The following is a 55,044-nucleotide window of genomic DNA, read 5'->3' as shown; positions in this document are numbered from 1 at the left end:
AGCTCTCCATCTGGTGCTCCAGATAGAGGAGTTCGCTGGCCTTGGACCAGTCGGGGTGGTCCTTCTCGAACATGTCCAGGGCGACCTTGGCGATCTCCCTCAGGCGGTCCCGGGTCTTGGCTTTGTAGTCCAATTCAGAGCCCGCGCTGTTGCGGTACGTGCCGCCGTAGGGCTCCGACCCCATCTCCCAGCGGTACTCCTCGCCCCGCCAGTCCTTGGTCCCGGCCGGCATCCGCCGAAACGCGGTTGGGGCTATCTCGTACTGCCGTCCGCGGATCGAAACGAATCCCTTGTCCTCACCGAAGGGGCTCCGGGTCGTCCCGACCGTTACGCAGTGCTTGAACACTTCGCGGTTGGAGCCGTCCAACCGCGACTCTGTTGTCCGCAGGGCCGCGCGGACCTGCACGAACACCGAACCCTCGGGAAGCTTGTACTCGAACCAATCGCGGTCGTTGTTCATTGCGACTCCTCCTGTTTTATGTGTGTCCTGGTCAGCTGAGCAGTTCGCGGGCGCATCGCCGTGCCTGCGTAAGGGTGCGGATCCCGGTCCACTTCCAGTTCTTCTGAACGAGCGGCCCGGCCGGCGAGAAGCAGACGATCTCCCCGGTCTCGCGGTGCCACTCAATGCGCTTGTAGAGGCGCAGGGTGTACCGGGATGCGGTTCGGTCGGCGACGAACGTGTAGCCGGTCTTGGTCTCGGCGTAGTGGACCGGATGCCCGGTCTTGAGCGTCATCTGCCGGGGCTGCCCAGCGAGCAGCATCTCCGTCAGGTCCACGGCTGCATCGCGCTGGGGCTCGTCGATGTAGCGCCCGATGTAGGCCAGCCGCTCGACCGCTTCGCGCGCTATGCCGTCGAGTCCTTCGGGAACGCCGGTCTCGGACAGCAGCTCAGCCAGGTTCAGGATGTCGACGGGCATCAAGGCGCCGCCGAGGTAATCGCTAACGGTGATCTCAAGGTTCTTCATGCCGCCCACAGGGCTCCTCCTCGTAATGTCATCGGCCAATTCAGTCCAATTAGCACATCGGGTTCTGGCTTAGGCCGCTCAGCCGTAGACCAGTGCACCGAAGATGGCCATCTGCACGATGGCGTCGGCCGCACCTGCGTCGACCATGCAGACGTCGATGCCCTCGGCCTCGTCGCGGTCGATCCAGGACTGCACGATGTACCTGTGGTACTCCTCGCACACGAAGTCCTGGTCGAGGTCGAGCAGCTTGGCGTACGCCTGCCGAATGTCGTCGGCGTTGAGGTAGTGGACGGCCTCCACCTCCCGCCCCTCGTTGAACGGCGGGTAGAGCGGGTGGGGTTCGATCCCCTCAACGATCGTCCACGTCTTGCCTTCCGGCAGGCCGGCGAACTCCGCGTCGTTCGGCGTGATCGCCCAGTAGGTGATGCCGCCTTCGGCCGCAATGTCGACGATGTCCTGTACGCGCTCGTCGTTCACGTACTTCTTGATCTGGTCAGCGGTGGGCATGAACTCTCCTTGGTGTCAGGCTGGCTCGTTCAGCGCCGGGCGCCTATCTCCGGACAGACCTCCCTTCGGGAGGTTTCGCCTTGTCAGTTGGGGAAGCGGCTGCCGTACGTACTCAGGGCCTCAACCCACTGTTCACCATCAGGCCAGTGGCCCACCGTGACCTCGCCGTCTGCATTCAGGTCGATGGACACGAGCTGGATGTCGGGGTCGTCAGCCCGCTCGACATAGATTCCGGTCTCTTCGGCTTCGACCTCCGCGAGCACGTGGCCATCTGAGTTCTTGATCAAGTACTTCACGTCTGCTCTCCCGTCGCCGCGCTTGGGAACTCCGGCATCGCCTCGTAGACCTCGAACGGGCCGCCGCAGGTGAAGCAGCCTTCGCCGTCCGCGAAGTCGCCAACCAGGGCGCCCAGGGACTCGCCGTGGTAGACACCGAACTCGTACTCCTGGGTGACCCACCCGGTAGCGACCTCGACGGAAAACACGTCGCCACACGGAGTGCAGCCGAAGAACTGGGCCTGAAGAATCGCCTCATCAAGTGGCCTGGTCATGTGCCTAGCTCTCCAGACGCATAACGGAGTAAATGAGCCCCAGGTCATAGGAGGTATCGCGCCCCGGCGTGTCCCCGTGCACGCATCCGGTCCCATCGGGATCGGTCGGCCAGTCCGCGGTTCGTGACCCGAACTCGCTTGGGTGTGCTGCCAGCCACGCCAGTTCGGCAACCGTGTCCGTGTACTCGTACTGGTTCACGTCATCCCAGGAGTAGACGGCCTCGTCTTCGGCGCGCTTGCGCTCCTCCGCCAGGTACTCCCACGCCTCGGCCGGCGTCTCGAAGATTGCTGGCTCGTCGTCCATCGGGAGATAGCCCGGGACGTTGATCGTTGCGACGTACACCTCTGCCCTTCGGTACGCTCGTCGGGCGGCCCGCCTCACCTCACTTGAGGCGGGCCGCTCATGCTGTCGGGTCAGGCGTTGCAGAAGACGAAGACGCCTTCGGGCGCCTCGGCCGACCAGTAGGCATTGATGAACAGGTCGTTCGTGTAGGAATCCCAATCGATGTAGTCCCACGGCCACTCGCTCAGGTCCCCGGCGCCAGACTGTTCGATCGCGAATTCCTTCTCGCTTGCGTGCTCGCCCATGTAGGCGTCCATGAACTCTTCGATCAGGTCCGGGTCGTCGATCTCGTAACCGCTGTGCCCCTTGAAGGCGGCGAGCGCGAGCGGGCTCTTTCCTTCGTCCTCGACGCGTCCGATCAGTTCCGCGATGGCTTGCGCCCCGGACGGGGAGGTCTCGCCCTCAAGCAGGCCGCCGAACCCCTCGCTGTTGAAGCACCACAGTTCCTCGTGCTCCGCCAGTTCGCGAGACTTCGGCGCGCCGAAGTGCTCGGCGTGAATCTCTTCGATAGTCACGTCCTCCGCGGAGTCGGCGGAGTACCACTCGCCGACAAGGCGGCCGTTGTTGTAGCAGGCCACGCACCCAATCCAGACCTGCGGATCGAGAGTCTTCCGGCCAAGCGCGATCATACGTCTCCTCTGGATTCGAGCAGGCTGGCTCGTCAGCGCCGGGAGCCAATTCCCGGTCGGACCTCCTTTCGGAGGTTTCGCCATGGCTACTTGCCTTGCTGGACTTCTTCGATCAGGGCGATCATCCAGTCCAAGAACGCGTATTCGCGGGGGCTCGGCGTGCGCACCTCCTCAGGCGGGAGCATTTCGATGGGAAGACTGAAGATGAGTCGAGTGGCGCACCTGCTCAATTCACACATCAAGTCCCACGTAGGGCTCTCGCAGACGCCCTCCTCATGGTCGTCACGCCACCCGTCGACGTCACGAACGATCACCAGAAGTTCGCGTACACGGTTCTGAATTTCTTCCATGGGACTAGTCCACTTCTTCGAGGTCTTGGAGTTCTTCTGCTACTTCCTCAAGGAACATCTCGGTAGCGTCCTTGACGGCTTGGAGGGCGCTTTCGCCGTACCCCTGAATCAGGTGCATGAGGTTGCAAAGCAGGTCTCCGGCGGCTTCCAAGACCTCCCCGTCACTGAACGGGTCGAATGCGTAATACCGGGTTTCACCATGGAACGACCCCACCGCCGTCAGCGCCCATGCAGCGCGGTCACCATTGGTCGGGTCGCTCATGCTGCGATCACGTCCTGGACGTATTCGGCGATTTCGGCGCGCGTCATGACGTGGTCCCTGCTGAAGGGGCCTTCGTCCTCGACGAAATGCAGGTCGCCGGGCTCGTCGACGAGCGAATGGCCGTCAAGCCACCTGGTCGCCGCGTCCGCGTGGCCCGCAAGCGCCAGGACCCGGGCGATCTTGTCCGCCTCGCCACAGCAGAAGGAGGGTCCAACCTGGGTGGCAGTCATGCTGTCGCTGAACACCTCAGCCATGGCGGCGATGGCGTCGGTCAGTTCGCGGTACTGGATCACGACCGTCGGGGCGATGGGCTCGCCGTACGACGGGATGGCCTTGGGCTTACGGAACTTGCGGAACAGCTTCACTGGAAACCCTCGTGTTCTTGACTAGTGAATAGGGGCGAGCGCGGGGTGATGGTCATTCCCGGACCATCACCCCGCCCAGAGCGGTTAGACCGCGAAGAGTTCGAGCTGATTCGGGTTGTAGCCCAGGACGTGCCAGCGGTAGATCTCACGCGCCAGCGCATCGAAGTAGGTGTCGCGCGCTTCGGCGTAGATGCGCTCCACTCGGGAATACAGGACGTTCCCGTTCGCCTCTGACCCGAGGAGTTCGCCTAGGTCATTGCTCGCGAGGCGAACGATCGTCTCGCCCTCTTCCGAAGTGTCGGCGTCGTATTCGCACTGAGCGTCCGCCACCGCCTGTAGAACGCTTTCTTGGAACCGCTCATACTCCCGCTCGCAGTAGTCCGAGTCGTTGAGGAGCGGATAGTCCACCAAGCTGTCTTGCAGCATGGCCGCTTCGACGAACGCAGGGGTGAACGCGCGTTCCATGGCGTCGGCCGAGAATTTTTCGAGAGACCGGCGGTAGAACAGGTCTTGGTCGTCCTCGTCAATCCAGGGGTTCTCCCGAAGGACGATCGTCAAGTCGCGCTGGATCAACTCATCGCGGGCGTCGTCAAGGTGAAAGTCGCAGTAGTTTCCGCGAGTCTCACCATCGAACATCGCGATGTGCTCGGCGTCGTCCTCGCACCAATCCCACTCGCAAGACTTCTCGCCGGTCATGTACACCTGCACGTAGATCGCGCTGCCTCCGGCGATCACGTGCTCATCCGACACGTCGGTGTCGTCGCGCCCCTCGTCGGCCTTGGCTCGGATCAGGTCAAGCGCGACGTGGTAGTTCGACTCGTCGACCAGGTCATCGCCGTACGGCCACCACGAGAACATTGCGCCGTGGCTGGCGTGAAGGTCGTTGCTGTATGGGTTCCTCAGCGCCTCGGCGGCAATCGCTTCGAGACGGTCACGGTCAAGCTCCACGTCAGAACCTCCAGAGCTGGTTGTCCGTGCCCTGTTGGTCCGCCCAGACGTCGACGAGGATCGCCATCTTGTTGATGGCCTCCTCCTCGGTCGTCGCGGTAACCAACTTGCCGTCCGGCGACTCGACTTCGAGCCACGCGCGAATCTCCTCGCCGGTCCAGCACTCGGTCACGACGTCCCAACCGGGGTCGGCGTAGTTCTTTATCGCGTGCATCTGCACGGCTTCGACCAAGTGGTCCATGTGTCCCTTCCGTTCGAGCAAGCTGGCTCGTCAGCGCCGGGAGCTAATCCCCGGTCGGACCTCCCTTCGGGAGGTTTCGCCATGTCATTTGGTCCAATTAGCACACCAACGTCCGACGAAAGTGCATTTGCAGGGCCCAAGGCTTGTTCTGGCGCAGGCCCTTGTTGATGAGTGCCTGCACCTGGCCCGCGTGGATCGAGCCGTCGGTCTTGACCAGGGAGACGCCCTTGACCGGCTTCACGCGGCGGCACGTCTTGCACGTGATCTCGATCGGGCGGCCGGACGCCAGGTGGTTGATGCCCATCAATCCCGTCCGGCCGCACGCCGTGCGGTTGGGGCGCGTGTAGCTGTGCCCCCCGACGAAGCGGTGGGTCGTCTCGCTGACACCGAAGGTCGCGACGTACTGGGCCTTGGCGGTCATGTTCTCTCTCCTTGGCTAAACTAGCACACGTGCGGCTTAAGTGAAATTAGCACACTGGGTCAGACGAGGGGAAGGGTGACCACGGCGACAACCTGAAGCGTGACCCCGGGCTCCGGGGTGTAGTCCACGCTGATCGACTCGCCGATGAACCAGGAGGCATCCCCGCACACGTACTGGGGCCCGTACGAGAGCTGTCCGGCCCACGCGGACACGAATTCCTCTTCGCTCCACAGTTCCTCGCTGGTCTCCACTCCGTCGACCGTGACGAGGGAGACGCGGAAACCGAATTCGTAGTGCCACCGACGGCCGACGATTCGCTTCCGCTTGCACTCGTCGAACCAGAGGGTGACCCCACCGCAGTAGATGCACGGGTCGGAGGTGAAACCGTTGGTAAAGCAGGTGTCCAGGCATTCCGCGCAGCGCGCAGTGCCGGCCGACGTGCGTATGTTCATGACGGCCCTTCGTTGTCGTCGTTTCGGTCGACCGGACGGGTTGCCGGGACCTTGCCCCCCGCTTGGCTGTGATGCCGTGTCCGCACCCCTCGCAGGGCCGGATGGGGGTGGTGGTCGGCCCCCCTTGCGGGGGGCCTACTACCGTGGTTGCGCACTAGGTGCGCGCCCCCTCGTGCTAGGAGGGGATGAGGGATACCGGGCGAAAGCTTTCCCGCCCTGCCACCCGGGGGAATCGGATGGTCTTTCCCGCTCTTTGGCGGCCTACTCGATATGAAGTTGTTGGAGTTCTAGCAAACCCTCGGGACTAGCTCCGGATTCACTCGGCCCGCCATTTTCCCCTTCCGTTCCGGATCCGGTTTCCCGGTTCCGTCCTTTCCGTTCGATCCGGTTTTACCGGACCATCCGGAAGGATGGCGAGCCCCGGCCGCAGCATTCACGCACGATTCCCTGGCTTAAAGCCGCTCACTCGGGCACCCGAGTTCGCCCCCAGCCGCGCCTATCCCAAATGGGACGGTTCACAGCCTGACCAGGACCATACGGGGCGCATTCCTGCGCCTATCGCGTTGGCTGTACTCCTAAGGCTTCGGTCCCTGGATCCGCCCACGTCGGCCCATCATCGGTGAGATGCCCCACCTAGAGCCTCCGTCGACTTCACGGAGTGCCGTCCCCTGCTACCAGCCCACTCCGGACTGGCCTTGTGCAGGCATGGGTGCAATCAGCGCACCCCACCGAGAGCTGCACCGATGCAGCGGAGGACCGCGAGGCTCCCACCGGAGTGGACTGCGGACACCCTGGGCGATGCCCACCATAGCGGACTCGCGCCGCTTGTGCAATTTGCACACACGGCCCGCAAGACTCGCGGTTACATGCGGCTTGACCTGCACGAATTCGCGAACTGCCTTCATCGTGATCACCTCCCCTCCGCTTGATTTCTGCGCCTCAGACGCTAGCAGGCTTTCGATGCTGTGTGCAAATTGCACTTCGCTTGGCTTGGTTCCCATCTGCCGGTTACTTCCCTACGCATCGTGCGATCACTGGGAGTTGAGTCCGGCGGGTACCGCTTGCCTAGCGGCTCCGACCTTACCCGTGTGGGTTGTCGGTGTGCAAGTTGGCCCGCATCTGGCCTGCCCTTCCGTCCGTTGGTTGACCTTACGCCGAGAACACTAGGCCAATTTGCACACCGTGTCCAATCGCGCAGGTCAGAGGCTGTTTCCGATGCCCCGGAAAGGGCCCTAAGCGGCTGCCTGAGCGGCTAGCAGGCGTGCCGTAGGCCGTTGGTCCGGGCCCTTGCCCTCGGCCCCAAGGGAAGACGCGCGCGGAGGGTAGTGGTTGCGGTGGACGCCTGTCCATAGGGGGTGGGGGTATGACCCCTCGGCCGGCCTTTTGCGGATCGCCCAGTCTTAGCGGCCAAGATCGCGCCACGGTTTCAGGGGCGATCCGCAGGGGGCAACGTCGCCTTCAGCCTCGCCGGGCCTGCCGGTCGGCTGGGATTCGCGTGTCCACGTTTCTGCCCTGAGGGGCGCTAGTCGTCCCCACAATGAAGGCATGACGCTTCCCGAGTGGCACTCGACGGACAAGGAACTGATCATCGCGCGAGGGCGGATGAAGTTCTGGCACAACGTGATGCACGAGGCCGACGACGCTGGCTCCATCCCTATCGAAGGTGTGTCTGAGCCCGAGATGCGGGCAAGTGCCTGGGAGGCGGAGGTCGCATTCGCCTCGCGATTCATGGAGCTTTACGCAGCAGAGGGCGCCGGCAAAAGTGCGCCAGATAGCTAGCTGACCTTCCGAAGGGCGACAGTGGGCCGTGCAGGTAGTCTCGCCGAGGTGACCGAAGACCGAGACGAGGAGCGACGGGCATTTGGCGCGCGTGTTGCGCAACTGCGCAAGCGACGCGGACTGAAGCAGGACGAGCTAGCCGAGGCCATCGGCCGCACGGCTAGCTGGGTATCCCAAGTCGAGCGAGGCGTCCAGCCGGTCCAGCGCGTTGGCGTGCTCCGACTCCTTGCCGATGGACTCGGCGTCTCAGTCTCGGCCCTCTATCCGGAGGGGGAGACCTCGGACATCGCCGGCCTTCGCAATACGGCGGACGAAGTCCGTTCCCTTGCCCAGGCCGCGGGTTTCGAGGAGTTCAGTGCCGCCCTCGACCGGCTGATTCCGCGCCTGGAGCACATCGCGCAGGTCGCCGAGGACATGGCGGCCTTTGCCGGTACGCCGGTCATTTCCCGACCGGAGCGCACCCCCGGAGCGTTGCGGGATGCAGTGGCGAAGATCGTGCCGCATCGGCTGGCCGAGTTGCAGAACGACCAGACCAGGGCGGTCGCCCAAGCCTTGGAGGCGAACAGCCTGAGGCCCCTTCACACGTTCGTGCTGAAGTGGGCAGTCGTGATCGAAATCGAACGGTTCCCGGAGACGGCTCGACGCTTCCACTTCGCTGAACGAGTCGAGCTCGCGAGCAAGGACCCCGAGGTGCGAGCCCGAGGCCGACGAGTCTCGGCCGAGATCTTGGGCCAGGCCCAAGCAGCTCTTGGCAACTGAGGAGACCTGCATACGTGGGCGGCTACGCCGCCCCAGAGAGCTAGCCGGCTTCGCTCTGCGGCGCCCGTCAGGGCGCCCCTGTGCCCTCCATCTGTCTCGCCGCTGCCTCTTCGCTTCGTGGCCGCCGTCAGGCGGCCCTGCGGCTTGCCCCAAGTGGATTTGTGAGCCACGTCACACGAGAAGCGCCCTGACTTTCCAAGATCATTTTGCATCTCTATAAGTACAAGTAGAAGTGGAAGTGCAGGCCAGAAGGCTTGAGGCCCTGGCGGGCCTCGCTGGATGAAGCCCCTACTACTTGAGGCTTGAGGCCCTGGCGGGCCTCGCTAGCCCAAGCCCCTCACGTCTTGTCTAAGTACAAGAACTTCCCTCGGGTTGACCGCTTCGAGCAGCTACCTGTCCAGGTAGGACGTCACCGAGGGCGCTACCTCCAGTCTGGCGGTGATCTGATGCCGGGCTGGGAGGGTTCCGACAGGCGTCTGCGCCTGCCTAAGGACTGGGCCAAGATCCGTGTCCGAGTGCTACGGCGAGACGGAGGACAGTGCACCGCGCTAGACCAAGCGGGTGCACGCTGCGTCGAGCCGGCAACGGACGTAGACCACATCGTCGCTGGTGACGACCATCGAGAAGCCAACCTTCGATCGCTCTGCGGGTGGCATCACCAGCGCAAGTCGTCCCGAGAAGGTGCGGCGGCCCAAGCCGCCAAGCGTCGCCGAATCGAGCGGCGGTTCCGTCGAGGCGAGGCCCATCCGGGCCTGCTGTAGAGATTGGCGCTCCGAGCTTTCCGCCTTGTTGAGCGCCAGGCGCCCCAGGCCCCCTCCTGGCGCGGCGCCCTGCCCCTGGATGCCAGGCCCAGGGGCCTGACTTCTTTCTTGAAGGAGGTGACCGGTGGGTGCTCGTGGCCCCGTCCCGAACCGCGAGGAAGACCTAGCTCGCCCCCGGTCCCGCAAGGGATCGGACGAGCAGGAGACCAAGCGCGGTCTCATGCGATCCGTGCGTGTTCCGCGTGCCGACCCCGATTGGCACCCGATCGCCAAGCAGCTCTACGAGTCGCTGAAAAAGAGCGGTCAGGCCGACTTCTACCAGCAGTCCGACTGGGCTCTGGCGTACGCGCTGTGCGACGACCTCTCGCACTACAAGAAGTCGGCGAAGCGCTCCTCGCAGATGGCACAGACCTTGTACTCCGCACTCGGCAACCTCCTGGTGACCGAAGGCGACCGACGCCGCGTGCGCATCGAACTTCAGGAGCCCGAGCCGGACACGACGCCGGCCTCCGTTCTTGCCATCGCCGACTACAAGCGAGACCTCGGGCTGGACTGACCCCGGGGGGTGAGCTGTGGCCCAACAGGCAGTGCTCACTCCGGAGGAAATCGACCTCCTGGAGCCGACATTCATCGGCCCCACCTGGCAGAAGGACGCCTTCGGGCGCTGGGTCTTGCCGGTCAAGACCCTCGGCTGGCAGATCGCCGGCTGGTGCTCCGAATACCTCCTCGCAGAGGACGGCGGCCCCTGGAAGTTCACCAAGGAACAGCTCCGCTTCGTCCTGCACTGGTACGCGGTCGACGGGGCCGGCCGGTTCATCAACCGCAAGGGCGTCTTGCAGAGAATGAAAGGCTGGGGCAAGGACCCCTTGCTTGCAGTCCTCTGCCTCGTCGAGCTGTGCGGCCCGAGCCGCTTCTCCCACTGGGACAAGGCCGGGGAGCCCGTAGGCGTTCCGCATCCGCGGGCCTGGGTCCAGGTCACCGCGGTTAATCAGAGCCAGACGACGAACACGATGGCCCTGATTCCGTCCCTGATGTCGGACGCCTTCAAGGCGAAATACAACGTCAAGGACGGCGCGGTCCTGATCCGCGCCAACGGCGGGAAGTGCCGACTTGAAGCCGTGACGTCGAGCTACCGCGCCCTGGAGGGCAAGCGGACGACGTTCACGTTGCTGAACGAGACGCACCACTGGGTGACTGGCAACAACGGTCACAAGATGTACGAGACGATCGACGGCAACGCGACCAAGCAGGACAGTCGCTACCTGGCGATCACCAACGCCTACTTGCCCGGCGAGGATTCGGTCGCCGAGCGCATGCGCGAGTCTTGGGAGAAGATCCGCGAAGGCCGCATGGCCCAGATCGGCTACCTGTACGACTCGATCGAGGCGCACCCGGATACCCCGCTTACCGCGGAGGCGCTGCGCATCGTCGTTCCGAAGATCCGCGGTGACGCGGTCTGGCTGAACGTCGACTCGATCATCCAGTCCGTGTTGGACGCGACGATCGCCCCCTCGCGCTCGCGCCGCATGTGGCTCAACCAGGTCGTGGCCGAAGAGGACGCCATCTACGGGCCTGCGGAGTGGGATCCGCTTCGCGACGAGTCCAAGATCCTCAAGCCAGGCGATGAGATCGTTCTCGGCTTCGACGGCGGCAAGTCCTCCGATGCAACAGCTCTGGTGGCCCTCCGAGTTCGGGACATGTGCGCGTTCGTGCTCGGTATCTGGGAGTGCCCGGACGGGCCTCAGGGTGAAGGGTGGGTCGTCCCTCGCGCGGAGGTCGACGGGGCAGTGCACGAGGCGTTTCGCCTTTTCACCGTGCGGGCGTTCTTCGCCGACGTCGCCCTGTGGGAGTCGTACATCACCGAGTGGTCGGAGACGTACGGCGAGGGCCTGGCGGTCTCGTCGCCGTACGGGAAAGACCACGTCGGCTGGGACATGCGTGGCTCGCAGAAGGCTGTGACGCTGGCGCACGAGCGGCTGGTGCGCACTATCTTCGATCGCAAGCTCGCCCATGACGGCGACTTGACGCTGCGCCGGCACGTACTGAATGCGCGGCGCCGCACCAACAACTTCGGCTTGTCCTTCGGCAAGGAATCCAAGGACAGCCCTCGCAAGATCGACGCCTACGCCGCGCTGATGCTCGCGCACGAGGCGCTTCACGAGCTGCGTGTACGCGGCAAGAAGACCAAGCAGCGGACCGGCCGGGGCTACTTCCTGTGACGGTGTGCTAATTGTACCGAAGGTGGTGAAGGCATGACCAGCCCATCCCCGCTCGCGCTGGCGCGGGAACTCCTCGCCATCCTCGACAGGGACGAAGGCCGCCTCCAGCGGATCGACAACTACATCCGCGGCAAGCACGACGACCCGTACATGCCTCCGCAGGCTGACGACGAGTACAAGCTGCTCGCGAAGCGATCGGTGTCCAACTGGATGCCGCTCCTGGTCGGAACCCCGGCCCAGGCGCTGTACGTGGACGGCTTCCGGCCCGGCTCGCCCTCCGATGGGCTGCCGCAGGCGTCGTCGTCGAAGAGCCCCCAATGGGAGCACTGGCAGCGCTCGCGCCTCGACGCGCGCCAGGCCGCGGTGTACCGCGGTGCGCTCGGCTTCGGCCATTCGTTCGTCCTGACGGAGAAGACCCGTAAGGGCGTTGTCTCCAAGGGCCTGTCGGCCAAGAAGACCGCGGCCCTGTACGAGGACCCGGCGAACGACGACGAGCCGTACGCCGCGCTGACCATCCTGACGAAGCCCAAGGATGAGACCAAGGGCAAGGCCCGTATGTGGGACGGCACTTACGAGTACGCCGTCACGTACGAGTCCAAGCGCGACCCTGAGAAGGTCGTGGTCAGGCGCCTCAAGAAGCACGGCGCCTCCGAGTGCCCCGTCACGCGCTTCGCGGCGAACGTGGACCTCGAAGGCCGCACGACCGGCGTCGTCGAGCCAATGATCCCGATCCAGAACAGGATCAACCAGACGATCTTCGATCTCCTGGTGGCGCAGACGTACGCCTCGGTCAAGGTCAGGACCGTGACGGGCATGGCCCCGCCCACCTACATGGACATGGTCGACGAGGCTGGCAACGTTACGACCGACCCCGAGCAGGCGGTCAGGGTCCAGCCGAGGCTGGACGAGAGTGGCAACCCGATCCCGCTGCCGATCAACCACAACGCCAGAAGGTTCCTGTTCGCCGAAGACCCGGACGTCAAGTTCGGGTCGCTCGACGAAACGCCGCTCGGCGGGTTCATCGAGTCGATCGACATGAGCATCCGGCACCTGTCGGCGATCAGCCAGACGCCCCCGCACCACCTGCTTGGCCAGATCGCCAACCTGTCTGCGGAAGCACTGGAAGCGGCTGAGACTGCGCTGAGTCGCATGGTCGCGGAGTTCCGGTCGGCCTTCGGCGAGGCGTGGGAGCGGGTCTTCCGCTTGGCCGCAGAGCTCGACGGCGACGTCTCCTCCGCCGAGGACTTCCGCGGCGAAGTGCAGTGGCGCGACATGGAGTCGCGGTCGCTGGCGAAGTCCGCGGATGCGCTCGGCAAGCTCAAGGAGCTGCTGGGCATCCCGGCCCGGGGCCTGTGGAAGCGCGTCCCCGGCATCACTCAGACCGAGTACGAGCTGTGGGAAGAGATGGCCGAGGAGGAGGACTCCGTACGCCAGCTCGCGGGCGCTCTTCGGCGGGCCACACCCGAGGCGGGCGCGCCGCCGGCACCCCGTGAGGCGGTTGCCGCGTGACGACCCCGGCTCGACAGGCCGAGGCCGAAGAGGCGTCCGCCGTTTTCCAGTTGGCGCTGACTCAGATCGGGGTCAGCACCGTCGAGGACGCCATCGCCCTGTGGGCTGACGTTCCGGTGACGAGCCGGGCCCCGACCGCGGCCTCCTGGCTGCGGCGGGCGATCACGCTGGTGATGACCCGGCGGCGGATGAGCCGCGACCTGGCCCGCTCCTACTACCGCCTGGTCCGCGCCCTGCGGACCGGGACGACGGTGGCGGACCCGTACCACCCCGAGCCGACGTACATCACGCTCGATGTTCTGCGTCGCGAGTTCGCGGAGCTGGCCGGCACCGCTGGGCGCCCCCTGGAGGGGCGTTCCGAAGATCAGCCGGCCGGTACCTCGGACCCGTCTGACCAGGTCGCTAGCAGCGATCCTGCGCCCCCTGACGATGTATGGGACGGCACCTCCGACCAGGAGTCGGCGGACGACCCCGACCGCATTCTGGTGGAGGAACTGGAGGGGCTGCGCGAGGCCGAGGAGCAGATCGAGCGGGCGGCCGAGCAGGAGCTGAGGACTGTCCTCGAAGCCCTCGGGCTGGCCAATCTGGAGCGCAAGGTCGACGCGATCGACCACGACCGGCCCGCCCGCGATGTGGATGCGCTCCGCGAGGAGGCCCACCTTCAGGCGGGCGCCCAGCAGGCGGCAGCCGCACAGCGCGTCGCCATGAACGGCGGCCGGTCGGCGGTGTGGAACCACATGCAGCGCGACCGGCGGGCGGTCGGTTATATCCGCCTCTCTCGTACCGGAACGCCGTGTGGGTGGTGCGCGATGTTGATCAGTCGCGGCCCGGTCTACAAGTCGCAGCGATCCGCGGAGTTCGCGGACGGCGACGCATATCACGACAACTGCCACTGCTACGCGGAGCCGGTCTACAGCCGCGCGCAGTACGGCGACTCGGCTCTGTACGAGCTGAACCGCCGGTATCAGGAGCTGTGGCCGAAGGTCACACGCGGCCTGTCCGGCACGGCGGCTGTGTCCGCCTGGCGCCGGTTCATCCGACAAGAGCAGAAGGCCGCAGCCCAGGAGGCTCGGCGATCGACGAGCGCCCAGGAGGCGTAACAGTGCCCGAGCAGGAAACCCCCAGCAGCGAATCCGAAGAGACGCCTCCGACGGGCGAGACGCCTCCGGGCGAGGAGCCGACGGAAGAGAAGCCGGACGAGGAAGTACCGGCTGACGTCCTGCGCAAGAAGCTCACCGACGCGAACGCCGAGGCGGCCAACTACCGCACGAAGCTGCGCGAGGTGGAAGCCAAGCTCGCCAACTCCAAGACAGTCGAGGAGTTCGAGACGGCAACGGCCGAGCTGCGGACGCAGATTGCCGCGCTGGAACGGTCGAACCTGCTCGGCAAGGTGGCAGCCAAGCATGAGCTGCCCGAAGCCCTGGCCGCACGCCTGAAGGGCGACACCGAAGCCGAGCTGGAGGCCGACGCGAAGGAGCTCTCGAAGCTCATCGCCCTGCCGGCCCTCGGAACGCTCGGCGGCGGCCTCGATCCCGACGACGGGACGGACGACTTCGACCCCGTCAAGGCCGCCAGGGCTGCGCGCAAGCGCCGCTACTAACGCTCGGCCTCAGTGTGCTAATTGCACCCAGGCCTCCCGACTGACAGGAGACCCATCCAGTGGCCTACACGCCGCACGACAACGTCAAGCCCGAGAAGATCGCCGCGACCGCGGCGGTCGCCCTCGAAGAGGCCCTGGTCGTTCCCGCCGTCTTCCAGCGCGAGGGCATCGACCAGTTCAAGGGCGCCAAGAACGACGCGATCAACATCAAGGTCGAAGGCGTCCTTCCGTACCGCACGTACGGCTGGCGCAACAACCGGTCGACTGAGCTTCAGTTCGACACCTACTCCGAGCGCACCATTCAGGTCACGTTCGGCGGGGACGTCTACAGCGCCCTCCAGCTCACGGACGAGCAGAACGAGTTCGACCTCGACGGCTGGGCCAAGCTGGTGTCCAAGCAGACGGAGGCGATCGGCAAGGGCCTGGAGTACCAGGCCGTGGACCACGTCATCAACGCCCCGTACGAAGTCGTCCTGGGCGGCGCCAAGTCCGGCCGCGACCTGCGCGCCACGCTGATCCGGGCCCGCGAGGTCTTGAATGCCTTCCGCGTTCCGAAGGAGGGCCGAATCCTTCTGGTCGGTTCTGCCTGGGAGACAGCGCTCTTGAGCGATGACAAGCTGAACCTGGCGTCCAACGTCGGCGAGGCCGAGGCGGTCAGCGCCCTGCGCGAGGCCACGATCGGCCGTCGGTACGGCTTCAGCATCGTGACCAGCGACGAGCTTCCGGCCGACTTCGCGGTGGCGATGGTTCGGTCCGCGTTCATCTTCGCGACCGGCGCCCCGAGCGTCCCGCAGAGCGTTCCGTTCGGCGCGTCCGCGTCCTACAACGGCGTCGCCCTGCGCTGGATCCGGGACTACGACTCCATGCGCCTGACCGACCGAAGCATCGTCAACACCTACAAGGGCTTCCGCACCGTCACGGACGTCCTGATCGGCCGCGACAACCAGAACCCGTCGCAGGGCTTCGTGTCCGAGCACGAGCACTTCGTGCGCGCGATCAAGCTCGACCTCGACGCGACCACGGACATCCTCCCGGACCCGGACGGCCCCGACGTCCAGCAGGTCGAGCTGGCCGCGATCACGGGCGTCTCGGGTGCTGCGGACGGTGCTGGAGTCTAACGCGCTCACTGAGCCGGGCCAGGGTGTGCTAATTGTACTGGCCCTGTCCCGGCTCGCGGGCAAGGAAGGAGGGTCTTGGCTGACTTCGCAACTCTCGACGAGCTGAAGGCACGTCTGCACTGGACGCTCGACTCCGACGAGGAGCGCATCGCAACAGCGGCCCTGGAGGACGCTAGCGATCTCGCCCGGCACTACGCCCGTCGCGAATGGCCCGACCCGACCAAGGCCCCGCGCCTCGTGCGAACCCTGGTGCTCAAGGCGTGCCGGCGGCACATGACCAACCCGGACGGCTACACGCAATCCCGTGCGGGCGACGAGTCGCTGGCCTGGTCCGACGAGGCAGCAGAGGACGCCGGATCCGTCGAGTTCACCGCAGAGGAACGGAACCTCCTGGCCGCCCTCGGGGGCAAGCAGACCGGCTTCACCTCGGTCGCGGTGTCCGCGTGGAACTCAGTGCAGCGCCCCGTCGCGGTCGGCCTGGTGCCGGTTGCCCAGCCGACCCCGGACGCCAAGCCGTTCCCCTACTACGCAGACCCCGAGGAGCCCTGGTGAGCTCCCTGCAACGTAGGCGCGGTGTCGTCGCGCGGATCTGGAAGACGGTCGAGCACATCGACAGCCGCGGTAACAAGGTTCTCGTGGCCGACCCGGCCGGGCCGACCGAAGTGCGCTGCGCGCTGATTCCCCAGCGCTCGGCCCGAGCCGAGGTTCCTGGTCAGCAGCAGATCAACATCACGCGGATGATCGTGGACGCGCACATCCCCGACGTGACCCTGTGGTCGCGGGTGGAAGTCCTCGGAACGCAGTGGGACATCGTCACGCCACCCGCCTACCATCACGGGACGCGCCGGACTCGCCATTGGTCGATCGACATCCGCGAGCGCCCGTGAGCGTCCAGTGGGAGAAGCGCGTCAACGGCATGCCGCTGGAGCGGTTTCTCGCCGTGATGGACGGAGTGCAGGCCGAACTCGACTTCGTGCAGTTCGAGATCAAGGCCAAGGCCGATGAGTTCCTGAACGAGGCCAGGTCCGCTAGGGGCCGAGGTGGCAGCGTCGCCGTTGACCGTGCCCACATCGAGACCGAAAGCGGGTGGGTGGACCGGTACGTGATCCTGGAGGACACGACGAGCCGATCCCAGGGCGACCCGAACTCCGCGCTCTCGATCGAGTTCGGCCGCAGCTCCTACGACGTGACCATGCGGATGCTTGACGGTCGGACCCATAAGTACACCGTGGGCGGCTTCGAGGGCCTACGCATCCTCTCCCGCGCGGCCGGAGTCCCCACGAAGCGCGGCGGCGGACCGAAGGCGCGAAGGCACGTTCGCATCGTCCAGAGGCGGAAGGGTGGTGCTCGTCGTGGCCGGACTTCCCGCCGAGATTAAGGCGCTTGCAGAGCTGTCACCGGTCGAGGATCTGCTTCTGGTGGTCCTGCGCGAGGGATTGCCGGGAATCAAGGTGCAGTCGCTTATCGAGCGCGACCAGACGTTCCCGTTCGTTCTCGTGCGGCGCGACAGCAACTTCGGCGCGTGGACCGGGGATTCCCGCTTCACTGACGCTGCGCGAATCGCAATTCAGTCGTTCGCGCCGGACCCGGATGGGGACACCGACGCAGCGATCCTGGCCGAAGCGGTGCGTGTCGTCCTGCGCAACGCGTGGCTGAACCAGAAGGTCTATCCGGGCCTCGGCCACATCATCCGCGTGGACATGGCCTCGGCCCCGCGGCGCGCCACGGACTGGGCCACCGCCACGGGCCCCGTGCAGTACGCCGACCTCCCCACGGGCGTGTGGCGCTACGAGACGCAATACGACGTCGAGATCCGCAAGCCCCGCGCTCGCCCGTTCCCGCTGTAACCACCACCCCGCACGACCCGAGCCTCGGCCGACGCCCCGCGCGCACCGGGGCCCTTTCGCGTGCGCGAGTAAGGAGTCCCCCGAGTGTCCCTGAATGACGCCGCAACTCTCGTCATCGGGAGCGGCAACTATCTGACCGCCCCCACCGGCACCGCCATGCCGAGCGACCTCCTGGCCCCACTGTCCCCCTGGGAAGCGGTCGGCCACACCAGCCTGGAGGAGATCTTCTCGATCACCTCCGAAGGCGGCGAGGCGACCACCATTGGCTCCCTCCAGAACAAGAGCCTCCGCACCAAGTACAGCGCGCGGACCGAGACGATGGCGTTTACTCTCCAGCAGTTCGACTCGGCGGGCCTCAAGCTGTACTACGGCTCGAACGCCCCGACGCTGCCGGACGGTTCGGTCGGTGTGCCGACGGATCCGATCCCCACGAGCTGTGCCTTCCTCGCGGTCTTCGTCGACGGGGAGAACCACTTCGCGTTCTACGCCCCCAAGTCCGAGATCTACCGTGCGGATGACGTGTCCTTCGGCGACACCGAGTCCCTGGCCGGCCTCCCGCTCGGCGTGAAGCCCATGGCCTACTCCTCGAACACCTGGACGTACGCCATCACCCCGCTGGGCGGCGTCGTGGCGACCGGTGCCACCGCCGGCTCGCCGGGTGCGTTCACCCCGTCTGGTGCGACCGCGCCGTTCGACATCGCCGACCTCGGCACCGTCACCGCGTCCCCGCTCACCGCGTGGACCACCGGCCAGCACGTCATCCTCGGCGACACCTCGCACGCCCACTGGGACGGCGACTCGTGGGAGCCCGGCAACGCGTAATCCCTACTCCCCAGCGCGCACGTGGTGCGGACCTCCGTGCGCGCTGGGGCCTCCATCGGAGGCATCTCCCGACGGTCCGACATCCCCACCCTGCATACCCCTTGGAGGTCCGCACCCCATGGCCACGTTCACCCTCGACGCGATCCGCCAGGCCGCCGACGCGAAGTACGGCTCGACCGACATCGACCTCGGCGACGGCACGACCGTCATCCTGCGCAACCCGCTGCGCCTGTCCAAGGAGGAGCGCACCGAGCTGGCGTCCCTCCAAGACAACCTGGACACCGAGGACGAAGGCGTCGACCAGGCAGACGTTCTCGCGGATGCGATCCGGCTCGTGGCCAAGGACAAGCGGCCCGTCGAGAAGCTGATCAAGCTCATCGACGGCGACCTCGCGCTCCTCGCCCAGGTCTTCGAGAGCTACAGCGCGGGGACGCAGGTGGGGGAAGCCTGAGCCTCTGCCGCCTGATTGACGAGTACGGCGAGGGCCTGTACCCGGACCTCCTCCACTACTACGGGGTTGACCTCGTAGCCGTGATCGAGGGCCGCGGGCCCTCGCCTGCGCTCGTCATGGTCCTGGTGCAGAGGCTCCCCGACACCTCCCTGACCGTCGCTCTCGCGGCTGGCGGCAAGCAGTTCTTCGGCTGGGGTGTGGATCGCCACATGACCGCCGATCTTTTCGACGCGCTCAACCAGAACACCCGGGCCACCGGCAACTGGGGCAAGAAGGGTCCGCCCAAGCTCCCCGAGTGGCCGCGCCCGAAGGCCGACAAGAAGGCGCGCAAGACCGAGAAGAAGCGCCGTCGCAGCGTGGCCGAGATCTACCAGCAGCTCAGCGCCCGGAGGTAAGGCATGCCAGACGCCCAGATCGTGGGCCGGGTAGCGATCAAGATCCTGCCGGACACGAGCCGCTTCAAGGAAGAAGCGCGAGCCGAGCTGGAGCGCGCCGAGAAGGGTCTTGAGGTCAAGGCCCGGGTCAAGCTCGACGGCGACGACATCCGGGCGCAGGCCGGCAAGATCGAGGCCGAGGCGAAGGAAGCCCTCAAGTCGATCAGCCTCCGCGTCAACCTGGACGACGAGGCGTCTCTCAAGGCCGCCATCGCCCGGGTGCAGGCCGAGCTGTCCAGGCTTGGCACCATCACGCTTCCCATCGACGTGAACGAGGCGTCCCTTCAGGCCGGCCTGGATCTCCTCCGCGAACGGCTCGCCGAGATCGCGTCCATCAAGCTCCGCGTGGACGAGTCGAGCCAGGCGTCCGTCAAGGCGGCCATCGCCCAAATCGACGCCGAGCTGGCGAAGCTCCGCGAGATCGAGATCGACGTCAACCTCAACGAGGCGGACCTCATCGCCATGCGCGAACTCCTCTCGGAGAACCTGCGCCTGGAGGTCGATCTCGACTGGGATGACGACGCCTCGATCAAGGCGGCCATCGCCAAGGTGAACGCCGAGCTGGCGAAGCTCAGCACCGCCCGCCTCAATGTCGAACTCGACGAGGCGTCCCTACTCAGGGCACGGGCCGACCTTCAGACCATGCTCGACACCCGCGCACAGGTCAAGATCGACCTCGACCGGGCCGAGGCGCAGCGCATCTACGACAGCATCCGAGCCGCTGTCGACAACGTCACGGTCAATCCGAAGCTCGACCCGCAGGCGGTAGCCAAGCTCAAGCGCCAGCTCGAAGCGACGTACGCGCAGATGGCAGACCTGCGGGCGAAGATCACGCCCGAGCTGGACGCACTCGCGAAGGCGAAGGTCGAGCGGGAGATCGACGACCTTCAGGACAAGATCGACGGCCTCAAGGCCGAGATCGAGCCCGAGACGTCCAAGGCTGGCGTCGCCCTGGTGATGGCGGAGATGGCACGGCTCGCCCGCTCGCGGATCGTGAACCTCATCCCGAAGGTGTCCGCGACCGGAGCGGCAACCGCACTGGCGACGCTCAAGGCGCTGTCCGGCGCCCGCGTGCTCAGCAGCACCTTCGAGAAGCTGAGCAACACCCTGCGCAACCTCGACAGGAACATCCCGATCATCGGGACCCTCGCGGCGGCCATCGCCGGCCTGTCCGGCTGGCTGCTCTCCGCGGCGTCGAACATGTTCAGCCTGTCGTCGTCGCTGGCACAGATCGGACCAACGGTCGCTCTGCTGCCGGGACTTCTGGGGGGCTTCGCGGTCGGTCTTGGCGTGACCGTGGCCGCATTCAAGGACTTCAACAAGGTTGTCCCCGAAGCGAAGAAGGCTCTCTCCGGACTTCAGGACGTCATCAGCAAGAACTTCTGGGAGAAGGCCAAGGACCCCATCCGCGACTTCGTCACGGATCTTCTCCCGCAGTTCCGTAGCGGCGTCGAGAAGACGGCGACGGAACTCGGCGGCTTCTTCGCCGCATTCGCAACAGACCTGAAGGGCGCGCTCAAGCCCGCTCTCGACCAGATGTTCGGCGACCTGTCGCAGTCGATCGACACCGCCACGAAGGGCACCGGCGCCTTCGCGAACATCATCGCCGTACTCGGCAAGGTCGGCACCAGCTACCTCCCGCGGCTCGCGGAATGGTTCGTCGACATCTCCGAGCGGTTCTCGAACTTCCTTGACCGCAAGGGCGAGAACGGCATCAAGTCCGAGATCGACGAGGGCATCCAGGCCCTGAAGGATCTCGGGGGAGTCCTCAAGAACACCGCCGGAATCTTCTCCGGCCTGAACCGCGCGGCAACCGCGGCCGGCGGATCGACACTCAGCTCGCTGAACAACCGCCTCCGCGAAATCCACGCGACCGTCGACTCGCCCGGATTCCAGTCCGGCATGACCGACGTATTCAAGGCATCGCACCAGGCGATGGACAACATCGCCAACATCTCCGGGCCAGCCGTCTCCGAGATGTTCAAGGAGCTTGGCAAGGTTCTGACGGTCGTCCTGCCGAAGGCCGGCGAGGTCATCGGGCAAGCATTCCACGCCATCGCTCGGGCGCTTACTCAGCCAGAGGTAGCCCAGGGCATCATCGCGTTGTTCGACGGCCTCAAGGCGGCCGTGGACACCCTGACGCCGGCCATGCCCCCGCTCGGCCAGGCGCTCGGCGCCCTCATGCAGGTCATCGCGGTCATGCTGCCCGTCTTCGCGGGACTTGTGACGGCGGCCCTAATCCCCGCCGCGGAGGCGTTCTCGGCCCTGGCGCCCAAGGTCTCGCCGATCATCGAACTCCTCGGCGGGGCACTGACGCAGGCCGTCATGTCGCTCACTCCCACGATCGAGCGCATCACCCCGGCCATCGGCCGGGGGCTCGGCGGCGCCGTCCAGGAACTGACCAAGGTCCTCCCGCCGCTCGTCGGCCTCTTCCGGGACGTCGTCGACGCGGCCGTGCCCGTGGGCAAGGAACTCGGCAGCGCCCTCGCGCCGATCCTCCCGGTCCTAGCCGCAGCCCTGGCGAAGGTCGTCACCGCGTGCGAACCAGTGCTTGAGGTTCTGCTTCGGATCCTGCGGGAGGTCATCGAACCGCTTCTGCCGAAGCTGAGCGAGGTTATCCGGGCGGTCCTGCCTCCGCTTGCAGACGCCATCAAGCGTCTTCTGGAGTCCCTTCAGCCGATCCTCGAAGCACTCCTCAAGCTGGTCCAGTTCCTGATGCCCGTCCTGGCGCCAGCCTTGGCGTTCATCGCCGAACTCATCGGCATATCACTGGTGATGGCCGTCAACGGCTTGGCACTCGTCTTCGAGGGTCTGGTCGAAATCGTCGTCGGTGCCTGGGACACGATCGTCGGCGCCATCCGGGTCGCCTGGGAAATCCTCGTCGGCATATTCACGGGCAACTTCGCTGGCCTGGGCGACGCCTGGTCGCAGTTCTGGAATGGTCTCTGGACCTTCGTCAAGGGCATCTGGGACACCATTCTCGGTGCCTTCCTGGTGTTCCTCAACGTCGGCATTCTTAGCGCAGCCACGAAGGGCCTCAAGGCCATCGGTGAGGCATTCAAGGCTGGCTGGAAGGCCGTAGACGACTTCGGCAAGTCGGCGTGGTCCGCGATCGAAAGCGGATTCGCCTCGTTCGGGTCGAAGCTCGTGAGTGCCGGCAAGACGATGGTGACGAGCCTGGGAAGCGGCATCAAGGCTGGCTGGACCACCATCAAGACCGAGGCGCAGGCAGCGTTCACGGAGCTGAAGACCAAGATTCAGACCCTGATCGACGACGCCGTCCGACTCGTCAAGGACTTCCCTCAGAGGGCTAAGGATGCTCTCGGCAGTCTCAGTAGCACCTTGTTCAGCGTTGGCGTGGACTTGGTTCAGGGCTTGATCAATGGCATCGGCTCGATGGCTAACGCCCTTCTGGAGAAGGCGAAAAGCCTCGCCTCTTCGGTGGGTAACGCCTTCAAGGGCGCGCTCGGTATCAAGAGCCCTTCGCGCGTGTTCATCGCCATCGGCAAGTTCACGATGCAGGGACTCCTGGTCGGCCTCGAATCCCGCTACAGCGCCGTACGCACGTCCCTTGCCAGCCTGACGCGGGACGTCGCAGCCACGCAGTTCGAGACGCCCGGACTCGGGCGAGTCGGCGTGTCCGGCCGCGTCGCGTCCGCGGTCAACAACGCCCTCGTCGGCGGGCAGGGAGGCGGCACCACGCGAGTACTCAACTACTACGCCGCGCCCGGCAGTTCGCTCGGTTCCGAAGAGGACCTGTTCGCAGCCGCCAACCGCACGCGATTTGGATGGTGACGGCAGATGCCTAAGCTCCTGCTGGCGAGCGAGACAGACGTCCTCGACCTCTCGGAGATAGAGACGAAGGGCTTGGGGTTCCAAGCCAAGGCGGGGGTGACAGGCTTCGGCCTGCCCCCCGTCTCCGTCCAGTGGCTCGAAGGAGCCGGGGACGGGGCGAGTTTCCGCAGGCGTCGCGTCCTCCCGCGCGACATCGACATCCCCATTGAAATCCTCGCCCGGGACCGGCCGCACCTTCAGGCGCTTACCTCCCGGCTGGCCCTCGCGCTGGCCGGGAGGTGCACCCTGATCCTCCTGGACGACGACAGCACGCGGTGGGAGACCGAGGTGCATCGCGTCGGCGGTGGGGAGGTCGTGTACGGCTACGACACGACCGGCGAACGCGAGCTGGACACGGTGATTACCCTCCGCGCCGGCGACCCGTACTGGACTGCTGCTGAGTCGCAGATCCGAAGCGTGGCCAGCGCCACGGCCACCACGTCGTGGCTGTCGTCCATGGCCACCCTGCCGGTCGCCCCCTCGCAGGCCATCGGCGATATCCAGCTCAGCAACACGGGCGATGCGGTGGCGTACCCGATCTGGGAAATCGTCGGCCCCGGAAGCAATTTCGAGGCGATCTCTCCAGATGGCGAACGCCTGGCCTGGGGAGGAATCCTCGGTGCAGACGAACGGCTGACGATCGACACCCGCAAGGGCACAGTCGTCGATCACCTCGGAGCCAATCGCTACGCCGAGCTCGACACCGCCCCCCGGTTCTGGACGGTCAAGCCGGGCCTGTCGACTGCGACAGCGCAGCTTGAGGACATCACCGCGGCCTCGAAGATCAGTTGCTCGTGGCGACCGCGGAAGTGGATGGTGATCTAGCGTGCGTCTGGAGGACATCACCGTCGAGGTTCGCGACAAGGCGCTGACGCGTCGCGGCCTCGTACGGCCCGAGGATCTGCGCCTCGAACTCACCGACGTGTTCAACAACGTCGGGCAATGGAAGCTCGCTCTCGCGGCGGAAAATCCCCTAACGGACATCCTCCGCACGCCCGGCTCCGGTCTCATCATCACCGGCCCGACCGACGTCTTGACCTCCGGGCCCATGGTTAAGTCCGAGCTGGCTGCGACACAGGAGGACCCAGGCGGGTCGGTCGTCTTCGAAGGTGTAAGCGACACGATCATCCTCGCCGACGCCCTTGCATTCCCCGAGCCGGCCAACCCCGACGGGGCCAGCCAGACCCTTGCTCACGACGTACGCACGGGCCCCGTCGAGACGGTCATGCACAGCTTCGTCAACGCGAACATCGGCCCGGCCGCTCCGGTCGCACGCCGCAAGCACACGCTGACCTTGGGGGCGAACCTTGCCCGCGGCCCTGCGGTCGTCAAGAGCGCTCGGTTCCCCGTCCTCGGGAACCTGCTGACCGAACTCGCCGTGCTCGGCGGCCTGGGGTTCCGCGTCGTGCAGCGCGGCGCGCGCTTGGCCTTCGAGACCTTCGCCATCGCCGACCGCTCGGCACTGATCCGGCTCGACGTCATGAACGGGACGCTGTCCGGGCAGCGTGTGGCCATCAGCCCGCCCGGCGCAACCCGGGCCATCGTGGCTGGCCAGGGCGACCTGACGAACCGCCAGTTTCTCCAGGTGCAGACACCGGAATCCGTCGCCGCAGAGGCCGACTGGGGCCGCAGGATCGAGCGCTTCGTCGACCAGAGGAACACCAACGACTGGGACGAACTCCAGCAGGCTGGCGACGAGGTCATGGAGAACGAGGGCGCCACAGGCATCGCCGTTCAGGTAGTCCCGATGGAAGACAGTGCGATGCGCATCGTCCATGACTGGTACCTCGGCGACAAGGTCTCCGTCGTCGTCGACGACCAGGAGCTGGCGTCCACCGTCACCGGGATGGTCCTCAAGGCCGACAGCGACGGCTTCCGAGTCGGCGCCCTCCTCGGCGACGCCACCGGATTCGACGCAAGCTCCGCGATGAACCGCCGTGTCACGAGCACCGAGACGCGCATCTCGCAACTGGAGCGCGCGCCCGACGCCGGGGCCAGCACTGACAACCAAATCATGTCGATCATGGGAGCGTGGTAATTGGCAACAACCCCTAAGGCGTTCTACCGCGGGTCCCTCCCCGCGGCACAGACCACCGTCTACACCGTCCCGGCCAGCACGAAGGCGATAGTCACGAATGTGGTCGCCACGAACCCGGGCACGTCGAGCGCCCTCGTCACAGTGAAGCTCGACAACCACTCCATCCTGGCCAGTGTCGGCATCGCCGCGAAGGGTGTGCTCACCCTCGAACTGGCCCAGGTGATCGAAGCGGGCAGCACGATTTCGGTCCAGGGCGGCACGCCAGCGGCGTCGGTCCACATCAGCGGCGTGGAGGTGGCGTAGATGGCTCTGAGTGTCTGGCCGGCCCCGGAGGATTCCGGCGTCGTCGGCCCCACGGGTGCCACCGGCTCCGCTGGCGCGGCTGGCGCTCCGGGCCCACCTGGCGTCATCCAGTCTGTGAATGGCAAGAGCACCACGGCCGTCACGCTCAATGCGGCCGACGTCAACGCTCTTCCGTCCAACGCCAACGCGACGCTGAATGCCAACGAGCTGAAGATCAGCGCCCCGGCCGGCACCTACCGCACCATGGGCTGGCAGACCAACGGCACACACCGCTGGCTCATGCTGGTGGACAACTCCCCGGAGACCGGCGCCAACGCGGGATCGAACTTCCACATCACGGCACGCAGCGACTCCGGGGAGTGGATCTCCACGGCGATTCACGGCACCCGTAAGACGGGGCAGATCACGTTTGGCGGCGAGGCGCCTTTCGGTTCGGCTCAGGCCACCGTGGCGGGCGCTGTCGGCCTGCGGGACCTGGGCGGCGACCCCGCCACGGTCTCGGGAGGCGTGTTCCTGTACTCCAAGGGCGGTGTGCCGTTCTTCAAGAACGCTGATGGCACCAGCTTCCAGGTACAGCCCGGAATTCCGCCGGTCACCTCGGTAAACGATCAGATCGGAAACGTCCACCTGGGCGCGGCCGACGTCGGAGCGCTGTCGACTGCCGCGGGCGGCCGGGTCGATGGCCCCGTGCAGATCTCCGGTCCCGCCGGGACGAACCGAGAGCTGTCACTTGCCACCAGTGGCACGAACCGCTGGTCGATCCAGGCGGACAGCGTTGTCGAGGACGGCATCGACAACGGCTCGAACCTGCGGATCATTTCTCGCACCAACGATGGCTCACCGAAGCACACTGTGTTCCAGGTGCGTCGCGCCACGAATCAGTCGGTCCTGGGCGACGGCAATCCAATCGGCTGGTCCCGGGCAAGTACATCCGGCCCGCACGGATTCGAGAACATCGACTGGCAGCCAGAGGCGGACCCGACCGGCTTCCAGATGTACGCCTACGCAGGTAGGCCCTACATCATGCTCGGCGACGGCACAGAGTTCGAGGTGGGCGACCTTGACTCGGCCATGGAAGAAGTCGGCAGTCTGTTCGACTACATCGGGGACGTGGTCCAGCCGGTCATCTTCAACTCTGGGACCCACTGGGGTCCGACGAGCCTGGGGTTCCTGGCATGGTCCGCCGACCCTGCCACGGTGCCGGCCAATGCAGGGATGCAGGCAGCCGTACCAGGGCGCATGTACCTCGCCGGGATCAACGTCGGGTACCAGATGGAGATTGGGTCGATCGGTGTCCTGGCAGGCGCTTGGGCCGGCTCAACTGTCGTCCCCGATGCCCGGTTCTTCGCGGGGGTGTACAGCGAGGACGGTACGCGCGTCGCGTGGACAGGGATGACCCCTGTCGGCGACTTGCCCCCGCTTAGCAATCCCGGTGGGGACAGGGTGCTGTTCGAGACAGACCTTTTCGCCGACTTGGGCATCGGCCGCTACTGGGTGGCATTTCTGATGGCCGCCGGGCAAGAAGGCGATTTCCAGTACATCCCGTCGAGCCCCTTCGACTTCAACGGCTTCAACCCCCCGTTCGGGCACATCCCCGTCGGTGGTCCCGGCGTGCCCGAGCCGTTCCTGCGCGCTGGCTACCTGCCGACGCTCCAGACGACGCTGCCGGAGACCATCACGCCGTCCGAGATCGTGCGCAACCCCGCGCCGATCCTGATGTCCGTCGGCATCTAGCGACCGACCCGCAACCGCTCGCCAGAAGCCCCGCAGGCTGCAAGTCGCCTGCGGGGTTTCCTTGTTCACCAGGAGGGTCACGTTGGCCGTCAGTAGCTACCCATTCGACAATCAGGCTGTCTCGGAGGGACAGTTCAGCGCGTTCTTCCGCGAGCTGTCGTCGCACTCCGGCGTAGCCGACTCCGTCAGCGGCGCCAGCTTCTCTGTAGTCGGTGACAGTTCCGGCATGCAGGTCAAGGTGCTGCCGGGATTCGCCATCGTCCGAGGGCACGCAGTCCAGTCGACGGCCACCGAGACCATCCCCATCGCGGCGGCATCGCCCGCGGCGCGGATCGACCGCGTGGTTCTGAGGCTCGACCCCACGGCGAACGCGATCACCATCGCTGTCGTTCAGGGCACGCCCGGCGGTGGCGTGCCAGCCCTGACGCAGACCGACACCGGGGTCCACGAATTCCCGCTCGCGCAGGTCTCCGTGCCTGTCGGGGCGGCGACGATCAGCGCGGGTCAGGTCACCAACGAGCGCCGTTTCCTCGGCAACACGGTGGCGGGCTGGACGACGTCGACCCGGCCGACCAACCCGCGCACCTCCCGCCTCGGGCTGAACGTGTCGACGAATGTCTGGGAGTACTGGGACGGGACGAAGTGGGTTGACCTCGCTCCGGTCGTCACTTGGACGTCCGTACAGGGCCGACCGGCTACCTTCGCGCCCTCCGCGCACACACACCCTTGGTCCGAGGTCACCGACAAGCCCGCGACGTTCCCACCGTCCGGACACACGCACGACTGGAACTCCATCGCAGGTAAGCCCGGCGCCTTTCCGCCCACCGGACACGGTCACGGATGGCATGAGATCTGGGGTATCCCCGGCTCCTTTCCGCCGGCCTGGCATGCGCACGGCGAGTACGTCACCTCAGGCGGAACGGTCGCCTGGGCGAACGGATCGAAGAAGCCGCACACCAACTCGGCCAGCGGTAGCGGGACTTGGTACGCGGTCTGGGTGGAGGGCGACGGAACGTTCGCCCGCAATACCAGCTCGATCCGGTTCAAGGAGAACGTCCGCGACTACGAGATCAACCCGGCCGCGGTGCTCAACCTCCGCCCGGTCATCTACGACCGCAAGGACCAGCTCGACGACGACGGCAACCTCAAGCCGGGCCGCAAGAACGAAGTCGGCCTCATCGCTGAAGAGGTCGAACAGGCGGGCCTCGAATGGCTGGTGAACTACATGGACGGCCAAGTCGACGGTCTTAGGTACGACCTCCTTGGCGTCGCTCTGGTGCCCGTGGTCCGAGACCAGAAGGTGCGCATCGAAGCCCTCGAACAGCGCCTGGCCGCCTTGGAGGCGCGCGTCACGGGGGTGGCTGCGTAAGTGGACCCGAACGTGCAAGTCGCGCTCGTCAGCGCGGGCGGCATGATCGCTGTCGCGCTGGTCGGCGTCGTCGTCGAGTTCTTGCGTCGCCAGTCGAGCACTCTCGGCGAGGTGCGCGAGCAGGTTTCCAACACCCACTCGACGAACCTCCGCGACGACGTGGATCGGGTCCTTCGCGGCCTCGATCAAGTCCTCGAAGGCCAGGCGGAGCACGGCCGCGAGATCGCCGGCCTCCGCGCAGAAATCCGCCACGAGCGCGCGGAGCGCCTGGCCGTGGCCGAACGCCTCGACGACCACATGGCATCCGCCGCCCCCTAGCCCACCCCGCACCCCGCGAAGGCCCCGTCCACCCCGGACGGGGCCTTCGGCGTTTCTGGAGGTCCCTCGTGTCTGTTGTCTATGTACGTCGCGCCGAGTGGGGCGCACCCGCAACGTCCCCCGCTGCGTCGATGACGTCGAGCCGAGGCGTCAAGGTCCACTACCTCGGCACGCCCTATTCGTCGCGTTCGCACGACCGATGCGCCGCCTATGTTCGCGACATCCGCGCAAGCCACCTGGCCAACAAGAAGGAAAACTACGTCGACATCGCGTACAACCTGCTCGTCTGCGAGCACGGGTACGTCTATGAGGGCCGGGGGACGCGCAGGCGCGGCGGCGCGAACGGTAGCGCACAGCTCAACCTCGACCACTTCAGCGTCTGTGCCCTGCTCGGCTCCTCGGGGCTGACGCAGCCGACGCCGGCCATGATCGAGGGCATCCGCTTCGCCATCGCCCTGTTCCGCGCGGAGGGCAGCGCCGGGCGCGAGATCCGCGGCCACAAGGACGGCTACAGCACCTCGTGCCCTGGGCCCGCGCTGTACGCCCTGGTGACCTCTGGCGCCCTGGAGCCGGGCTCGACCGGCGACGGTACGCCGGCCCCCAATCTGCCCTCGTGGGACGGGACTTCGTTTCCCGGCGCACAGGCGTTCGTCCTGGGCAAGAGCCACCCGGCTGTGACCCTCCTCGGTCAGCGCCTGGTCGCGCACGGCCATGGCGGCTTCTACAAGGAGGGACCGGGACCGACGTTCGGCGAGGCCGACCGCCAGGCGACTGCGGCGTTTCAGCGTGCGCAGGGCTGGTCGGGTTCGGATGCGGACGGGTACCCCGGCCCGAGCACCTGGGCCCGGCTGATGGCTGCGCCGGCCTCGACGCCCGCGCCAGCCCCCGCCCCGGCTCCGCCGCCTGTGCCGGTCGTGTCGCTGCGCGCGGTCATCAACTCGGCCAAGGCCGACCCGCCGAAGGCCGGCGTTCCGACGTCGAACTACACAGACGTCATCGTCGTCGAGCACGCACTTGCCGCGGAAGGTCTGCTGGACCGGGCCCGCGCGGACGGTCACTTCGGTTCGGACACGGTCGCTGCGTATGCGGCGTTCCAGCGTCGCCTGGGCTACAGCGGGGCCGACGCGGACGGAATCCCCGGCCAGACCTCTCTGAGCAAGCTCGGTGCCCGGCGCGGGTTCCGAGTCACCGCCTGACCCGTCCAATGAAGGAGGCTAGTCGCAAGTGACCAAGCAGGAAGCGAAGTTCAGTGGCGTTGCCGCATCCATCGTCGGTCTTCTGCCGACGCGGTATCGCTCGAAGGTAGGACTGGCCGCGGCGCTGGTCGGTGTCGTCGTGTCGGCCGTGGCCCTAGAGTCTGCCGACCATCCCGAGGTGGCGATCGTCATCCAGGCGCTGACCGCGCTCGGCTTCGTCGAGAAGCCCTCCGAATAGCGAGAGAGCCCCGCTGGCCTTAAGGCTGGCGGGGCTCTCTTCCTGTCTCACTGCTCTTCCTGCTTCTTGGCCTCGATCTCCTCCAGTGTGGCGAACCGAGCGCGGCCCCTGGTGCGGCGCGGGGTCGAGGTCTGCTTCGCTGCCGCCTTCTTGGCGGGCGTCTTCGCAGTGCCCCCCCGGGCCTTCTTGGCTGGCGCGGCGGGTCGCGCTTCAAGCGTGGAGGCGACATCGGGCACTTCGGGCTCAGTGGTGGAGTCCCGAGAGGTGCTGCCGGGGGTCGTCACGTCGGGCTCTGCCGTTGCTGGCGACGCGGGGTGCATCTGCACCTCGCCGATGACCTGGCCCTCGCTGCCCGTGTCCAGGGGCTTCATGCCGAGCTCCTGGAACAGGCGTTCGATAGCCTCGCTGTGCACGGCGCACAGATCCGCGGTGACTGTTCGACCATCACTCGCCGTGAGTGTGTAAGTGAGTGCTGGTACTCGGCGGTCAACATCACACGCCAGAACTTCAATCTTCACGGCGCCCCTTCGGGTATGTTGTAAGTGCAACACGTTGCACCGTATCGCATGAGCCAATTGTTACACCGCCCAAATTGATCTAGACCAGTACGGTGTGCAAGTGTGGCCGCGGTATCGATCTGCAAGACATAGCCGAGGGACGAGGCCAATGCCTGCAAGCAAGATCCAGAACGTGGACGAGGTCAAGAGGTGGTTCGAAGAGGGCCGTACGTATGCCTGGATGATCGAAGAGTACGAACGCAAGTACCACATCGAGACAACGCCTTCGATGTGGGGAAACTTCCGGCGCCGGCACGGGCTGGACCGGCGGAACGTCCGCGATGACGACCTGATCCCCTGGGCGGTGAAGATCGAACATCGCTGGCTCTACCCGCTGGCCATGCTCCGCCACGAGGCGCGCAGACGAGCTGGTCACACGCTGGACGAAGAGGACCAGAAGCGCCTGAACTCCTGGCACCAGATGCTGAAGGAAGAGCAGGTCGTGGTCCACTACGATCCGGACACGGAGGAAGGCTTCTTCTATGTGCCGCGCCTCCCGGGGGATGATGACATCATCCGCCGGCCGGCGCGGAAGACCACCAAGCGCGCGAACTCCAACAGGAGCTGACGTTCCGTCAGGCACTCCGCCGTACCGCAAGACGTAGGCCCCCCGTGCGGCAATCACGGGGGGCCTTAGTGCGTACATCGTACAGTAAAGTAGCTATTCGAACAAAGTTTCGAACGGGACAACCTTTGGCGGGTTCCGGGCGTCCAACGACTAGAAAGGCCCTAGTCATTCGCGGTTGACAGTGTCAGACCGCACGGCAAAGATGAACGCCGGTGAAACTTGCACACCTGGGGGTGGTGGTTGGATGAACCTTGGCACATCTACACACGCGCAGCGCAGTATCCCCGAGTACTTCACAAGCCATGACGGCTTGATCACCCTCCGCATCGACACGGAAGCATTCGACGCCTGCATCGACGCCCGTCCGGGCTACAAGTCGACAGTGATGGCAGTCATGATCCGCATTGCCGAGCGGCTCGGCCTCGAACCACTCGACGAAGACGAGTGCGAACCCGAAATCCTGGAGGACGGTACCATCCGCATCTACTGCGCATTGATCAACGGCGGGACTTCGCTGGAGGGGCTGCCCGTATGGTCCTGAATCTGGTCGAGATCCCTCAGCCCGCACCTACCCACCCGAACCACGCCGTACCGCGCGACGGTTGGGGTCGGCCGATCATCGTTCCGAAGGCTGGCGGCAAGCCGACAGGCCACACTCGCACGACGACCTTCATCGACTGCATCGAAGACAAGTCCAATCTCAACGACTGGGGCAAGCGGATGGTCCTGCTCGGCGCCACGAAGCGCCCGGACCTGATCGCGAAGGCCGGCGCACTAGACCCCGAAGCCGACAAGAAGCAGCTCAACGCGCTTGCCGAACAGGCGGCGGACGCCTCGGGGGCCAACGACAAGCGGGAGAAGGGCACGTACCTCCACAGCCTGACCGAGTACGCAGACCGCGCGGAGCCGCTTCCGCCCGGGGCCTCGGCCGCCGACCTGGAGGATATCGCCGCCTACATGATGGCCACGTCCGCCATGACGGTCGTCTCTGCGGAACAGTTCGTCGTCGTCAACCAACTCGGCGCAGCGGGCACCTTCGACCGGCTGATGAACTACGACGGACCCGGCCCCGACGGCGAGCGCATCACCGGGAACTTCATCGCTGACGTGAAGACGGGCGGCATCGAGTACGGCGCTCTGAAGATGGCGTCGCAACTTGCGGTCTACAGCCGCGGTGAGCTGTACGACCACACGTACTTCCCGGTGGACGCCAAGGACAAGAAGGCGCTGGCCGCCTGGAAGAAGCGCCAGTTCTCAGCCGAAGAGGCTGCGCAGGCGTACATGCCACTGCCGGACGTGAATCAGGAGTGGGGCATCATCATCCACTTGCCTTCGGGCACCGGCGTGTGTAAATTGCACTGGGTCGACCTGACGATCGGGTGGGAGCTGGCTCAGCTTGCGCTCACGATCAGGAAGGCCCGCACGGGCAAGGGCAAGGCGATGTTCCCCTTCCGGGGATTCGTCGAGGCGCCGGTGGTTGACACTGTCGGGCCGAGTGTGTAAATTGGACCGAACGAGAGGGGCTGCGAGTCGAGCCCCGACTTTTAGATCCAAGTGTGCTAATTGAACCAGAGGGAGAGCGGGTTCCTAGTGAGTGAAACGTCGGTCACGATCAAGTACGGCAAGGGCCACGACGACAGTTGGGTGGTCTTCCGGGGAACGCTCTCGGAGATCCGGGCCAACATCATGGAGTACTTCGGGATGGACCCGGAGAGCCAGCGGGGCCTGAGTCTGGACAGCATCGTCATCAACGCGACGAACATCGCACACAGCAAGGGCCTTCTCGGCTCGCAGCTCGGGGCAACGGTGACCCACGAGCAGCCCGCACCGGCACCTGCGGCGACGCCGAGTGAGGACCCGTGGGTGGCGGCCACAGCGAACCAGGCGCCTGCACCGCAGCCGCCCGCGGCGTCGGAGCCGAAGGCGGAGGACCCCGACGCCTACGTCATCGGCCTGATCGCACAGGCGACCACCGTCGAGGGCCTGAAGCGCATCTGGGCAGAGAACCAGGCCCTCTTCAACACCCCTCTCTTGGCGCGCTACAAGGAGAAGGGCAAGGAGCTCCAGGCGGCTGCCGCATGAGCAGGGTCACCATCGTCTCCACCGCAACGTATGCCTACGAGATCGAGGTGCCTCTCGGCTTCCTGGCTGACGAAGTCGAGCTGGGCGAGTCGATCACAGCCGACATCAGGGAAGCCTTCCTTGCCGGCGTCCCCCTGGGCGCCAACCTCCGGGACCTCCAGGTCACTACGACCGTGGTGGCGGAGCGGCCGTGGTGAAGAAGCTCGACTTCATCGCCATCGTTGTGGTCCTCGCGACCATCGCGAGCGGCCTTCTCATCTGGACCTCCGCCCCGTGCGGCCTCTGGTCCCTCAGCAAGGTCGGCGACATGCCGGCCCGCTGCCTCTCCAAGTAACCCTCAACGCATCACAGTTCACAGAACTAAGGAGAACGCTTAGTGGCTCTCGTTGACATCCCGGTTCAGGCTGGCGGCTGGTTCAAGCCCAAGGAGGCCGCAGGCGCGGTCGCCATCCTCCTGGACGTCCACTCCTTCGAGCGTCAGCGCCCCACCCCCAACGGGCCGAAGGACAGCATCCTGGCCGACGTGGCCGTCTTCCGCGACGATGCTTCGCTGGCGCTCGGGCTGCCCGAGGTCGCGAAGGGGCAACGGATCGAACAGACCGTCCTCGCGCGTGACTTGGAAACCGTCGTCGGGAACTCGACGATCGTCACCCTCGACCAGGTCCCGCCCACAAAGCCCGGTGCCCACCCGGCGTGGGTGTGGCGGCCGGCGACCGACGCGAAGGTGCGTCAGGCCGTCATCGAGTACATGACGGCGCGCGAGGCCGCCGCGGACGCGGCCGTGGCAGAGGCACCCGACTTCGACTGATCCAAGTGTGTAAATTGGACCGAGTGCAGAAGGGAGGTTGATGCGCGGGTCTCGACCCGCAGAAAGGGGTGTCCGATGGGATTTGTCTGTGGAGCGCGGAAGTTCCGCTGGTTCCGCGTGCATCGCTGCGAGCACGACGCTTCGCACGTGCAGGTCAGTAAGTGGCACTGCCAGTACGGCCCGAGGGGCTACATCTGGCGTGTGAAGGATAAGGAGCGTCGGTGAGCCTCCGACCTACCTGGGAGGAATGGGCCCTGGGCATTGCCGTCGCCGTAGCGCAGCGCGCGGACTGCACCCGAGCGAAGGTCGGCGCAGTCATCCTGAGCCGTAAGAACCGCGTGCTCGGCCTTGGATACAACGGCCTGCCGCCCGGCCTGCCCGGCTGTGCGACGGCGGACAACTGCCCGCGGGGTCAGCTCTCCACCGCGGAGTGCGCGAGGGATTCGGACTACTCGAATTGCCCGGCCACGCACGCCGAACGCAACGCTATCGAAGACGCGCTCGTCAAGGGCTTCTCGGCGTACGAGCTTCAGGAAGCGCGGCTGTACGTCACGCGCCGGCCCTGCCCGGCCTGCCTCACTCTGATCAACTCCGCTGGCATCCGGCGGATCGTCGTCCTCGACTCCGCCGACATGTGGCGGGTCGCCGCTCGCCCTCGAAGGGGGTCTCGTACGTGCTCACGGCTGGTCGGTCTCTGGCGCTCAATGCGGAGTCGGGTCGCGAACTCCCGCGGATAGAGGCGTTCGCGGACCTGTACGCGATGGGCGTCTGCCCGCGCCATGGCGAGGTCGTCATGATTGCTGGCCGCTCCGGCACGCAGAAGTCCGGCCTTGCGCTGTTCTGGGTCGCCCAGATGAACCTGCCGACGCTCTACTTCAGCGCGGACATGAGCGCGTTCACCGCCTCTTCGCGGCTTGCGTCGATGATGACGCGGGACACGACCGCGATGGTCGAGGCCGGCATGGCTGAGGGGGGACAGTTCCGGGCGGACTACCTCGCGGCCCTGGCCCATCTGAACCTGACGTTCTCCTTCGGCTCGCCGATCACGTGGCGTGCAGTGCAGGAGGAGATGGAGGCGTACGTCGAACTGTGGGACGCCTACCCGCAAGTGGTGGTGTTCGACAACTTGATGGACTTCGAGGGCGCGGAGTCGGACTACACCGAGCAGATGGCTGTGATGCAGGGCTGCACCGAGCTGGCCCGCGACACGGGCGCAACGGTGATCATCCTCCACCACGCGAGCGACAAGGCATGGGAGGCCAAGACCAACCCTTGGGCCCCGCCGAGCCGGGATCAGGTCAAGGGCGGCCTCAGCGAGAAGCCCGAATTGTCGCTGGCAGTCGCGCTGGACCCGACATCAATGGCGTACAACGTGGCGTGCATCAAGCAGCGCATGGGGCCTTGCGACCCGACCGCGTCGCGCTACACGACGATGATCTGCGAGCCCGAGTACACGCGCTTCAAGCGCGCGGTTCCTCGCGAAATCGTCCAAGCGGCGAAGCCCAGGCCGCAAGCCGAATGGTCCCCATCGCAATCAGTGGTCGACTCATTCGGATGACGTGTGCAAATTGGACAGACAAGAGGGGGCTGGGGATTTGAGCAGCAGCATCGCGGCGCGCAACAGGCGCAACAAGCGGAAGGGGGCGGACTGGGAGAGCGAACTCCGCGACGGCTTGAGGGCGGACGGGTTCGACATCGAATCCCTCCGCCTGGCCGGCAAGGAGGACGAGGGCGACATGGTCATCCGTACCGAGGACGCGAAGTTCCTGGTGATCGAGGCGAAGAACGCCAAGTTCGAGCCGGGCGTGTTCCTTGGTGAGGCGATCACCGAGCGCAAGAACTTCGCCAAGCACCGTGGCCTCGACCTGGAAGACGTGGAGTCCATCGTCGTCGTCAAGCGGCGCGGCAAGGGCTGGCGCCAGGCGTTCGTGCTCACGACCGTCGAGGACTACTTCGGCCTGGAGTCGCAGTGAATGACGATCCGAAGTGGGTCGACGCCTACTGCGACTTCCTGACGGATCCGGAGGCAGACATCTGCCTGATTGTCGCCATCGAAACGTACTTCGGGGTGATGCAGTGAGCCTCCGACGGCTGTACCTCAACACCGTGCACTCGGACTCGCGTTCGGACCCGGAGGGCAAGCCCACGCTCGAAGCGGTCATGCAGCACTACGGCGTGGACTTCAACCCGGCCCGCAACACCGGCATGGTCCGGTGCCTCCTCCACGAGGATCGCACGCCTTCCATGTCCTACCGCCTCGACGAGGGGCTGTGGAACTGCCACTCCTGCGGGGCCGGCGGCGACTCGTACTCAATGATCATGAAGAAGGAGGACACCGATTTCCGCGGAGCACGAGCCCTTGCAGCCTCACTCAACCTCGCAGAGGGAGATGCTGGAGGAAGCGGTGACGACCTATCAGGCGCACGTTACGGCCGACGTCGCGCGGTATCTCCTCGACCGGGGAATCGGTCGAGCGGAGGCGGCTACATTCCGGCTTGGCGTCGTCGCTGACCCGGCCCCGGGTCACGAGCGGTTCCGAGGCATGCTCGCCATTCCCTACCTGGACCGCGACAGCCGGCCGCTCACCGTCCGGTTCCGCTGCCTCCAGGAGCACGCCCACAGGGACCACTTCCACGGCAAGTACAACTCGATCAAGGAAGACCCCCCGCGGATGTTCAACGTGGGAGCGATCCACCGCGCTGGTGACGAAATCCACGTCACCGAAGGCGAGTTGGACGCGGTCATCCTGACCAAGCTCGGCCTGCCGGCCGTGGCCATTCCCGGCGCGAAGATGTGGTTCGGGCGCCACCGGCGGATGCTGGCGGGCTTCTCCCGCACATGGGTCTGGGCTGACCCCGACGACGCGGGCGCCGAACTCGTCAACAAGATCACCCGGTCTCTTCGGTCGGCCAAGGCAGTTCGCCTCAAGGCCGATGTGACCGACACCTACATGGCGGGCGGCGCCGACGCGCTGTTCAGCGCATTCGTACCGAAGGAGCTTGCGGCGTGACCGAGATCGAGACGACACCCAAGAAGGCTGGCCGCAAGCCCGACCCGATGACGCGGATCCTCAACGACCTGAAAGCCGCCATCAAGGGACTCGGCGAGTACGAGTCGAAGTCGTACGGCGAGGCGCGTCGCCACGTGCACGATGGCCGGGCGTTCGCCTGGGCGCGTGAGTACGAACGGACCGGCACGTTCGATGCGTTGCTGCTCGCCCACACCTTCGGCGCGCTGTGCGAAAGCGATGACCGGCAGCGCCAGCGCGATGTGCTGCTCGATGTGGCGGCCGTGGCCATCGCCAAGATCGAGAAGCTGGACGGTGGCCAGTGATTGTCGGCTTCGAGCTGTGCGACGAGAGCACCTTCGAGGACACCCGCGAGGCCATCTACCCCGGCAAGGTTCCGGAGGCCGGCGGAGTGCACACGCTGGTCGTCGAGAACGAGGACATGTACGTCCTCCACGAGCACGCCTGCCTTGACGAGTATGGCGAGCCGGGCTGCTTCGTCGTCTGGATCGAGGACCACGAAGGGCTCAACTGCTACTTCCACCACGCGGACCTCGTGGCCGGCGAGAAGGCCACGGACGGCCTGATCCCAGGTGAGTACCTGATCGACGCGCGGTCGGACGAGATCCGCGGCTTCGACTACACGGAGTACGAGCACGTCTTGGCGCTGCACTACCCGGAGGAGGCGGAGTGACCCCGAAGCACGGCGACCTGGTTCTCGTGGCCATGGGCGTGGACGACACCGAGCTGGCTCGATACTCCCAATATGCCCCGGAGTTCGAGCCCTGCTTGGAGTGGTTCGGCACGGACTACGCATCCCGCGTTGAGCACTACCCGATCGTGGCCATCGTCGAGGTCGTGCCGCGTGACTGAACTCCCCGGCACCCCAGGCCCTGCGCTCTCGTCCATCTGGGCCGAGCTTGGCGCCGAGGCCCGCGAGGCGCTGAAGGCTCATCTCCTTGCCGACACATCGGCCGAGTGGCTGTCGACGACCCTGGCCAGGCACGGCCACTACGTCTCTGCAACAACGATCCGCACGTACCGCCGGGCGCTCCGGCAGGAAGGGGGCATCAGTGAGCGAGCTGCTTGACGAGCTGCTGGCCAAGCCCGTGGGCCCAGCCGTGCAGCCCCGACAGACGGACCCCGCCCGGGACTTCACTAAGCAGATCGAACTCAAGGGCGACGAGGCCACAGTGACGATCCGGGGGGAGTCCTTCGAGGCCAACGAGGACGCCGCCACGGCCGTACTGAAGGGGCAGGGGCTCGACCCGGCCGAGTGGACCGTCGCCAGCTTCCGATCGTCCGAGTGGACGATGGCGAACGGCGAGACCGGTGTGTCCACGCGCTTCACCTTCGCGCGCCAGTGTGCTAATTGGACGGGCGAGCGTGCGTCGATAGACGAGCTACTTGCCGCCATCGACTCGACGCCGATCAACCTGCACCCTGGACTCCCGCTGCCCCCGGGTGAGCCGCACACGCTGATCGTCGCCCTCGGCGACATGCAGTTCGGCAAGGCAGACGGCGATGGCCCGGCTGGCACCCTTCAGCGCACGATCGACTGCCTGAACAAGGCGGCCGACCTCGTCATCGAGTACCGGCTGCGCTTCCGCATAGAGCACATCCACGTGGCATGGCTCGGCGATCACGTCGAGGGCTTCGTCTCGCAGGGCGGAGCTAATACGGCCCGCACGACGCTCACCCTGAGCGAACAGATCAGGCTCACGCGCCGCGTCATGCTGCACGCGCTTCTCCTGTTCGCGCCGCTGTGCCAACGCCTCACCATGGCCGCCGTGCCCGGCAACCACGGCGAAGCCGTGCGGATCAACGGCAAGGGCGTGACGAGGTACGACGATTCGCACGACACCGAGTCCCTGATCGCCGTCAAGGACGCCGCGGACCTCAACCCTGACCGTTTCCGCCACGCCGAGTTCTACGTGCCCGACACGGACGAACTGACGGTCGTCGTCGACTGCTCGGGGACTGTCGTCGCCCACGCCCACGGCCATCAGTTCCGCACAGGCAAGCACTTCGAGTGGTGGAAGGGCCAAGCCTTCAACCGCGAAAGCGCCATGCACCAAGCGGACGTGCTTCTCGCCGGCCATCTGCATCACGAGCTGATCGAGGCCGACGGCCCGCGCACCTTCATCCAGGTGCCGGCCCTGGAGAGCGAATCGACGTGGTGGCGGCATGCGAAGGGCCCCATCGGGGCCCCGGGCCTGATCGTCGCCGTAACCAAGGACGGGCGCGTCCCGGTCAAGGAGGTTGTCAGTTGAGCATCGTCGAACTTGCTACGACGGAGTACGCCAGCGCAGAACAGGCTTTTGCGGACTGGTCGGTTATGGACGACCCCGAGACTCTGAAGGTCGCCGAGCGGGCCGCACGGCGCCTCGCCGAGCAGTACGCCGACACGCGGACGATCGAGTACGAGGACGCCTTCCAGGAAGCCGTCATCATCCTCGCGTCCAAGCCGCAGATGGTGCGCGAATGCCTAACGGACCCGCACCTCGGATACGGCGTGCTGGCCACACGCCTGCACCAGCACCTCGTGATGAAGGTGCGCACCGAGGCGAGCCGTCGTACCCGCCTGACTTCATTCGAGACGAACTCGGCGGCCCTGTCGGAGGCTGTGTGAGCGGCGGCTACAACCGGGCCCTGGTGGAGCATCTGCTGCCCGCGGTGTGGGACAGCGAGGCGGCGTACGGCATGAAGATCGACACGCTTCCCGATGCAGACATGCCGCGCGGGTACCGCGACCCGAAGAAGGGTTCCCCGCTGTTCGCGCACCTGGCTGACGTCCGGCACGGCTACGTGCACGCGGACCTCACGCTGGTCGAGCGCACCTCTCTTGTTCTGCGGTACGGCCTGGACATGGCGTACGAGGAGATCGCGGCCACTCGCGGTGTGCGAAAGCAGTCGGCCCAGGAGGCGACGGAGCGCGCGGTCGGGAAGCTCACGGCTCACCTGAACGGCGAACGGTACATCGACGGCTACGACGCCGAAATCAGCTACGAGGACGCGGCCTAGGAAGGCGGAGGGCCTGGAGGCAATTCGGTCTCCAGGCCCTCTCCGCGCCATGGGGCCGGCTTTCTCAGTCGGCAAAACACATCCTGCCGGGCCCGTGGGCTTGGCATTGAGGAGCGGAAACGTTGAGCGAAACCCCCTTCGGCCCGACCGGGCAGACCGTGTACGAACGGACGTACTCGCGGACCAAGGCCGACGGCACGAAGGAAACGTGGCCCGAGACCGTCCGCCGTGTCGCCCAGGGGAACCTGGCGCTTGTGCACGGCCCGCGTGAGGGCTGGGATGCCTGTGTGGCGGCCGAGTACGAGGAACTGGTCTCCTATATGGACCGGTTCGCGATAATCCCCGCAGGGCGGCACCTGTGGGCTTCCGGTGTGAAGGGGAGGCAGTACCTCTTCAACTGCCACGTGGCCGGCTGGGGGGAGAAGCTGTCCCGGCACTTCGAGTTCACGTTCCTGCGCCTCATGGAGGGCGGCGGTGTCGGCTCGAACTACTCGTCGAAGTACCTGGAGCCGTACGGCGCCCCGCGCCGGGAACTCGACGTGCACATCGTGTGCGATCCGATGCACCAGGACTTCGACGAGATGAAGGCGGCCGGCCTCCTGTCGACGGAGTACGACTCCGACTGGGCCGGCGCCTTCGAGGTCGAGGACTCCCGCGAAGGCTGGGCATCCGCACTTACGGACCTGATCGACACGTTCATGACCGAAGACGAGGTCAAGCACCGCCAGCGCGTCTACGACGTGTCGCGCGTCCGCTGCAAGGGCTCGCGCCTCAAGACCTTCGGCGGCACGGCATCCGGCCCCGGCCCGTTCGCCCGCATGATGGCCGAGGTGGCACGCGTCCTGAACAACGTGACCGTGGATGTAACCGAGATCCAGATCTGGGGCTCCTTCGAGCCTGTGCGAACCAGCCGACACGGACACTTGAAGCCGACCGAGGCCATGGAGATCGACCACGCCATCGCTGAATGCGTCGTCTCGGGTGGCGTCCGCCGCTCGGCCCGCATGGCGATCTGCGCGTGGGACGACCCGCACGTTGAAGAGTTCCTGGCCTGCAAGCAGGACACCGGGAAGCACTGGACGACGAACATCTCCGTTGAGATCGACGAGGACTTCATCGACTACCTGAACGGCGACCGCGTCGACGACTTCGGGCCCGGCGGCGCCGAGTTGGCATGGACGGTGCACCGCAAGGTCGTCGAGGGCATGCTGCGCAACGGCGAGCCCGGGTACTGGAACTCCAGCCACTCCAACGTGGGCGAGGTCGGGCAGGTCATCGCCACGAATCCCTGCGGAGAGATCGCGCTCGAAGCGTGGGAGAACTGCAATCTCGGTCACGTCAACCTCGATGCGTTCGCACCGACCAAGAAGCACGGCCACTACGACAGCCAAGGGCTTTTCCGAGCGCACGAGCTCATGGCCCGCTTCCTGATCCGCGCCACCTACGGAGACGTGAACGACGCGGAGCAGGCCGGCCTGCTGGCGAAGAACCGACGCATCGGCGTCGGCCATCTCGGAGTCCAGGGCTTCCTGGCGAAGAGCGGCCTCCGCTACTCCGACGCCCCCGAGGCGGAAGGCTTCCACGCGCTGCTGACCTTGGCGCGTGACTCTGTGCGAGACACCGCGCGGGAGTACGCGTACTCGCTGCGGATCCCGGAGCCGGTGAAGGTGACGACGGTCGCCCCGACGGGCACGATCGCGAAGTTGCCCGGAGTAAGCGAGGGCATCCATCCAATCTACGGCCGGCACTTCCTGCGCCGCGTGCGCTATTCGATCACCGACGCGGCGCAGGCCAAGACCGTGGAGGAGTTCGCGGCGCAGGGGTACGACGTCGAGACGTGCATCTACGACCAGTCCGGCAACACGGTCGTCGTCACGTTCCCCACGAAGGACAAGCTTGTCGCCGAGGTTGAGGCGATGGGCTACGACCCGGCGATCGTTGAGTCCGCGGCCGAACTGAGTCTCGATCGGATGCTCGCCTTCCAGGCGATGTACCAGCGGGAGTACGCCGACAACGCGGTGTCCTTCACCGCCAACGTGCCCGAGGGCTTGGACCTTGAGCACACGATGGAGATCGTCCGCCGTTGGCTGCCTGCCCTGAAGGGCACCACGGTCATGGTCGACGGCACCCGTGCGCAGGCGCCGTACGAACGGATCACCGCCGAGGAGTTCGCCACGTACGAGCTGACATGCGTCGAGGACTCGACCGACGGGGACTGTGCCTCAGGGGCGTGCCCGATCCGCTGAGTTGTGCGAGAAGCCCCCCTGATGAGTTCCAGGGGGGCTTCTGCATGCGTTCGGGGCGGCTGCTCACCCTCCAGGCGGGACGACCGCTCGCACGAGGAGCGTGCCGAGGTCTTCCGGGTCGGGGGCTTCGATGATCTCAGCCTCGACGTTGAGGAAGCCGTAGTTACGCAGGATGCCGTTCCACATGTCGGGCGTGTAGAACCAGCGGGCAATGCCGCCCTTCTTGCCCTTGAAGCCGTTCACGTGCATGCCCTGCGCCCCGTAACAGCCCTCGACGGCAGGTGCTTGAGAGAAGGCGTACACCCCGCCAGGGTTGAGCCGGTCACGGACCAGCGGCACGAGTTCAGCGGGGTTTGTGAACCACGAGGCCGCCCACACCGAGTAGATGGCGTCGTACGTCTCGTTGGTCTCGGCCAGATAGTCGCGCACGTCTTCCAGCTCGAATCGCAGGTCGGGCACGTCGCCCCACATGCGGCATGCGCGCCCGTGCTGGACGGGGGAGATGTCCACTCCCGTGGTCCGCACTCCCTTCATGGCCAGGTACGCCGCATGCACCCCGAACCCGGAGCCCAATTCGAGGGCTGTGTCCGGTTGTTGCAGGAACCCCTCGTCGGGCCCGTGGTGGTCCCACTGTGTCCAGGAGAAGCCCTTGCCGAGCAATTCGTCGCGATCACTCTCGTCGAGGCTCGGGTAGTAGGTGTCCCAGTAGTCGGCCGTGCTGATGCTCATAGGCGATCCGCGCACCTTCGTTTCGGGGGCGATTCAGGCCCCGTATGAACGTCGACGCGGCAACGCTACTCAGGCCGATTCTTGATCGCTGGAGACTCGCAGAGATTCCCTCAAACGTGTTCTGACCTGCGAAAATGAGCGGGCGTGCCGAACCGGCGGCGCCCCGCGGAGCGTCGCCGGCCGGCGTGTTCAGTTGTGGATCAGTGGCACTTGGCCCCCGGGGCGCACGGCGTGCACTTCACCGCATCGCGCTCCCACAGCGGCCAGTCGATCTCGAAGCCGTGCTGCTGGATCACGGCTGCGGTGCGCATCACGGTGCCGTCGGCCTTGCGGTCGATCTCCGGGATGTGGTCGAGGAACCGGCCCTCGCCCATGTACCGCTCGCAGAGCGTTCGGTAGTTGGCGGTGTCGAGGATGAGCGCGTGCACGCCCTCGTCGATCAGCTCGCCACAGCCGATCTCCATGCCCGGTTCGATGTCCCAGGTCTCGAATGCGGTGATCAGGTAGGCCACGGCCTGGCCAAGGACGCGCTCGGCCATCACGCGGTCCCACAGCGGCTTGTCGCGCAACATCAGGGTGATGGTGCGCACCCACAGGTCATCGCCGAGGAGTTCCCTCGGGTCGCGCACTTGCACGTCGGTCACGGTCATGACGTATCTCCTCCCGGTCTTGGGTGGGTACGAACTGCCGAACCCGGCGCCCGCGGCTGCGTTGCGCCGTCGTGCGGTGGTACAGCCCGGCGAAGCACCCGTTAGGGGCCTGCGCACGGACGCTGAGGGCCGTAGGAGCTTGCCTACGGCGGGGTCAACTCGTAGGCGAGTTGCGCGAGTCCTGCGAGGACGACGAGGGCCGCCCCCGCGTTGTCGAAGTGGCGGCCTCCTCGTGCGCGGCTGTCTCCTGTCCGGGCACGGGCTGCGTCTGACTCGCGCTTCGCCGCAGCTCCTGAGCGGCGCGATATTCCTCGTAGTTCACAGCGCATCTCCTAGGCATCCGAGTCGGGGTGTGGTTGATCCTTGTCGCCAGCCGATGGGGCCCCCTGGGGCTCCTCCGCCTCCAGCCGTGCGAACGCCCTCATCCGCGAGGAGGTGAACGATTCAGTCGCCTGCTCGATCCGCTCTTCGACGGAACGTCGATCGGGCGTCGGTGTGGTCGTCGGGCCTGCGCCCTGTGCGCCTCGCGGTGCGTCTCGCACCAGGTGCGCGGCGAAGGTCTGCGTGTCTCCGGTTTCGGGGTCCAAGGCGCGAGCCACGCCGCGCTCAACGCCCAACAGAAACCCAGTGCCTCCGCCCGGCAGCAAGACACGCTGCTGGCGTGCTCGACGGGGCGGTGAAGGGAGCGGCGCATCCGAGTCAGGCTGCATGGGCGTCTCCTTCGCCGTCCTTCTCGGCCCAGCGCAGCAAGCCGTCACGTAGCAGCCTCAGTACGCCTGTATCCGAACACGCCTCGCCGTGCTCGCGACGTCGCCTCGCCTCGGCCATGACGGAGGCCGGCATGATCTCCTGGATGGCGAGCGCCAGTTCGCACGCCTCCATCGGCGAGGTGCGCAGAAAGAGGCTCCGTTCGACGTAGCGTCCGTCGACGCCTTCAATGGCCGCCCGCGGCCAGCCCAGTTCGATGGACCTGTTCGGGTACGGCAGTCCCGCCACGGTCTCCGGCGCCAGTGACGTCACTTCCACGCTGGGGGCCTTCGTCACGGCTTGACCACCTGTCGCCAGTTGGCCGCACGGACCGTCCATTCGAGACCGCCGCATTCGGGTCTCAGGTAGACGGTCCGCTCGCCACCGCGGCCCGTCACGTCCATCACCCGCTGGCGACCGTGCTCGAACGTCTCGACGATCGCACCGAGTTCGGGTAGGCCAAGTGGCTGGCTCGTGGAGGTCGGCGATTCTGCGGCCGACTTGGTCATCAAGTGCCCCCTGCATCTTGAGCTGGTGACAGTGCCCCGCCGGCCAGCGACTACAGCCGACGAGGCACTGCGCCTACGTGGTAGCTCAAGGGTTCGTTCGGGGGAGCCGGCCGCCCCTTGAGCTGCCCATGACCAGTCAAAGGGGACGTCGAGGGGCGTCCAAGCGCGTATGGGGTACCCACCTTGGGTGAACCCGACGGTAAGTACGGAGATCCCCGGCACACTGGATCTGGCCACCATTACCCGGCCCAGGGGGGCGGATGTCCGGGACAAGCATCGCCGACGTCATGCCGCGGCTGTTAGTCAAGCCGGAGATGATCGCCGCGTGCCAACGACGCGATTTCAGCGTCGTGTTCGCGGTGATCAAGTCGTCAGGTATTTCGGCGTCCGCCATCGCGAGGGCGTGCGAGTTGACGCCCAACCGCGTCAGCGACGTCATCAATTCGCGTCACGCCATTGAAAAGCTTGCGGTGATCGAGCGAATCGCTGACGGCATCCGAATCCCTGGGCGGATGCTCGGTCTGGCTGACCGCGCGTGGGAAGGTGCCCTCCCAGATGCAAGCAGCGGGAGTGGCGTCTCGCTCGTGTGGGATCCTCGGCAAGTCACCGACATGGTAAGGCGATACACAAGGAGCGATCTCGTGATGGACCGTCGGACTGCGGCGGTGGCAGTGCTGGCCGGCAGCCTCGGCCCGACGCTGGTCGAGTCTCTTGAGCGATGGCTGCGGGACGACCCGAAGGAGCAATGGTCGGGTCGTGCACGGGGGGTCGGCGAAGATGAGGTGTCCCAGCTTGAGCACGCTGCCCGCGTGTTCCGCCAGTGGGATCACCAGTTCGGTGGGGGCATTCACCGCAAGGCGGTCGTCGGGCAGCTTAGTGAGGTCGCGGACCTGTTGAAGGTCCCACATCCCCGTCGCATCCAACGTCGTCTGTACGCGGTCATGGCCGAACTGGCAGGCTCCGCGGCCACGATGTCGTGGGACTGCGGCATGCAGAAGACAGCCCAGGACTACTACCTCATGGCCGTCCAGTCCGCGAAGGCCGCTGGTGACCGGCCTTACGGAGCGAAGGTTCTAGCAGGACTGGCCCGGCAGTACCTGTACCTCGACCGCGCGAACGACGCCCTCGACATCATCAGGTTGGCGCGGGACGGGGCTCAAGGTCATGCGACCCCCGCGGTGATGTCCATGCTGCATACGCGCGAGGCATGGGCGTACGCGAAGCTCGGGCGTGTAGAGGCGTTCCGCCGCGCAACCGCCACGGCCGAGGACACGTTCGCAAATGCCGTCGCCACAGACGAGCCGCACTGGATTGCCTACTACGGGGAAGCCGAGATCGCCGGCGTCACTGGCGGTCGCTGGCTGGAGCTTGCGCGGTTCGACCCCAAGTACGCAGAGCCGGCACGGCGAAACATCACGCAGGCGATCGAGACGCGTGGTCGCACGGGCCTCCGAAGCCTCGCCCTGGATCGCATCGGCTTGGCCGAGGTGCTGTTCATACAGGGCGACCACAGTGCCGGGGTACGCGCTGCAAGCGGCGCGATGGACGTCGCGGAGCACACCCAATCCGGCCGCGTGGTCGAGCAGTTGCGTGGGCTTTACGGCTACACCGCAGCCCGAGCCTCGTACCCGGGCATACGCGACTTGCGGGATAGGATGCGGGATCTTCTCACGGCGTAGTGGAGATGGAGCCTTGCCAACTTACGGAATCACCGGGCACATGAACATCACCCCGGCCACGGCGCTCTTGGTCGCCGATGCCCTACGCCAACATCTGGCGGGAACCCCGGACCAGGAGCTGACCGGCGTGAGCTGTATCGCGCAGGGGGCCGATGCCGTTTTCGCTCGTGTCGTCTTGGAGCTGGGCGGACGCCTCATCGTGGTTCTGCCGTCTGAGGACTACCGACTGGCGAAGGTCAAGCCGCACTATCGCGAAGACTTTGACGCGCTCATCACCCGAGCGGCTGAGATTCAGACGATGCCCTACGCGACAGCGAACCGCGACGCCTACACCGCCGCCAACGAAGCTCTCGTCACACAGTGCGATGAGATGTTTGCCGTGTGGGATAGCGGCCCGTCGGGAGGGAAGGGCGGCACCGCTGACGTCGTCGAGTACGCGCGTTCGCTGGGCAAGCCTGTGCACGTCCTGTGGCCCGACGGAGCGCAGCGCGCCTAGCCTCTGAGCTGACTGCGAAGGACCCCGCACTGTCTGCCTGGACGGTGCGGGGTCCTTCGTCTGGCTGGGGCTCAGTCCTCGCTGGACTGGCTCTTGCCCTCACTCAAAATGAAAGAGATGCGACGCACGCTGTCCGGGTCCGTCAGCGTCTGGACGTCGCCCAGTTCACGGTTCTCCGCGACGTCGCGCAGCAGGCGGCGCATGATCTTGCCGGACCGCGTCTTCGGCAGCTCGGGCACGATCAGGACCCGCTTGGGCTTGGCGATCGGGCCGAGCGTCGCGCCCACGTGGTTGCGCAGTTCGTCGACGATGCCCTCCGCCTCCGCGGCGCTGCCGCGCAGGATGACGAACGCCACGATCGCCTGCCCGGTGGTCGCGTCCGTCGCGCCGACGACCGCCGACTCGGCGACCTTCGGGTGCGACACGAGCGCCGACTCGACCTCGGTCGTCGAGATGTTGTGGCCGGAGACGAGCATCACGTCGTCGACGCGGCCGAGCAGCCAGATGTCGCCGTCCTCGTCCTTCTTGGCGCCGTCGCCCGCGAAGTACAGGCCCTCCCAGCGCGACCAGTAGGTGTCCTTGAAGCGCTCGTCGTCGCCCCAGATCGTGCGCAGCATCGACGGCCACGGCTCGGTCAGCACGAGGTAGCCGCCGCCTCCGTTCGGGACCGGCTGGGCGTTGTCGTCCACGACGTCGGCGGCGATGCCGGGCAGCGGGCGCATCGCGGATCCGGGCTTGGCCTCGGTGACGCCCGGCAGCGGGCTGATCATCATCGCGCCGGTCTCGGTCTGCCACCACGTGTCGACGATCGGGCAGCGGTCGCCGCCGATGTTCTTGCGGTACCACATCCACGCCTCGGGGTTGATCGGCTCGCCGACCGAACCGAGGACGCGCAGCGACGACAGGTCGAACTTCGCGGGGATGTCGTCGCCCCACTTCATGCACGTGCGGATCGCGGTGGGGGCGGTGTAGAGGATCGTGACGCCGTACTTCTGCACGACCTCCCACCAGCGGCCCTGGTGCGGGGTGTCGGGGGTGCCCTCGTACATGACCTGCGTGGCGCCGTTGGAGAGCGGGCCGTACACGATGTACGAGTGGCCGGTGACCCAGCCGATGTCGGCGGTGCACCAGTAGACGTCGGTCTCGGGCTTGAGGTCGAACACCGCGTGGTGGGTGTACGACGCCTGTGTCAGGTAGCCGCCCGACGTGTGCAGGATGCCCTTCGGCTTACCGGTGGTGCCGGAGGTGTAGAGGATGAACAGCGGGTGCTCGGCAGCGAACGCGCGCGGGGTGTGCGTGTCGGGCTGCGCGTCCACCACGTCGTGCCACCACACGTCGCGGCCCTCGGTCCACGCGACGTCCTCGCCCGTCCGGCGGACCACGAGCACATTGCGTACGTCGGGACACGACGCGAGCGCGTCGTCGATGGCCGGCTTGAGGGCGGAGGGCTTGCCGCGCCGGTAGCCGCCGTCCGCGGTGATGACGATGCGCGCGTCGGCGTCCTGGATGCGCGACGAGACGGCGTCCGCCGAGAAGCCGCCGAAGACGACCGAGTGCGGCGCGCCGATGCGCGCGCACGCCAGCATCGACACGACCGCCTCGGGGATCATCGGCAGGTAGATGGCGACGCGGTCGCCGGCCTCGACGCCGAGCCCGGTCAGCGCGTTGGCGGCCTTGGAGACCTCGCGCTGGAGCTCGGCGTACGTGATGGCGCGGCTGTCGCCCGGCTCGCCCTCCCAGTGGATCGCGACGCGGTCGCCGAGGCCGGCCTCGACATGGCGGTCCACGCAGTTATAGGCGACGTTGAGCTCGCCGTCGGCGAACCACTTCGCGAACGGCGCGTTCGACCAGTCCAGCGTCTCGGTCGGGGCGGTCGCCCAGGAGAGGCGCGCGGCCTGCTCGGCCCAGAAGCCCAGCCGGTCGGCGTCCGCCGCCGCGTACGCCGCGGCCGTCACATTGGCCGAGGCTGCGAGCGCGGGGGGCGGCGGGAAGCGGCGCTCCTCTTTGAGCAGGTTGGACAATGCGTCGCGGTTCTCGGCTGCGTCACTCACGCGTTTTCCTCCGTCAAACAGACTTTGCGTGACATCTTCTATCGCCTGTAGCGAATCAGTGACGGGGCGGGGCTGACAAGGGGCCGAAAGAAATTGGTTTAGACCTTTAGGGGGCCGCTGCCTCCAGGTCCTCCATGGGCTCCGCGGGAGGCTGTCCACTGCCCCCGAGCTCCGGTGCGATCAGCCCCGGATCGGCGCCGAAGCCGAGGAAGAGATCGGCCCAGCGCTTGTCCAGGTCGGTTGCCGCCTTGCCGTCGCAGAAGGGCTTCAGGCCGTTGGCCGTGTAGTGGCGGAGCATCTCGAACACCTTGCCGGTGTCACCCTCCTCCTCCGACGTGTACTCGACGCCGGGCTCGTTGCGCTGGTGCTCCTGGCAGGCGGCGGTGCCGGGCGCGGGAGCGAACGCGCCGTCCCCGGCGGCGGGTGCGGCCTTCTTGCCGCCGCCTCCGGAGCACGCGGTCAGCAGGGCGAGGGCGGACGCCGCGGCGGCTATGGCGAGCCGTCGCCGGATCGTGCTCGTGGTGCGGGTCATGGCTGTTTCCTCTCACTGGAGCGGACGGGTGGGATCCGGTGCCGTGGTCGTCCCGGGCAGGGCCGGTTCATCCGAAGGCGGAGGGTGAAGACAGTCCGCGCCACGCGAGGACGAGCCCCACGGCGACGACGAACAGGGCGGTGAGGGCAGGTGCCCGGCGCAGGACAGGCCGGGTCGGCCGGGCGAGGCGGGAGGTGCCGGGCAGGCGTCGGCGTACGCGCTCGCGCACCCGTACGAGGAGCAGCCCCGCGGCGGTCAGTACTGCCGCCATGCCCAGGCCGTACGCCAGCACGAGCAGCACGCCGAAGGCGGTCCGGCCGAGAGCGATGGCACCCAGCAGGACGACGAGCGCGGACGGGCTCGGTACAAGTCCGCCGGCTATGCCCATGCCGACCAGAAGGCGGCGTCGGGGGCGGGCGGTCGACGTCTCGGGACGTGTCGCAGGCACGTGAGAGTGGGCCGGGGTCTGGGCGTCGGCGTGCGTGTGACCGTGCTCGGCGGTGTGTCCGGCGGCACTGGGCTGCGCGCCGTGTCCGTCGTGGTGCGGCGCGGCAACGGCCGCTGCGACGAGGACGCGTTCGTGCGTGTGCTCGTGCGCGTGGCCGTCGTGCGCGTGGTGGCCGTCGCCGTGCCCGTGCAAGTGACCGTGTTCGTGCGCGTGGCCGTGCCCGTGGATGGGCCCATGGGTGTCCCCGTGTGCGTGCGCGTGGCTGTGGGCGAGCCCCTGGCCCCGCAGCGCCGCGCGCAGCAGGCTCACCCCGACCGCCACGACCAGAACGCCGCTTGCGGCGCCCAGGTAAGCGATCACCGTGTCGCCTGTCAGCGATGCGGAACCGGTCAGCAGCAGCCCCAGCACCAGGACCCCCGCAGTATGTGTCAGCGTGACCGTCGCTCCCACGGTCACCGCGTCGCGTACGCCCTGCCGCCGCCCGTCCGCACCCCGCAGCGCCAGGTAGGCGGCCATCACCGTCTTGCCGTGGCCCGGCAGCGCCGCGTGCGAGGCACCGAGCAGCAGGGCCAGCAGTACGGCCGCGACACCCGCGCCCACCGTGATGCGGTCGGCGCCGACCAGGTTGTCGAACGTGTCCTGCACCGCGCCGTACGCGTCCTCGACGAAGCCCGGGAGCGGCCCGTCCGGCGCGGCCGCCTTGCCGGGCGCCGCATCCGTACCCGGACGCGTTTGCAGATCGATCGCACGTACGTCGAGCGGGGAGCTGAGCAAGTCCGTCGGATAGGAACGCAGTTGCGCGCTCGGACTGACCCGCGGCGTACCGTCGTCCGGCAGTGCGACGCCGTCTCCGACAGCGGTGAACTCGCGCCACCCCACGCGGTCGCCGAGGTGGGAGGTCGCCACCTTGAGCCGGGCTCCCCGCGTGAGGTCCACCGGCGCGGTCAATTCGCACTCGACTCGGGTTGTGGCCAACCCGCCGCTGCCGCGCGCCTGTTCGGCGCGGGCGGCGATGACGCGGACGGAGGACGGGCGGTCGTCGACGGTGATCCGCAGGTCACCCGCGACGCCTGCGCATGTCCGGCCCGCGTACGCGGCGAGTTCCGCGGGTACGGCGGTGCCGTCGCGGTCGGTGTCGATGCGCTCCCGCTCCTGGAGCGTCGGGATCTCGGCGAGGTCCACCACCGCGAAGTCGTCGACACGGTCCGGCCGCACGGTCAGCCCGTGGTACTGGTTGACGCTCAGGTTCCCGAGCGGGTGCGCGGACGCGGCCGGACCGGCGGCGAACTGCCCGGTGACGGCCAGCGCGAGGGCCCCGAGGACGACGGCCGCGCGCCGCCGCCATGTCCCGGGCCCGGTAGCCGTGGATGTCATGCCGCACCTCCGCGCGCCTGCGCCTGCGTCTGGGTCTGCGCCTGCGTCTGTACCTGCGTCTGGGTCTGCGTCTGCGTCTGCGTCTGGGTCTGCGTCTGCGTCTGGGCTGGGACTCCGGCTTGCGCCTGCGCATCCGTCGGCTGTGCCTGCCGGGCGACGGCCGCCTCTACGGCTGCCAAGTGCCCGACCGGCAGCGGGTCGCGCCATCCGCCGGAGACCGCGCGCCGGGCGTACTCCAATGCCTCGCTGTCACGGCCGTTGCGGTGGAACGCCCATCCGAGCGCGTCCGCCGCGAAGACGGACGGCGCGCGCTCCCACTCGGCCTCGGCCCGCCGCAGTGCCTCGGCAGGGTCGCCGTGATCGGCTTCGAACTGCGCGCGGGCGAGGTCGTCGCGTGCTCCGTTGGCCTCCAGGAGGGCGAAGGACGCCGCGGCGAGGTCGTATTGCGCACGGGCTTCGGCGGGGCGGCCGGTGGAGTCCAGGAGTTCGCCGTACTCGACCAGGAGCCCCGGCACGGGCAGCGCGGCGGTTGCGGCGGCGTACTCCGCGAGCGCCTCGTCGCGGCGGTCGACTGCCGTGAGCGCGGCCGCGCGTCCCGCGCGCAGGGCGGGGTCACCGGGTGACGCGAGCAGCCCTGCGTCGAAGTGGGCCACCGCGCCCGCCGGATCGCCGGTACGCCGGGCCAGTTCGCCGAGGTAGCGACGGCAGAACGCGATCTCGTCCGACGTCGCCGCGATCTCCAGCGCGCGTTCCAGCGCGGCTTTCGCGCCGGCCGTGTCTCCTCGCAGTTCGAGGTCGTAGCTCGCCCGCGTGAAGGACGCGACGGACGGGCGCAGATCAAGCATGCGCTGTACTGCGGCCGTCGCCTCGGCGGCGGCTCCCAACTGCGTCAGTGCGTCCGCGAGAGCCCCGTGGGCGGCCGCGTCGAAGGGCTCCGCCGCCACGGCCCGCGCGGCGAACTCCCGTGCCGTCACGAAGTCGTGGCGGGCGTTCGCGAGGGCGGCCAGTCCGACGAGCGCCGGTACGTGCGCGGCCGAACCGGGCGTGCTCGACGCGAGCGCCCGTGTCAGCGCTTCCTCGGCACGCGGGTAGTACGCGGGGTCGCCGGTCACGCGGGCCTGCTCGACGTACGCCGCGCCCAGCGTTGCCAAGGTGCGTGCGTCGTCCGGGGCGTTCCGCAACTTGCCCTGCGCCGCCGCGATCACGGCGTCGAGCGAACCGCGGCCGGAGGATGCGTCCGGTACGGGCGGCGCCGCGGCGGAGGGCGCCGCCGGGGCCGACCTGCCGTCCGGGAGGGTCAGCAGGGCCGGGACGCCGGTCAGGAGGGTCGCGGCGGCGGTGGTCGCGGCCAGCAACCGGAGCGCGCGCGTGCGGCGTTCGCGCGGAGGCGCGTCGGGCTGTGCGGCGGACTGCGCGCCAGGCCGTGCGCCAGGATGCGCGTCGACCGGCCCGCCGGTCCGCGTGGTGGCACGGTCCGTACCGTCGGACGTTGTGGTGGTCACCTGCTCGGTCATGCGTGCTCCCCCCAAGGAGCCCGGCCGGGGGCGGTCGCCCCCGAGCCGGTGTCCGTCGAAGAGAGTCGGGTCAGCTCTTGGGCAGCGCGCGGTTGACCGGCCAGTACTCCGGCAGTCCCACGTACGGGAACGAGTTGCCGAAGCCCTTGTTGTTGACGTCGACCATGTCGCCCTTGGCCAGTGCCGGCACGAGCTTGCCGGTGGCCGCGGCGCCTTCCAGGGCCTGGAGTTCGATGTCCAGGACGTCGTCGGTCAGCCTGCGCCCGTTCGGGAAGCCGGCCAGGTCGCCGCCGAGCACGCCGAGCCTGTTGGGCTTCGCGGCGGGCGGCACCGACATGTTCAGCCGCAGTTCCTCCGCGGGCACGAACTTCTTCGGGTCGACGTCCTTGTTGAGGAGCTGGGAGTTGAGGTCCGCCTGGATCGGGCCGTTGGTGGCCTTGGCGATGCCGGTCAGGAAAATCTCCACCAGGTCGGCGCGCGGCGTGGCGGGGGCCTTGAGGCCGTAGATCTTCTCGATCAGCTGCGGCACCTCGGGGTTGTTGACCCGGTCGACCAACTCGGGCACCTTCGCGTCCTGGTCGGGAGTCAGGGCGTTGAAGCGGTCCTTGAGCGCGGCCGGTACGACGACCTCGTTGACCAGCGGGTTGCCGAGCCGGGAGACCTGGACGAACTTGCCCCAGTCGCGGTTCTTGCCGTCCTCGGTGACGATGTCGAAGCCGCGTCGCTCGGTGGTGCTCCAGATGCCGATCACCGGGTTGCGGGCCGCGTCGCCGTTCAACGCGAGGGTGTCCTTGGGGAGTTGCAGCACGATCGTGTTGACGTTGTAGCCGGCCACGGTGTCCTGGCCGACCTCGCTGAGGTCGCCGCCGTACAGCAGGTCGAAGACGCGCAGGTCGAGGAAGAAGGGGTCCTCGGTCTGACCCGCGAACACCTTGCCTCCGCCGGGCACGTCCGTGAGCGCCGCGTCGCGCAGTGCGCCGTAGTTCGGCATCGACGCCTTGCCGACGTTGGACGGCGCGGCGACCGCGTTCTCGACGAGCTTGCGCGGGGCCTTGCCGGGGCGGATCTCCTCGACGGTGTACGTCTGCCGGAACAGCAGGTTCTCGTCGTCGAGCGAGGTGACCGGCCCGTTGTTGTACAGGAACGTGCTGGTGCCGCGCTTGTCCTGGTTCTTGAAGGTGAAGCGGTACGTCACGTCCGGCTTCGCGTCGCCGTCCGCGTCGACGTTGAGGTTGTAGCGCGCGTCGGCGGCGAACGGGTAGAAGTTGGGCCCGCCGTTGGGCTCCTGGAACGGTACGAAGTTCGCGATCAGCGTGACCGAGTCGGTCTTGTCGGGGCTGACGAACGCGTACACGTCGGTGTTGTCCAGCTGCGGGCTGGTGGCGATCAGCGGCGCCTCGCGGTGGCTGGACGCCCCGGCGGGGCCGCTGCCCGGCAGGGCGACGGTCGCGGTGGCGAGGAACGCCCCGGCGCCCAGCAGCGCGACGGCGGGTGTCAGGCGCCGTCGCGGCGCGGATATGTGCGCGGCCGTGCCGGGACGTCCGGCCGTGCCGGTGGTACGGATCATGTCGAATGTGCCCCTTCGGTCCTGGGGACGGTTCCGCGGGCGCGGCCGCGCGGGGGGGGGGGCCGGCCGGGGGGGCCGGGGGCCGCGGGGCGCC

Annotated in this window: 70 protein-coding genes and 1 other RNA gene (1 of these 71 only partly in view); 46 read left to right on the top strand and 25 right to left on the bottom strand. The window is 66.9% G+C overall.

Going from position 1 to position 55,044, the window contains the following annotated elements; all coding sequences use genetic code 11:
- The 15 genes from AB0C36_RS07110 to AB0C36_RS07040 form a co-directional block, all read right to left on the bottom strand.
- Positions 1–460, bottom strand: partial view of a hypothetical protein gene (locus AB0C36_RS07110; protein ID WP_358350448.1) — the 5' portion only. It extends 101 nt beyond the left edge of the window; the window shows 460 of its 561 coding nt (coding positions 1–460); its start codon is at positions 458–460; its stop codon lies beyond the left edge, outside the window.
- Positions 461–491: 31 nt separating this feature from the next.
- Positions 492–974: a hypothetical protein gene (locus AB0C36_RS07105; protein WP_358350445.1), complete on the bottom strand. Its 483-nt coding sequence runs from the start codon at positions 972–974 to the stop codon at positions 492–494.
- A 69-nt stretch (positions 975–1,043) separates the two neighbouring features.
- Positions 1,044–1,472, bottom strand: coding sequence for a hypothetical protein (locus AB0C36_RS07100; RefSeq protein WP_358350442.1), 429 nt, complete (start codon positions 1,470–1,472; stop codon positions 1,044–1,046).
- Between the two features lie 14 nt (positions 1,473–1,486).
- An RNA gene (locus tag AB0C36_RS07095) (hammerhead ribozyme type II) lies at positions 1,487–1,553 on the bottom strand.
- Between the two features lie 2 nt (positions 1,554–1,555).
- Complete coding sequence (locus AB0C36_RS07090; RefSeq protein ID WP_358350439.1) at positions 1,556–1,768, bottom strand: hypothetical protein; 213 nt, start codon at positions 1,766–1,768, stop codon at positions 1,556–1,558.
- On the bottom strand, positions 1,765–2,022 hold the full coding sequence (locus AB0C36_RS07085; protein WP_358350436.1) for a hypothetical protein: 258 nt from the start codon (positions 2,020–2,022) through the stop codon (positions 1,765–1,767). The genes AB0C36_RS07090 and AB0C36_RS07085 overlap by 4 nt, the downstream gene beginning before the upstream one ends.
- Before the next feature lie 4 nt (positions 2,023–2,026).
- Positions 2,027–2,365 carry a hypothetical protein gene (locus AB0C36_RS07080; protein WP_358350434.1) on the bottom strand — a complete coding sequence of 113 codons (339 nt, stop codon included), beginning with the start codon at positions 2,363–2,365 and terminating at the stop codon, positions 2,027–2,029.
- A gap of 71 nt (positions 2,366–2,436) precedes the next feature.
- A complete protein-coding gene (locus AB0C36_RS07075) occupies positions 2,437–2,994 on the bottom strand; it encodes an antirestriction protein ArdA (RefSeq protein WP_358350431.1) in 558 nt (185 codons plus the stop codon).
- 86 nt (positions 2,995–3,080) lie between these two features.
- On the bottom strand, positions 3,081–3,344 hold the full coding sequence (locus tag AB0C36_RS07070; protein ID WP_358350429.1) for a hypothetical protein: 264 nt from the start codon (positions 3,342–3,344) through the stop codon (positions 3,081–3,083).
- A gap of 4 nt (positions 3,345–3,348) precedes the next feature.
- The gene (locus AB0C36_RS07065) at positions 3,349–3,606 is read right to left on the bottom strand and encodes a hypothetical protein (protein ID WP_358350427.1); all 258 of its coding nucleotides are present in this window, start codon (positions 3,604–3,606) and stop codon (positions 3,349–3,351) included.
- The gene (locus AB0C36_RS07060) at positions 3,603–3,971 is read right to left on the bottom strand and encodes a hypothetical protein (protein WP_358350424.1); all 369 of its coding nucleotides are present in this window, start codon (positions 3,969–3,971) and stop codon (positions 3,603–3,605) included. Before AB0C36_RS07060 ends, AB0C36_RS07065 begins: the two co-directional genes overlap by 4 nt.
- A gap of 84 nt (positions 3,972–4,055) precedes the next feature.
- Positions 4,056–4,919 (bottom strand): hypothetical protein, encoded by an 864-nt coding sequence (locus tag AB0C36_RS07055; RefSeq protein ID WP_358350421.1) that lies wholly within the window; start codon positions 4,917–4,919, stop codon positions 4,056–4,058.
- Between the two features lies 1 nt (position 4,920).
- Positions 4,921–5,160: a hypothetical protein gene (locus AB0C36_RS07050; RefSeq protein WP_358350418.1), complete on the bottom strand. Its 240-nt coding sequence runs from the start codon at positions 5,158–5,160 to the stop codon at positions 4,921–4,923.
- A gap of 97 nt (positions 5,161–5,257) precedes the next feature.
- A complete protein-coding gene (locus AB0C36_RS07045; protein ID WP_358350415.1) occupies positions 5,258–5,581 on the bottom strand; it encodes a hypothetical protein in 324 nt (107 codons plus the stop codon).
- A gap of 59 nt (positions 5,582–5,640) precedes the next feature.
- On the bottom strand, positions 5,641–6,033 hold the full coding sequence (locus tag AB0C36_RS07040; RefSeq protein ID WP_358350411.1) for a hypothetical protein: 393 nt from the start codon (positions 6,031–6,033) through the stop codon (positions 5,641–5,643).
- A gap of 1,545 nt (positions 6,034–7,578) precedes the next feature.
- On the opposite strand from AB0C36_RS07040, the gene AB0C36_RS07035 reads away from it, so the two are divergent.
- From AB0C36_RS07035 to AB0C36_RS06920, 24 genes are all read left to right on the top strand, one after another.
- Positions 7,579–7,812: a hypothetical protein gene (locus AB0C36_RS07035; RefSeq protein WP_358350408.1), complete on the top strand. Its 234-nt coding sequence runs from the start codon at positions 7,579–7,581 to the stop codon at positions 7,810–7,812.
- 48 nt (positions 7,813–7,860) lie between these two features.
- Positions 7,861–8,571 (top strand): helix-turn-helix domain-containing protein, encoded by a 711-nt coding sequence (locus AB0C36_RS07030; RefSeq protein WP_358350405.1) that lies wholly within the window; start codon positions 7,861–7,863, stop codon positions 8,569–8,571.
- Positions 8,572–9,456: 885 nt separating this feature from the next.
- Positions 9,457–9,888, top strand: coding sequence for a phage terminase small subunit (locus AB0C36_RS07025; RefSeq protein ID WP_494410242.1), 432 nt, complete (start codon positions 9,457–9,459; stop codon positions 9,886–9,888).
- Positions 9,889–9,904: 16 nt separating this feature from the next.
- Positions 9,905–11,551 carry a terminase gene (locus AB0C36_RS07020; RefSeq protein ID WP_358350399.1) on the top strand — a complete coding sequence of 549 codons (1,647 nt, stop codon included), beginning with the start codon at positions 9,905–9,907 and terminating at the stop codon, positions 11,549–11,551.
- A gap of 33 nt (positions 11,552–11,584) precedes the next feature.
- On the top strand, positions 11,585–13,060 hold the full coding sequence (locus AB0C36_RS07015; RefSeq protein WP_358350396.1) for a phage portal protein: 1,476 nt from the start codon (positions 11,585–11,587) through the stop codon (positions 13,058–13,060).
- Entirely contained in the window at positions 13,057–14,160 is a 1,104-nt protein-coding gene (locus AB0C36_RS07010; protein WP_358350393.1) for a VG15 protein, read from the top strand. Before AB0C36_RS07015 ends, AB0C36_RS07010 begins: the two co-directional genes overlap by 4 nt.
- Positions 14,161–14,162: 2 nt before the next feature.
- Positions 14,163–14,660, top strand: a complete 498-nt coding sequence (locus AB0C36_RS07005) for a hypothetical protein (RefSeq protein WP_358350390.1) — start codon at positions 14,163–14,165, stop codon at positions 14,658–14,660.
- Positions 14,661–14,719: 59 nt separating this feature from the next.
- On the top strand, positions 14,720–15,778 hold the full coding sequence (locus AB0C36_RS07000) for a phage major capsid protein (RefSeq protein WP_358350388.1): 1,059 nt from the start codon (positions 14,720–14,722) through the stop codon (positions 15,776–15,778).
- A 75-nt stretch (positions 15,779–15,853) separates the two neighbouring features.
- The gene (locus AB0C36_RS06995) at positions 15,854–16,330 is read left to right on the top strand and encodes a hypothetical protein (RefSeq protein WP_358350385.1); all 477 of its coding nucleotides are present in this window, start codon (positions 15,854–15,856) and stop codon (positions 16,328–16,330) included.
- Positions 16,327–16,665, top strand: a complete 339-nt coding sequence (locus tag AB0C36_RS06990) for a phage head-tail adapter protein (RefSeq protein WP_358350382.1) — start codon at positions 16,327–16,329, stop codon at positions 16,663–16,665. Before AB0C36_RS06995 ends, AB0C36_RS06990 begins: the two co-directional genes overlap by 4 nt.
- Positions 16,662–17,156, top strand: coding sequence for a hypothetical protein (locus tag AB0C36_RS06985; RefSeq protein WP_358350379.1), 495 nt, complete (start codon positions 16,662–16,664; stop codon positions 17,154–17,156). Before AB0C36_RS06990 ends, AB0C36_RS06985 begins: the two co-directional genes overlap by 4 nt.
- Positions 17,119–17,625, top strand: a complete 507-nt coding sequence (locus AB0C36_RS06980; protein WP_358350377.1) for a hypothetical protein — start codon at positions 17,119–17,121, stop codon at positions 17,623–17,625. The genes AB0C36_RS06985 and AB0C36_RS06980 overlap by 38 nt, the downstream gene beginning before the upstream one ends.
- 84 nt (positions 17,626–17,709) lie before the next feature.
- The gene (locus tag AB0C36_RS06975) at positions 17,710–18,447 is read left to right on the top strand and encodes a phage tail tube protein (protein WP_358350374.1); all 738 of its coding nucleotides are present in this window, start codon (positions 17,710–17,712) and stop codon (positions 18,445–18,447) included.
- Between the two features lie 118 nt (positions 18,448–18,565).
- A complete protein-coding gene (locus AB0C36_RS06970) occupies positions 18,566–18,898 on the top strand; it encodes a phage tail assembly protein (protein WP_358350372.1) in 333 nt (110 codons plus the stop codon).
- Between the two features lie 80 nt (positions 18,899–18,978).
- Complete coding sequence (locus tag AB0C36_RS06965) at positions 18,979–19,293, top strand: hypothetical protein (protein WP_358350370.1); 315 nt, start codon at positions 18,979–18,981, stop codon at positions 19,291–19,293.
- 3 nt (positions 19,294–19,296) lie between these two features.
- Positions 19,297–23,127, top strand: a complete 3,831-nt coding sequence (locus AB0C36_RS06960) for a hypothetical protein (RefSeq protein ID WP_358350368.1) — start codon at positions 19,297–19,299, stop codon at positions 23,125–23,127.
- A gap of 6 nt (positions 23,128–23,133) precedes the next feature.
- Entirely contained in the window at positions 23,134–23,991 is an 858-nt protein-coding gene (locus AB0C36_RS06955; RefSeq protein WP_358350366.1) for a phage tail family protein, read from the top strand.
- 1 nt (position 23,992) lies between these two features.
- A complete protein-coding gene (locus AB0C36_RS06950; protein ID WP_358350364.1) occupies positions 23,993–25,204 on the top strand; it encodes a siphovirus ReqiPepy6 Gp37-like family protein in 1,212 nt (403 codons plus the stop codon).
- The gene (locus tag AB0C36_RS06945) at positions 25,205–25,507 is read left to right on the top strand and encodes a hypothetical protein (RefSeq protein WP_358350361.1); all 303 of its coding nucleotides are present in this window, start codon (positions 25,205–25,207) and stop codon (positions 25,505–25,507) included. It abuts the gene before it with no gap.
- A complete protein-coding gene (locus tag AB0C36_RS06940; protein ID WP_358350358.1) occupies positions 25,508–27,241 on the top strand; it encodes a hypothetical protein in 1,734 nt (577 codons plus the stop codon).
- Between the two features lie 82 nt (positions 27,242–27,323).
- Positions 27,324–28,610, top strand: a complete 1,287-nt coding sequence (locus AB0C36_RS06935; RefSeq protein ID WP_358350356.1) for a tail fiber domain-containing protein — start codon at positions 27,324–27,326, stop codon at positions 28,608–28,610.
- Positions 28,611–28,928 carry a DUF2746 domain-containing protein gene (locus tag AB0C36_RS06930; protein WP_358350354.1) on the top strand — a complete coding sequence of 106 codons (318 nt, stop codon included), beginning with the start codon at positions 28,611–28,613 and terminating at the stop codon, positions 28,926–28,928. It abuts the gene before it with no gap.
- Positions 28,929–28,996: 68 nt separating this feature from the next.
- On the top strand, positions 28,997–30,124 hold the full coding sequence (locus AB0C36_RS06925; RefSeq protein ID WP_358350351.1) for a peptidoglycan-binding protein: 1,128 nt from the start codon (positions 28,997–28,999) through the stop codon (positions 30,122–30,124).
- 28 nt (positions 30,125–30,152) lie between these two features.
- Positions 30,153–30,362 (top strand): DUF7439 family protein, encoded by a 210-nt coding sequence (locus AB0C36_RS06920; RefSeq protein ID WP_358350348.1) that lies wholly within the window; start codon positions 30,153–30,155, stop codon positions 30,360–30,362.
- Between the two features lie 47 nt (positions 30,363–30,409).
- Here the strand turns inward: AB0C36_RS06920 and AB0C36_RS06915 are convergent, their stop codons facing one another.
- Positions 30,410–30,880: a hypothetical protein gene (locus AB0C36_RS06915; protein ID WP_358350345.1), complete on the bottom strand. Its 471-nt coding sequence runs from the start codon at positions 30,878–30,880 to the stop codon at positions 30,410–30,412.
- A 172-nt stretch (positions 30,881–31,052) separates the two neighbouring features.
- On the opposite strand from AB0C36_RS06915, the gene AB0C36_RS06910 reads away from it, so the two are divergent.
- From AB0C36_RS06910 to nrdJ, 20 genes are all read left to right on the top strand, one after another.
- A complete protein-coding gene (locus tag AB0C36_RS06910; protein ID WP_358350342.1) occupies positions 31,053–31,487 on the top strand; it encodes a hypothetical protein in 435 nt (144 codons plus the stop codon).
- Between the two features lie 244 nt (positions 31,488–31,731).
- Positions 31,732–32,028, top strand: a complete 297-nt coding sequence (locus AB0C36_RS06905) for a hypothetical protein (RefSeq protein ID WP_358350339.1) — start codon at positions 31,732–31,734, stop codon at positions 32,026–32,028.
- On the top strand, positions 32,019–32,990 hold the full coding sequence (locus tag AB0C36_RS06900) for a hypothetical protein (protein ID WP_358350337.1): 972 nt from the start codon (positions 32,019–32,021) through the stop codon (positions 32,988–32,990). The genes AB0C36_RS06905 and AB0C36_RS06900 overlap by 10 nt, the downstream gene beginning before the upstream one ends.
- Before the next feature lie 87 nt (positions 32,991–33,077).
- On the top strand, positions 33,078–33,569 hold the full coding sequence (locus AB0C36_RS06895; protein ID WP_358350334.1) for a hypothetical protein: 492 nt from the start codon (positions 33,078–33,080) through the stop codon (positions 33,567–33,569).
- Positions 33,566–33,766, top strand: coding sequence for a hypothetical protein (locus AB0C36_RS06890; protein ID WP_358350331.1), 201 nt, complete (start codon positions 33,566–33,568; stop codon positions 33,764–33,766). The genes AB0C36_RS06895 and AB0C36_RS06890 overlap by 4 nt, the downstream gene beginning before the upstream one ends.
- Complete coding sequence (locus AB0C36_RS06885) at positions 33,760–33,903, top strand: hypothetical protein (protein ID WP_358350328.1); 144 nt, start codon at positions 33,760–33,762, stop codon at positions 33,901–33,903. Before AB0C36_RS06890 ends, AB0C36_RS06885 begins: the two co-directional genes overlap by 7 nt.
- A gap of 42 nt (positions 33,904–33,945) precedes the next feature.
- Positions 33,946–34,377: a hypothetical protein gene (locus AB0C36_RS06880; protein WP_358350325.1), complete on the top strand. Its 432-nt coding sequence runs from the start codon at positions 33,946–33,948 to the stop codon at positions 34,375–34,377.
- 221 nt (positions 34,378–34,598) lie between these two features.
- Positions 34,599–35,114, top strand: coding sequence for a deoxycytidylate deaminase (locus AB0C36_RS06875; RefSeq protein WP_358350322.1), 516 nt, complete (start codon positions 34,599–34,601; stop codon positions 35,112–35,114).
- Positions 35,051–35,935: an AAA family ATPase gene (locus AB0C36_RS06870; protein ID WP_358350319.1), complete on the top strand. Its 885-nt coding sequence runs from the start codon at positions 35,051–35,053 to the stop codon at positions 35,933–35,935. Before AB0C36_RS06875 ends, AB0C36_RS06870 begins: the two co-directional genes overlap by 64 nt.
- A 37-nt stretch (positions 35,936–35,972) precedes the next feature.
- Positions 35,973–36,350, top strand: a complete 378-nt coding sequence (locus AB0C36_RS06865) for a hypothetical protein (protein WP_358350316.1) — start codon at positions 35,973–35,975, stop codon at positions 36,348–36,350.
- The gene (locus AB0C36_RS43200) at positions 36,347–36,457 is read left to right on the top strand and encodes a DUF7215 family protein (protein WP_435838999.1); all 111 of its coding nucleotides are present in this window, start codon (positions 36,347–36,349) and stop codon (positions 36,455–36,457) included. The genes AB0C36_RS06865 and AB0C36_RS43200 overlap by 4 nt, the downstream gene beginning before the upstream one ends.
- An 80-nt stretch (positions 36,458–36,537) precedes the next feature.
- Positions 36,538–36,888: a CHC2 zinc finger domain-containing protein gene (locus AB0C36_RS06860; protein WP_358350594.1), complete on the top strand. Its 351-nt coding sequence runs from the start codon at positions 36,538–36,540 to the stop codon at positions 36,886–36,888.
- Positions 36,770–37,387, top strand: coding sequence for a toprim domain-containing protein (locus AB0C36_RS06855; protein WP_358350591.1), 618 nt, complete (start codon positions 36,770–36,772; stop codon positions 37,385–37,387). Before AB0C36_RS06860 ends, AB0C36_RS06855 begins: the two co-directional genes overlap by 119 nt.
- Positions 37,384–37,710 carry a hypothetical protein gene (locus AB0C36_RS06850; protein ID WP_358350313.1) on the top strand — a complete coding sequence of 109 codons (327 nt, stop codon included), beginning with the start codon at positions 37,384–37,386 and terminating at the stop codon, positions 37,708–37,710. The genes AB0C36_RS06855 and AB0C36_RS06850 overlap by 4 nt, the downstream gene beginning before the upstream one ends.
- Complete coding sequence (locus AB0C36_RS06845; protein WP_358350310.1) at positions 37,707–38,078, top strand: hypothetical protein; 372 nt, start codon at positions 37,707–37,709, stop codon at positions 38,076–38,078. Before AB0C36_RS06850 ends, AB0C36_RS06845 begins: the two co-directional genes overlap by 4 nt.
- The gene (locus AB0C36_RS06840) at positions 38,075–38,257 is read left to right on the top strand and encodes a hypothetical protein (RefSeq protein ID WP_358350308.1); all 183 of its coding nucleotides are present in this window, start codon (positions 38,075–38,077) and stop codon (positions 38,255–38,257) included. Before AB0C36_RS06845 ends, AB0C36_RS06840 begins: the two co-directional genes overlap by 4 nt.
- A 200-nt stretch (positions 38,258–38,457) precedes the next feature.
- Entirely contained in the window at positions 38,458–39,657 is a 1,200-nt protein-coding gene (locus AB0C36_RS06835; RefSeq protein WP_358350305.1) for a hypothetical protein, read from the top strand.
- The gene (locus AB0C36_RS06830; RefSeq protein ID WP_358350302.1) at positions 39,654–40,016 is read left to right on the top strand and encodes a hypothetical protein; all 363 of its coding nucleotides are present in this window, start codon (positions 39,654–39,656) and stop codon (positions 40,014–40,016) included. The genes AB0C36_RS06835 and AB0C36_RS06830 overlap by 4 nt, the downstream gene beginning before the upstream one ends.
- Positions 40,013–40,408 (top strand): hypothetical protein, encoded by a 396-nt coding sequence (locus tag AB0C36_RS06825; RefSeq protein ID WP_358350299.1) that lies wholly within the window; start codon positions 40,013–40,015, stop codon positions 40,406–40,408. The genes AB0C36_RS06830 and AB0C36_RS06825 overlap by 4 nt, the downstream gene beginning before the upstream one ends.
- Positions 40,409–40,530: 122 nt before the next feature.
- Positions 40,531–42,654, top strand: a complete 2,124-nt coding sequence (nrdJ, locus tag AB0C36_RS06820) for a ribonucleoside-triphosphate reductase, adenosylcobalamin-dependent (RefSeq protein ID WP_358350296.1) — start codon at positions 40,531–40,533, stop codon at positions 42,652–42,654.
- Positions 42,655–42,717: 63 nt separating this feature from the next.
- On the opposite strand, the gene AB0C36_RS06815 is transcribed toward nrdJ, so the two are convergent.
- The 4 genes from AB0C36_RS06815 to AB0C36_RS06800 all read right to left on the bottom strand — a co-directional run bounded on the left by AB0C36_RS06815 (position 42,718) and on the right by AB0C36_RS06800 (position 45,289).
- Entirely contained in the window at positions 42,718–43,383 is a 666-nt protein-coding gene (locus AB0C36_RS06815; protein ID WP_358350293.1) for a class I SAM-dependent methyltransferase, read from the bottom strand.
- 200 nt (positions 43,384–43,583) lie between these two features.
- Entirely contained in the window at positions 43,584–44,033 is a 450-nt protein-coding gene (locus AB0C36_RS06810) for a glycine-rich domain-containing protein (protein ID WP_358350291.1), read from the bottom strand.
- A 699-nt stretch (positions 44,034–44,732) separates the two neighbouring features.
- Positions 44,733–45,077 (bottom strand): hypothetical protein, encoded by a 345-nt coding sequence (locus tag AB0C36_RS06805; protein WP_358350288.1) that lies wholly within the window; start codon positions 45,075–45,077, stop codon positions 44,733–44,735.
- Entirely contained in the window at positions 45,074–45,289 is a 216-nt protein-coding gene (locus AB0C36_RS06800) for a hypothetical protein (RefSeq protein ID WP_358350286.1), read from the bottom strand. Before AB0C36_RS06800 ends, AB0C36_RS06805 begins: the two co-directional genes overlap by 4 nt.
- A 260-nt stretch (positions 45,290–45,549) precedes the next feature.
- Between AB0C36_RS06800 and AB0C36_RS06795 the strand changes: the two genes are divergently transcribed.
- Both AB0C36_RS06795 and AB0C36_RS06790 read left to right on the top strand, forming a co-directional pair.
- Positions 45,550–46,968 (top strand): NsdA family TPR-like regulatory protein, encoded by a 1,419-nt coding sequence (locus AB0C36_RS06795; RefSeq protein WP_358350284.1) that lies wholly within the window; start codon positions 45,550–45,552, stop codon positions 46,966–46,968.
- Positions 46,969–47,008: 40 nt separating this feature from the next.
- Entirely contained in the window at positions 47,009–47,464 is a 456-nt protein-coding gene (locus tag AB0C36_RS06790; RefSeq protein ID WP_358350281.1) for a hypothetical protein, read from the top strand.
- A 71-nt stretch (positions 47,465–47,535) separates the two neighbouring features.
- Here the strand turns inward: AB0C36_RS06790 and acs are convergent, their stop codons facing one another.
- The 5 genes from acs to AB0C36_RS06765 form a co-directional block, all read right to left on the bottom strand.
- Entirely contained in the window at positions 47,536–49,515 is a 1,980-nt protein-coding gene (acs, locus tag AB0C36_RS06785) for an acetate--CoA ligase (RefSeq protein WP_358350278.1), read from the bottom strand.
- Positions 49,516–49,621: 106 nt separating this feature from the next.
- The gene (locus AB0C36_RS06780; protein ID WP_358350276.1) at positions 49,622–50,047 is read right to left on the bottom strand and encodes a hypothetical protein; all 426 of its coding nucleotides are present in this window, start codon (positions 50,045–50,047) and stop codon (positions 49,622–49,624) included.
- Between the two features lie 67 nt (positions 50,048–50,114).
- Positions 50,115–51,869 (bottom strand): urease accessory protein UreH domain-containing protein, encoded by a 1,755-nt coding sequence (locus AB0C36_RS06775; protein WP_358350273.1) that lies wholly within the window; start codon positions 51,867–51,869, stop codon positions 50,115–50,117.
- On the bottom strand, positions 51,866–53,383 hold the full coding sequence (locus AB0C36_RS06770) for a tetratricopeptide repeat protein (protein WP_358350270.1): 1,518 nt from the start codon (positions 53,381–53,383) through the stop codon (positions 51,866–51,868). Before AB0C36_RS06770 ends, AB0C36_RS06775 begins: the two co-directional genes overlap by 4 nt.
- A 70-nt stretch (positions 53,384–53,453) precedes the next feature.
- Positions 53,454–54,950 (bottom strand): DUF4331 domain-containing protein, encoded by a 1,497-nt coding sequence (locus tag AB0C36_RS06765; protein ID WP_358350267.1) that lies wholly within the window; start codon positions 54,948–54,950, stop codon positions 53,454–53,456.
- Positions 54,951–55,044: the final 94 nt, after the last annotated feature.

The organism is Streptodolium elevatio, from assembly GCF_040649515.1.
GTDB classification, from domain to species: Bacteria; Actinomycetota; Actinomycetes; order Streptomycetales; family Streptomycetaceae; genus Yinghuangia; species Yinghuangia elevatio.
Note: the sequence above shows the minus strand (reverse complement) of the source record. Positions and strands in the feature narration are given on the sequence as shown.

Excerpts from the sequence above, each read along its gene's own strand:
- AB0C36_RS06800 (WP_358350286.1), bottom strand. The coding sequence starts at position 45,289 with ATGACCAAGTCGGCCGCAGAATCGCCGACCTCCACGAGCCAGCCACTT.
- AB0C36_RS07070 (WP_358350429.1), bottom strand. The coding sequence starts at position 3,344 with ATGGAAGAAATTCAGAACCGTGTACGCGAACTTCTGGTGATCGTTCGT.
- AB0C36_RS07035 (WP_358350408.1), top strand. The coding sequence starts at position 7,579 with ATGACGCTTCCCGAGTGGCACTCGACGGACAAGGAACTGATCATCGCG.
- AB0C36_RS07015 (WP_358350396.1), top strand. The coding sequence starts at position 11,585 with ATGACCAGCCCATCCCCGCTCGCGCTGGCGCGGGAACTCCTCGCCATC.
- AB0C36_RS06810 (WP_358350291.1), bottom strand. The coding sequence starts at position 44,033 with ATGACCGTGACCGACGTGCAAGTGCGCGACCCGAGGGAACTCCTCGGC.
- AB0C36_RS06900 (WP_358350337.1), top strand. The coding sequence starts at position 32,019 with ATGGTCCTGAATCTGGTCGAGATCCCTCAGCCCGCACCTACCCACCCG.
- AB0C36_RS07075 (WP_358350431.1), bottom strand. The coding sequence starts at position 2,994 with ATGATCGCGCTTGGCCGGAAGACTCTCGATCCGCAGGTCTGGATTGGG.
- AB0C36_RS06765 (WP_358350267.1), bottom strand. The coding sequence starts at position 54,950 with ATGATCCGTACCACCGGCACGGCCGGACGTCCCGGCACGGCCGCGCAC.
- AB0C36_RS06860 (WP_358350594.1), top strand. The coding sequence starts at position 36,538 with ATGCAGCACTACGGCGTGGACTTCAACCCGGCCCGCAACACCGGCATG.
- AB0C36_RS06905 (WP_358350339.1), top strand. The coding sequence starts at position 31,732 with ATGAACCTTGGCACATCTACACACGCGCAGCGCAGTATCCCCGAGTAC.
- AB0C36_RS07045 (WP_358350415.1), bottom strand. The coding sequence starts at position 5,581 with ATGACCGCCAAGGCCCAGTACGTCGCGACCTTCGGTGTCAGCGAGACG.
- AB0C36_RS07050 (WP_358350418.1), bottom strand. The coding sequence starts at position 5,160 with ATGGACCACTTGGTCGAAGCCGTGCAGATGCACGCGATAAAGAACTAC.
- AB0C36_RS06770 (WP_358350270.1), bottom strand. The coding sequence starts at position 53,383 with ATGACCGAGCAGGTGACCACCACAACGTCCGACGGTACGGACCGTGCC.
- AB0C36_RS06795 (WP_358350284.1), top strand. The coding sequence starts at position 45,550 with ATGTCCGGGACAAGCATCGCCGACGTCATGCCGCGGCTGTTAGTCAAG.
- AB0C36_RS07085 (WP_358350436.1), bottom strand. The coding sequence starts at position 2,022 with ATGACCAGGCCACTTGATGAGGCGATTCTTCAGGCCCAGTTCTTCGGC.
- AB0C36_RS06960 (WP_358350368.1), top strand. The coding sequence starts at position 19,297 with ATGCCAGACGCCCAGATCGTGGGCCGGGTAGCGATCAAGATCCTGCCG.
- AB0C36_RS06955 (WP_358350366.1), top strand. The coding sequence starts at position 23,134 with ATGCCTAAGCTCCTGCTGGCGAGCGAGACAGACGTCCTCGACCTCTCG.
- AB0C36_RS07040 (WP_358350411.1), bottom strand. The coding sequence starts at position 6,033 with ATGAACATACGCACGTCGGCCGGCACTGCGCGCTGCGCGGAATGCCTG.
- AB0C36_RS07100 (WP_358350442.1), bottom strand. The coding sequence starts at position 1,472 with ATGCCCACCGCTGACCAGATCAAGAAGTACGTGAACGACGAGCGCGTA.
- AB0C36_RS06970 (WP_358350372.1), top strand. The coding sequence starts at position 18,566 with ATGGCCACGTTCACCCTCGACGCGATCCGCCAGGCCGCCGACGCGAAG.
- AB0C36_RS06780 (WP_358350276.1), bottom strand. The coding sequence starts at position 50,047 with ATGACCCGCACCACGAGCACGATCCGGCGACGGCTCGCCATAGCCGCC.
- AB0C36_RS06775 (WP_358350273.1), bottom strand. The coding sequence starts at position 51,869 with ATGACATCCACGGCTACCGGGCCCGGGACATGGCGGCGGCGCGCGGCC.
- AB0C36_RS06790 (WP_358350281.1), top strand. The coding sequence starts at position 47,009 with ATGAACATCACCCCGGCCACGGCGCTCTTGGTCGCCGATGCCCTACGC.
- AB0C36_RS06815 (WP_358350293.1), bottom strand. The coding sequence starts at position 43,383 with ATGAGCATCAGCACGGCCGACTACTGGGACACCTACTACCCGAGCCTC.
- AB0C36_RS06890 (WP_358350331.1), top strand. The coding sequence starts at position 33,566 with ATGAGCAGGGTCACCATCGTCTCCACCGCAACGTATGCCTACGAGATC.
- AB0C36_RS06940 (WP_358350358.1), top strand. The coding sequence starts at position 25,508 with ATGGCTCTGAGTGTCTGGCCGGCCCCGGAGGATTCCGGCGTCGTCGGC.
- AB0C36_RS07065 (WP_358350427.1), bottom strand. The coding sequence starts at position 3,606 with ATGAGCGACCCGACCAATGGTGACCGCGCTGCATGGGCGCTGACGGCG.